Source organism: Pontibacter litorisediminis, assembly GCF_029360645.1.
In the GTDB taxonomy this organism is placed as follows: Bacteria; Bacteroidota; Bacteroidia; order Cytophagales; family Hymenobacteraceae; genus Pontibacter; species Pontibacter litorisediminis.
The window spans coordinates 689713-746871 of sequence record NZ_JARDUA010000002.1 but is presented as its reverse complement, the minus strand read 5'-3'; the positions used below and the strand labels follow the sequence as shown (position 1 = coordinate 746871).

The 57159-nt window shown below is 52.9% G+C and carries 50 protein-coding genes, 1 tRNA gene and 1 pseudogene (1 of these 52 only partly in view); 33 read left to right on the top strand and 19 right to left on the bottom strand.

The window, feature by feature from the left end; genetic code table 11:
- A protein-coding gene (locus tag PXG97_RS09355) for a MarC family protein (protein ID WP_276497496.1) crosses the window boundary here: on the top strand, positions 1-582 show its 3' portion. It extends 30 nt beyond the left edge of the window; the window shows 582 of its 612 coding nt (coding positions 31-612); the start codon falls outside the window, past its left edge; its stop codon occupies positions 580-582.
- Positions 583-592: 10 nt separating this feature from the next.
- Here PXG97_RS09355 and PXG97_RS09350 read toward each other — a convergent pair whose 3' ends face one another.
- From PXG97_RS09350 to PXG97_RS09335, 4 genes are all read right to left on the bottom strand, one after another.
- Positions 593-1471 carry a universal stress protein gene (locus tag PXG97_RS09350; RefSeq protein ID WP_276497495.1) on the bottom strand — a complete coding sequence of 293 codons (879 nt, stop codon included), beginning with the start codon at positions 1469-1471 and terminating at the stop codon, positions 593-595.
- Positions 1468-3132, bottom strand: coding sequence for a BCCT family transporter (locus PXG97_RS09345; protein WP_276497494.1), 1665 nt, complete (start codon positions 3130-3132; stop codon positions 1468-1470). Before PXG97_RS09345 ends, PXG97_RS09350 begins: the two co-directional genes overlap by 4 nt.
- 18 nt (positions 3133-3150) lie before the next feature.
- Complete coding sequence (locus PXG97_RS09340; protein WP_276497493.1) at positions 3151-4320, bottom strand: hypothetical protein; 1170 nt, start codon at positions 4318-4320, stop codon at positions 3151-3153.
- A gap of 230 nt (positions 4321-4550) precedes the next feature.
- Positions 4551-6740, bottom strand: a complete 2190-nt coding sequence (locus tag PXG97_RS09335) for a M3 family metallopeptidase (RefSeq protein WP_276497492.1) — start codon at positions 6738-6740, stop codon at positions 4551-4553.
- Between the two features lie 296 nt (positions 6741-7036).
- Here PXG97_RS09335 and PXG97_RS09330 point away from each other — a divergent pair, with 296 nt between their 5' ends.
- From PXG97_RS09330 to PXG97_RS09275, 12 genes are all read left to right on the top strand, one after another.
- Positions 7037-7492, top strand: coding sequence for a hypothetical protein (locus PXG97_RS09330; RefSeq protein WP_276497491.1), 456 nt, complete (start codon positions 7037-7039; stop codon positions 7490-7492).
- Between the two features lie 273 nt (positions 7493-7765).
- A complete protein-coding gene (locus tag PXG97_RS09325; protein WP_276497490.1) occupies positions 7766-8059 on the top strand; it encodes a hypothetical protein in 294 nt (97 codons plus the stop codon).
- Between the two features lie 62 nt (positions 8060-8121).
- Positions 8122-8373 carry a hypothetical protein gene (locus PXG97_RS09320; protein ID WP_276497489.1) on the top strand — a complete coding sequence of 84 codons (252 nt, stop codon included), beginning with the start codon at positions 8122-8124 and terminating at the stop codon, positions 8371-8373.
- A 206-nt stretch (positions 8374-8579) separates the two neighbouring features.
- Positions 8580-12653, top strand: coding sequence for a response regulator (locus tag PXG97_RS09315; RefSeq protein ID WP_276497488.1), 4074 nt, complete (start codon positions 8580-8582; stop codon positions 12651-12653).
- Complete coding sequence (locus PXG97_RS09310; RefSeq protein ID WP_276497487.1) at positions 12643-13473, top strand: CheR family methyltransferase; 831 nt, start codon at positions 12643-12645, stop codon at positions 13471-13473. Before PXG97_RS09315 ends, PXG97_RS09310 begins: the two co-directional genes overlap by 11 nt.
- A complete protein-coding gene (locus PXG97_RS09305; RefSeq protein ID WP_276497486.1) occupies positions 13473-14045 on the top strand; it encodes a chemotaxis protein CheB in 573 nt (190 codons plus the stop codon). The genes PXG97_RS09310 and PXG97_RS09305 overlap by 1 nt, the downstream gene beginning before the upstream one ends.
- Entirely contained in the window at positions 14035-15240 is a 1206-nt protein-coding gene (locus PXG97_RS09300) for a sensor histidine kinase (protein WP_276497485.1), read from the top strand. The genes PXG97_RS09305 and PXG97_RS09300 overlap by 11 nt, the downstream gene beginning before the upstream one ends.
- A gap of 862 nt (positions 15241-16102) precedes the next feature.
- On the top strand, positions 16103-16555 hold the full coding sequence (locus PXG97_RS09295) for a hypothetical protein (RefSeq protein ID WP_276497484.1): 453 nt from the start codon (positions 16103-16105) through the stop codon (positions 16553-16555).
- A 6-nt stretch (positions 16556-16561) separates the two neighbouring features.
- The gene (locus tag PXG97_RS09290) at positions 16562-17326 is read left to right on the top strand and encodes a class I SAM-dependent methyltransferase (RefSeq protein WP_276497483.1); all 765 of its coding nucleotides are present in this window, start codon (positions 16562-16564) and stop codon (positions 17324-17326) included.
- A 207-nt stretch (positions 17327-17533) separates the two neighbouring features.
- Positions 17534-18097, top strand: a complete 564-nt coding sequence (locus tag PXG97_RS09285) for a glycine zipper domain-containing protein (protein ID WP_276497482.1) — start codon at positions 17534-17536, stop codon at positions 18095-18097.
- A gap of 83 nt (positions 18098-18180) precedes the next feature.
- Positions 18181-18636, top strand: coding sequence for a YybH family protein (locus PXG97_RS09280; RefSeq protein ID WP_276497481.1), 456 nt, complete (start codon positions 18181-18183; stop codon positions 18634-18636).
- A 194-nt stretch (positions 18637-18830) separates the two neighbouring features.
- Entirely contained in the window at positions 18831-19073 is a 243-nt protein-coding gene (locus tag PXG97_RS09275; protein WP_276497480.1) for a hypothetical protein, read from the top strand.
- 50 nt (positions 19074-19123) lie between these two features.
- Here the strand turns inward: PXG97_RS09275 and PXG97_RS09270 are convergent, their stop codons facing one another.
- From PXG97_RS09270 to PXG97_RS09260, 3 genes are all read right to left on the bottom strand, one after another.
- Positions 19124-19714 carry a PAS domain-containing protein gene (locus PXG97_RS09270; RefSeq protein ID WP_276497479.1) on the bottom strand — a complete coding sequence of 197 codons (591 nt, stop codon included), beginning with the start codon at positions 19712-19714 and terminating at the stop codon, positions 19124-19126.
- 257 nt (positions 19715-19971) lie between these two features.
- Positions 19972-20505, bottom strand: a complete 534-nt coding sequence (locus tag PXG97_RS09265) for a YceI family protein (RefSeq protein WP_276497478.1) — start codon at positions 20503-20505, stop codon at positions 19972-19974.
- A gap of 83 nt (positions 20506-20588) precedes the next feature.
- On the bottom strand, positions 20589-21191 hold the full coding sequence (locus PXG97_RS09260; RefSeq protein WP_276497477.1) for a TetR/AcrR family transcriptional regulator: 603 nt from the start codon (positions 21189-21191) through the stop codon (positions 20589-20591).
- Positions 21192-21475: 284 nt separating this feature from the next.
- Here PXG97_RS09260 and PXG97_RS09255 point away from each other — a divergent pair, with 284 nt between their 5' ends.
- From PXG97_RS09255 to PXG97_RS09240, 4 genes are read left to right on the top strand one after another with little or no spacing between them, the layout of a single operon-like run.
- On the top strand, positions 21476-22330 hold the full coding sequence (locus PXG97_RS09255) for an ABC transporter ATP-binding protein (protein ID WP_276497476.1): 855 nt from the start codon (positions 21476-21478) through the stop codon (positions 22328-22330).
- Complete coding sequence (locus PXG97_RS09250; protein WP_276497475.1) at positions 22314-23087, top strand: hypothetical protein; 774 nt, start codon at positions 22314-22316, stop codon at positions 23085-23087. The genes PXG97_RS09255 and PXG97_RS09250 overlap by 17 nt, the downstream gene beginning before the upstream one ends.
- A gap of 13 nt (positions 23088-23100) precedes the next feature.
- Positions 23101-23487 carry a GntR family transcriptional regulator gene (locus tag PXG97_RS09245; RefSeq protein WP_276497474.1) on the top strand — a complete coding sequence of 129 codons (387 nt, stop codon included), beginning with the start codon at positions 23101-23103 and terminating at the stop codon, positions 23485-23487.
- 24 nt (positions 23488-23511) lie between these two features.
- Positions 23512-24228 carry a hypothetical protein gene (locus tag PXG97_RS09240; RefSeq protein ID WP_276497473.1) on the top strand — a complete coding sequence of 239 codons (717 nt, stop codon included), beginning with the start codon at positions 23512-23514 and terminating at the stop codon, positions 24226-24228.
- Positions 24229-24456: 228 nt separating this feature from the next.
- On the opposite strand, the gene PXG97_RS09235 is transcribed toward PXG97_RS09240, so the two are convergent.
- Entirely contained in the window at positions 24457-24708 is a 252-nt protein-coding gene (locus PXG97_RS09235) for a CBU_0592 family membrane protein (protein ID WP_276497472.1), read from the bottom strand.
- A 98-nt stretch (positions 24709-24806) separates the two neighbouring features.
- Between PXG97_RS09235 and PXG97_RS09230 the strand changes: the two genes are divergently transcribed.
- Positions 24807-25700 carry a LysR family transcriptional regulator gene (locus PXG97_RS09230; RefSeq protein WP_276497471.1) on the top strand — a complete coding sequence of 298 codons (894 nt, stop codon included), beginning with the start codon at positions 24807-24809 and terminating at the stop codon, positions 25698-25700.
- Between the two features lie 170 nt (positions 25701-25870).
- Here PXG97_RS09230 and PXG97_RS09225 read toward each other — a convergent pair whose 3' ends face one another.
- Together PXG97_RS09225 and PXG97_RS09220 are read right to left on the bottom strand one after the other, a co-directional pair.
- The gene (locus PXG97_RS09225; protein WP_276497470.1) at positions 25871-26854 is read right to left on the bottom strand and encodes an acyloxyacyl hydrolase; all 984 of its coding nucleotides are present in this window, start codon (positions 26852-26854) and stop codon (positions 25871-25873) included.
- A gap of 541 nt (positions 26855-27395) precedes the next feature.
- Positions 27396-28058, bottom strand: a complete 663-nt coding sequence (locus tag PXG97_RS09220) for a transmembrane-type terpene cyclase (protein WP_276497469.1) — start codon at positions 28056-28058, stop codon at positions 27396-27398.
- Between the two features lie 234 nt (positions 28059-28292).
- On the opposite strand from PXG97_RS09220, the gene PXG97_RS09215 reads away from it, so the two are divergent.
- Complete coding sequence (locus PXG97_RS09215) at positions 28293-28796, top strand: YkgJ family cysteine cluster protein (RefSeq protein WP_276497468.1); 504 nt, start codon at positions 28293-28295, stop codon at positions 28794-28796.
- 209 nt (positions 28797-29005) lie between these two features.
- Complete coding sequence (locus tag PXG97_RS09210) at positions 29006-30850, top strand: PLP-dependent aminotransferase family protein (protein ID WP_276497467.1); 1845 nt, start codon at positions 29006-29008, stop codon at positions 30848-30850.
- Between the two features lie 747 nt (positions 30851-31597).
- On the opposite strand, the pseudogene PXG97_RS09205 reads toward PXG97_RS09210, so the two are convergent.
- The 5 genes and pseudogenes from PXG97_RS09205 to PXG97_RS09185 form a co-directional block, all read right to left on the bottom strand.
- Positions 31598-32917: pseudogene (locus PXG97_RS09205) on the bottom strand (KAP family P-loop NTPase fold protein); the annotation flags it as partial.
- A gap of 417 nt (positions 32918-33334) precedes the next feature.
- Positions 33335-33418 (bottom strand) — tRNA-Leu (locus PXG97_RS09200).
- Positions 33419-33431: 13 nt separating this feature from the next.
- A complete protein-coding gene (hscB, locus tag PXG97_RS09195; RefSeq protein ID WP_276497466.1) occupies positions 33432-33968 on the bottom strand; it encodes a Fe-S protein assembly co-chaperone HscB in 537 nt (178 codons plus the stop codon).
- Between the two features lie 137 nt (positions 33969-34105).
- Entirely contained in the window at positions 34106-34396 is a 291-nt protein-coding gene (locus PXG97_RS09190) for a putative quinol monooxygenase (RefSeq protein ID WP_276497465.1), read from the bottom strand.
- A 109-nt stretch (positions 34397-34505) separates the two neighbouring features.
- Positions 34506-35282 (bottom strand): SAM hydrolase/SAM-dependent halogenase family protein, encoded by a 777-nt coding sequence (locus PXG97_RS09185; protein ID WP_276497464.1) that lies wholly within the window; start codon positions 35280-35282, stop codon positions 34506-34508.
- A 97-nt stretch (positions 35283-35379) separates the two neighbouring features.
- On the opposite strand from PXG97_RS09185, the gene PXG97_RS09180 reads away from it, so the two are divergent.
- The 3 genes from PXG97_RS09180 to PXG97_RS09170 all read left to right on the top strand — a co-directional run bounded on the left by PXG97_RS09180 (position 35380) and on the right by PXG97_RS09170 (position 39058).
- Positions 35380-36417 carry a PhoH family protein gene (locus tag PXG97_RS09180; RefSeq protein WP_276497463.1) on the top strand — a complete coding sequence of 346 codons (1038 nt, stop codon included), beginning with the start codon at positions 35380-35382 and terminating at the stop codon, positions 36415-36417.
- 107 nt (positions 36418-36524) lie between these two features.
- Positions 36525-36953 (top strand): GNAT family N-acetyltransferase, encoded by a 429-nt coding sequence (locus tag PXG97_RS09175; protein ID WP_276497462.1) that lies wholly within the window; start codon positions 36525-36527, stop codon positions 36951-36953.
- Positions 36953-39058 carry a ComEC/Rec2 family competence protein gene (locus PXG97_RS09170; protein WP_276497461.1) on the top strand — a complete coding sequence of 702 codons (2106 nt, stop codon included), beginning with the start codon at positions 36953-36955 and terminating at the stop codon, positions 39056-39058. Before PXG97_RS09175 ends, PXG97_RS09170 begins: the two co-directional genes overlap by 1 nt.
- A gap of 169 nt (positions 39059-39227) precedes the next feature.
- Here the strand turns inward: PXG97_RS09170 and PXG97_RS09165 are convergent, their stop codons facing one another.
- Positions 39228-40037, bottom strand: a complete 810-nt coding sequence (locus PXG97_RS09165; RefSeq protein WP_276497460.1) for an SDR family oxidoreductase — start codon at positions 40035-40037, stop codon at positions 39228-39230.
- 305 nt (positions 40038-40342) lie between these two features.
- Here PXG97_RS09165 and rlmD point away from each other — a divergent pair, with 305 nt between their 5' ends.
- Together rlmD and PXG97_RS09155 are read left to right on the top strand one after the other, a co-directional pair.
- Positions 40343-41695 carry a 23S rRNA (uracil(1939)-C(5))-methyltransferase RlmD gene (rlmD, locus tag PXG97_RS09160; protein ID WP_276497579.1) on the top strand — a complete coding sequence of 451 codons (1353 nt, stop codon included), beginning with the start codon at positions 40343-40345 and terminating at the stop codon, positions 41693-41695.
- Positions 41696-41849: 154 nt separating this feature from the next.
- Entirely contained in the window at positions 41850-42218 is a 369-nt protein-coding gene (locus PXG97_RS09155; protein WP_276497459.1) for a hypothetical protein, read from the top strand.
- Positions 42219-42356: 138 nt separating this feature from the next.
- Here PXG97_RS09155 and thiL read toward each other — a convergent pair whose 3' ends face one another.
- Positions 42357-43382, bottom strand: a complete 1026-nt coding sequence (gene thiL / locus PXG97_RS09150; protein WP_276497458.1) for a thiamine-phosphate kinase — start codon at positions 43380-43382, stop codon at positions 42357-42359.
- A 247-nt stretch (positions 43383-43629) separates the two neighbouring features.
- Between thiL and PXG97_RS09145 the strand changes: the two genes are divergently transcribed.
- Together PXG97_RS09145 and PXG97_RS09140 are read left to right on the top strand one after the other, a co-directional pair.
- Complete coding sequence (locus PXG97_RS09145) at positions 43630-44205, top strand: nitroreductase family protein (protein WP_276497457.1); 576 nt, start codon at positions 43630-43632, stop codon at positions 44203-44205.
- Positions 44206-44233: 28 nt separating this feature from the next.
- A complete protein-coding gene (locus PXG97_RS09140) occupies positions 44234-44947 on the top strand; it encodes a pirin family protein (RefSeq protein WP_276497456.1) in 714 nt (237 codons plus the stop codon).
- Positions 44948-45005: 58 nt separating this feature from the next.
- On the opposite strand, the gene PXG97_RS09135 is transcribed toward PXG97_RS09140, so the two are convergent.
- Positions 45006-45701, bottom strand: a complete 696-nt coding sequence (locus PXG97_RS09135) for a TIGR02117 family protein (protein WP_276497455.1) — start codon at positions 45699-45701, stop codon at positions 45006-45008.
- Positions 45702-46146: 445 nt separating this feature from the next.
- Between PXG97_RS09135 and PXG97_RS09130 the strand changes: the two genes are divergently transcribed.
- The 4 genes from PXG97_RS09130 to PXG97_RS09115 all read left to right on the top strand — a co-directional run bounded on the left by PXG97_RS09130 (position 46147) and on the right by PXG97_RS09115 (position 51870).
- Positions 46147-48702: a M14 family metallopeptidase gene (locus PXG97_RS09130; RefSeq protein WP_276497454.1), complete on the top strand. Its 2556-nt coding sequence runs from the start codon at positions 46147-46149 to the stop codon at positions 48700-48702.
- Positions 48703-49568: 866 nt separating this feature from the next.
- Complete coding sequence (locus tag PXG97_RS09125) at positions 49569-50048, top strand: DinB family protein (RefSeq protein ID WP_276497453.1); 480 nt, start codon at positions 49569-49571, stop codon at positions 50046-50048.
- 89 nt (positions 50049-50137) lie between these two features.
- On the top strand, positions 50138-51574 hold the full coding sequence (locus PXG97_RS09120) for an SLC13 family permease (protein ID WP_276497452.1): 1437 nt from the start codon (positions 50138-50140) through the stop codon (positions 51572-51574).
- A 113-nt stretch (positions 51575-51687) separates the two neighbouring features.
- The gene (locus PXG97_RS09115) at positions 51688-51870 is read left to right on the top strand and encodes a hypothetical protein (protein WP_276497451.1); all 183 of its coding nucleotides are present in this window, start codon (positions 51688-51690) and stop codon (positions 51868-51870) included.
- A gap of 359 nt (positions 51871-52229) precedes the next feature.
- Here the strand turns inward: PXG97_RS09115 and priA are convergent, their stop codons facing one another.
- Positions 52230-54761: a replication restart helicase PriA gene (gene priA / locus PXG97_RS09110; RefSeq protein ID WP_276497450.1), complete on the bottom strand. Its 2532-nt coding sequence runs from the start codon at positions 54759-54761 to the stop codon at positions 52230-52232.
- Between the two features lie 305 nt (positions 54762-55066).
- Here priA and PXG97_RS09105 point away from each other — a divergent pair, with 305 nt between their 5' ends.
- Entirely contained in the window at positions 55067-55927 is an 861-nt protein-coding gene (locus PXG97_RS09105; protein ID WP_276497449.1) for an endonuclease/exonuclease/phosphatase family protein, read from the top strand.
- Positions 55928-56188: 261 nt separating this feature from the next.
- On the top strand, positions 56189-57040 hold the full coding sequence (locus PXG97_RS09100; protein ID WP_276497448.1) for an SDR family oxidoreductase: 852 nt from the start codon (positions 56189-56191) through the stop codon (positions 57038-57040).
- The last annotated feature ends 119 nt before the right edge of the window (positions 57041-57159 follow it).

The following is a 57159-nucleotide window of genomic DNA, read 5'->3' as shown; positions in this document are numbered from 1 at the left end:
ATGCTTAACCCCTTCGCGCTCTTTCTCTACCTCAAACCGGTGATGAGCGACCTGTCGGATGATGACTTCCGTTCTGTTTTTATCAAAGCCAGCAGCATCTCCTTCGGTATTTACCTGGTGTTCCTGCTGCTCGGCGACCTGGTGTTCCAAAAAGTGTTCCGTATCGACTTTGAGTCTTTCAGGATCTTTGGGGGCGTGGTGTTGTTTTCCTTCGCCTACATCTTTATCGTGCAGGGCAAGAAAGCCTTTATACAGATAAAAGGCGATCTCCATGACCTGGCCTCGGAGATCGCCTTGCCTTTTATGGTGGGGGCCGGCACTATATCGCTTACCGTGCTGATGTCGGAGCAGTTGGTGCTGTGGCAGGGGGTGCTCTCGCTGGTGATCATCATGCTCGTCAACTTCGCCATCATCATGGGGATGAAAACGATGCGCCGCGGCATGCGCTCCAAAAAAGTGCAGATCGCCTTTGACAAGAACATGGAGCTGCTGCTGCGCATCAACGGCTTTTTCCTGGGTGCGATCGGCATCGACATGATCGTGTCCGGCATCCGAAACCTTATGATGGCGGGAATGGAGTAGCACCAAGCGTTTACTGCCGGATCACATCCTCCGAATACACCAGCCACAGCGGCACATCCACGTCGGTGTTATACATCTCGGTGGGCACGCTGCCCAGGCTTAGCGACGGCAAGGGGTTGTTGCCCTTTAGCCCGAGCACAAGCAGGTCGTGGCGGCCTTTTTCCAGGTGCAGGATGATGCGCTCTGCTATACTTTTGTTGGCCGCGCGCACCAAGGTGTAGGGCACTGTGGCAATCTCCTGGTGCCGCTTCTGCAGGTCGGCAAACTTTTGCTTTACCACTTCCTCGGCCTTGCGCACCGCTTTTTCTTCCGAGAGCAGCGGGAAAAACTGCGTGGGCAGGCGGTACACGTGCATGATCTCCAGTTGCAGCCCCAGCTGGTCCGACAGGTTTTTGCTGAGCCGGAGCGCATGCACAGAGGTATCCGAGAAGTCTATCGGTACCAGTACCTTTCGGATCTCAAAGCTGGCCGTCTCGGGGAACACGAGCACACTGCACGGGAGTATGCGCAGCAGTTTTGTGCCCAGGGAACCGGTGCTTTTGTCGCTCATCTTCTTGCCCAGCAACGTGAGTTTAATGCCGAAGCGCTTTACGATGTCGGCAAGTATAACCTCGGTATTGGGCTCCTCGCTTACCAGGATCTCGTGCTCCGCGGCGTTGCCGAACTGCTCGGCCACAATGTCGGCGATGTTGTCTTCCACCTCCTTGCTCAGGTCCACGTCCCCGATCATCTCCCGGAAATCGTCTCCCAGCTCATAGAGCTTGATGTTGTGCACGAAGTATACTTTGCGCACATCCATGTGCTGGCAAATGGAGCGGGAAAAGGCAACTAGTTTCTCGTCTATATCGCTCAGGTCCAGGCAGACCATCATCGCGTCAATCTTAATCATAATACATCAGGGTTTGGTGGTGTAGGGTTATCTCTTCTGCTTTCGGCTACTCTGGCATCTTGTTTTTGGGCGCGCTTGGCCAGCATTTCGGCCACCAGTTGCTGGTAGGCCTTGCGTTGCTGCGCCCTGCCCAGCTTGGTTTCCTCTGCGGCTTCCTCGTCCAGGCCCCGGTACAGGCTGTAGCACATCAGCAAAAGTATAATGGCAAAAGGAAGCCCGGTGATGATAACGGCTGTCTGCAGGGCCTGCAAGCCCCCGCCGAGCAGCAGCACGGCAGCCACCGCGCCGCCTGCCAGCGCCCAAAACACGCGTATGCCCACCGATGGGTTCGGGTTGCCGCCGGAGGTCAGGCTCACGACCACCAGCGAGCCGGAGTCGGAGGAGGTGACAAAGAAGCCCGCCACCAGCAGGACACCGATCACGGAGAGCACCGTGGAAAAGGGCAGCTGCTCAAAGAAGACGAACAGGGCCGTCGACATGTCCGCAGCCACGGCGTTTGCAATGGTGGTGTCGCCCGCCAGGGTTTCGCGCAGGGCGGTGCTGCCGAAGGCGGTCATCCAGAGGAAAGAGAGGAGCGAAGGGGCGATAAGCACGCCAAGTACAAACTCCTTGATGGTTCTCCCTTTGGATACCCTTGCGATGAAGATACCTACGAATGGCGCCCAGGAGATCCACCAGGCCCAGTAGAAAACCGTCCAGCCGCCTTGCCAGTTTCGGGTGGAGTAGGCCTCGTTCCAGAACGAGAGCTGCATGAAGTTGCCAATGTAGGAGCCGGTGTTCTGCACGTAAGAGCCAAGTATGAACACGGTCGGCCCCAGCACCAGCACCGCCACCAGTATAAACAGCGCGATCCGGATGTTCCACTCACTCAGGATGCGCACGCCCTTGTCCACCCCGGTAACCACAGAAATGGTGGCAATGCCCGTGATAACGACAATGAGGATAATCTGCGTGGTGATGTCATTTACTATGGCAGGGAATACGTGGTTGAGCCCGGCCGCTACCTGCTGCACACCCAAGCCAAGCGAGGTAGCCAGACCGAACAGCGTTGCGATCACAGCCAGGATATCGATCACATGCCCCACCACGCCATGGATGCGCTCGCCCAGAAAAGGGTAGAACGCGGAGCGTACGGTGAGCGGCAGCTGCCGGTTGTATGTAAAGAAAGCCAGCGCCAGCGCCACCAGTGCATAGATAGCCCAGGCATGCAGGCCCCAGTGCAGAAACGTGTAGTTCATGGCCTGGCGGGCGGCAGCGGGTGTGCCGGGCTCGCCGAGCGGGGGCGTCTGGAAGTGGTTGATGGGCTCGGCGATACTCCAGAACAGCAAGCCTATCCCCATGCCGGCGCTAAACAGCATGGCAAACCAGGACGAGGTGCTGAACTCCGGCTTCGCGTCCTTGCCCCCCAGCCGTATCTTTCCGAACCGGCTGAAGGCTACATAGAAGCAGAAAACCACAAACAGGTTCACGCAAAGTATAAACAGCCAGCCCATGTTGGAGGTTACGGCTGCCTGCGCGTTGCTGAAGAAAGTTTCCGCGCTCTCCCTGAAAATAAGCACCAGGGCAATGCTGATCACCAGAAACACAATAGATGACCAAAACACGGGGCCGTTGACATCCAGCCCTGCAGATTTTTTTATATCGCTTTTAACTTTACTCATTCATATAGCATTAAAGTATCAGAAATAGTATCCTAGGTTGATGTTAAAGCGCATGTGCCAATCCGTTTCTCCGGGTGTGCCGGCGGCCAGCGCGTTTGTCCATTCCGGCCCCAACCACGGGTGGTTGTAGCCAAATGCCGCGTCTGTATAGATGTACATGGGCCCTGCGGTCCATAAGGCTCCCAGCACGTTCATGTGCGCATTTTCATATCCGCTCACGCGCTTGTTATAGTAGGCGTAGTTGTTATAGATATCCACCCCCTGCAGCAGCTTCGTGTCGACGGGGATGTGGTAGGAGACGCCAGCCGTGTAGATCTCGCCTTTGTTGGCCACATTGTAGTTGGCTCCGTAGGCGCCCATCTCCACAAAGTCGAGCTCGTTTCCGGCAGCATACTTTGGGTTAAAGTGGTAGAGCATGGCCTGTAGCTTTACGTTCCAGGGGCTGTGGCCGGTCTTGTATTCGTAGTGAACCGCCCCGGCATAGCGGGTGCCGTTCCGCTCGGTGTCGAGGTTGTAGAGCAGCCCGCCCTGTAGCGACACCCCCAGTTCGTGCGCCAGGCTGTCGCCCAGCCGCCGCACCACTTTAAAGTCCAGCTGGTTGTTTTCCTTGTTCCGCCCCGTCACGTCGTAGGAGTAGCGGTTAGGGCTGGGGTCCGTCAACGCAAACACAAACTCCTCGGCACTCTTGTAGTACGCTGCCTGCCATTGCCACCGGCCTGTGTCGCGGATGTACTTCACACCCATGTCATGGTCATCCTCAAAGCCGACATAGTAGGTCATGTTAAAGAACCAGTTGTTGGAGTTGTACTGCTGTATGCCGAAGGGTACCTGGTTCAGGCCTACCTGTAGCTGCGACTGGTCTGAGAAATCGTACTGGAACCAGGCCTGCTTTAAGAAGGAGCCGCCAAAGGCCTGGGAGTAGTGGCGGAACTCCGCGTTGAGCTTGATGCCTCTGTACTCGGCCTCAGCGTTCAGGCGGAACATATCAAAGCCAAAGTCGCCGCCGCGCTCCAGTTGGTCCTCCTTCCAGGTAGAAAGGTTGTAGTTAAACCGCACGGCGCCGCCTAGCTTCAGGTATGGCTTTTCCTCCGGTTTATCTTCCGGGTACTGCGCCACGCAAACCACGCTGATCAAGAGAAGGAGGGGCAGGAAAGGCAAAGCCCGACGAAGTAGTAATGCTTTTTTCAATTGCACCAAGTGTTAAAGTAAAATGTGGTACTACATAGATGACGAGGTGAGTTGGCAAAGGTTACTTAGGGCCGTGCTGCAAGGGTATAAGGTTGCTGAATACTAGTGGACAAGGCTGGAAGAACGGCAGCAAAAACGAAAGCCCCGCTGGCAGATGCCGGCGGGGCTTTCGTTATACCAGTTATACTTGCGGCCTGCCTAGAAATAGGCAAACAGCTTATCCGGGTGTATTACTTCTTAGACTGCGGGCCCGGCACCGGGAAGCCACGGTCACGCATCAGCGCATCGATCTTGGCGTCGCGGCCACGGAACTGGCGGTAAGCATCGGCAGGGTCCATGGAATTGCGCGGGGCAAACAGGTACTTTACCAGCTTGGCTGCTACCTCGGCATCGTAGAACCCGCCCGGAGCCTCGGCAAAGGCCTCGGCTGCATCAGAGGTCAGCACATCGGCCCACAGGTATCCGTAGTAACCGGTGGCATAGCCCTCGCCGGAGAACACGTGCCCGAAGTGCGGGGAGCGGTGGCGCATCACGATCTCCTTCGGCATGCCTAGCTTCGCCAGTGTCTCGCGCTCAAATTTGTCCGGGTCCAGGCCGTTCGGGTCAGCCAGATGGAAGTGCATGTCCATCAGGGCGGAGGCCAGGAACTCAGTAGTGGCAAAGCCCTGGTTGAAGGTAGCGGCTTTCTTGATCTTAGCCACCAGCTCCTGCGGCATTGGCTCACCGGTCTTGTAGTGCTTCAGGTACTGGTTGATCACCTTATCGGTAGACAGCCAGCGCTCCAGCAACTGCGACTGGAACTCCGTGTAGTCACGCACGCCGCTGTTCAGCGTCGGGTACTTCACGTTAGAGGCCAGGAAGTGCAGCGCGTGCCCGAACTCGTGGAAGAAGGTCTCCGCGTCGTCCCACGACACCAGTACCGGCTCCCCTGGGGCAGGCTTCACAAAGTTAGAGTTGTTAGAGGAAAGCACTGTCTCCTTGCCGTCGAAGGTCGTGTGGGCGCGGTAGGTCGTGGCCCAGGCACCGGAGCGCTTACCCTGGCGCGCAAACGGGTCAAGGTACCACAGGCCAATGTGCTCGCCTGTTGTTTTATCGGTCACCTCCCATACTTTCACATCCTCATGGAATACCGGCACAGAGCCTTCCGGCACCGGCGTGAACTTAAAGTTAAACAGCTCACCGGCCGTGAAGAAGATCGCATCGGTCAGGTTGCCCAGCTCCAGGTACTGCTTCACCTCGTCGGAGTTCAGGTCATACTTTGCCTGGCGCACTTTCTCGGCGTAGTAGCGGTAATCCCACGGCTCTATGCTAATCTTGGTCTTGCTCGTTTTGTTGGCCAGTTGCTGCATGTCGGCAACTTCCTCTTTGGCTCTGGCAATGGCGGCCGGCCACACGGCCTGCATCAGGTCCATGGCCGCCTCAGGCGTTTTGGCCATTCGGTTCTGCAGGCGCCACTGCGCGTAATTGTCGTAGCCCATCAGCTGCACGCGCTCACGGCGCAGCTTCAGGATATCCACAATGTTCTGGTTGTTGTCGTGTTCGTCGCCGTTGTCGGCGCGGGAGTAGTAGTTCTTCCATACCTTCTCGCGCAGGGCGCGCTCATCCGAATAGGTCAGGAACTGGTCCATGGATGAGCGGGTGTTCGTAACGGCGTATTTGCCTTCCTGCCCGCGGTCAGCGGCGGCTTTGGCCGCTGCCTTCACAAAAGACTCCGGCAGGCCGCCCAGTTGCTCTTTGGTGAGGTACACTACGTACTTCTCCTCATCAGCCAGAATATTGTTGGAGAACTCAGTGTAAAGCAATGACAGTTCTTTGTTGATCTCGGCGTAGCGCTTTTTGGCCTCCGGGCTCAGGTCTGCGCCTTCCATGGCAAAGCCTTCGTACACCAGCTGTACCACCCGCTGCTGGTCTGCCGGAAGCGGGTTCTTCTTCGCATTCTCATAAACGGTTTTCACGCGCTGGAAAAGCTTCTCGTTCTGCGAGATCTTGGAGTTGAACTCAGAGATTTTCGGGGCCAGCTCTGCCTGTACTTTCCTGAATTCCGGCGTAGACACGTTACTGCTCCAGATACCGTAGTAGGTGAACACGCGGCCCAGTTCCTCCCCGGCCCTCTCCATTTCCTCAATGGTGTTCTCGAAGGTAGCCGGCTGCGGGTTGTTGGCGATTGCCTCAATCTCCGCCAGGTTTAGGGCCATGGCTTTCTCTATGGCAGGCTGCAGGTCAGCCAGGTTCATTTTATCGAAAGCAGGAACACCGCCATAGGGCCCGGTCCACTCTTTCAGCAGCGGGTTAGTTTCTTCCTGCTTTTGGTCAACGGTGGCTTGAGTCTGCTGCGACTGCTCCTGCTGCTGCACCGACGTGCAGTTGGTCAGGGCTAGTACAGCCACCAAACTACCGGCAGTTATAATTTTCTTTTGCATAGATTAGGTTAAATAGGTGAAAATTGCCTCGGAAGGCCCGATTTTCTAAAATCAAGCCCAAGATACGAAAAACAAGCAAAAACGCTCATAAAGCCAGGCCAGCATGCGTAGGAAGATCCTTCTGGCCTGGCAAGTGCGCAAGGTTGGAGCCATTCCTGCACAAATTCTGTGCTATAGTTGGGGAAGGGCCGCTAAAAAAGTGTTATGATTACATCGTATTGCCTTAAAATGATGTATAGAAAGAACGCACCCGGAGGTAAATCATAATAGAAGGCAGCCTGGGTAAAACACACGTTATGGAAAAGGACAGGTACAGTGAACTAACTTTATCGGAAGTGTTCCGGAGCGGGTTCGTTTCGTTGCATTATGATGCCTCATATTCGCTGTTGATTGTAAAGTGGGAGCGGCAAATAGACTTGGATGAGCGCAAAGAAGGTTTCCTGAAAGCCCTGGAATTCTCTGTAGAGCACAACGTGCTGAACTGGCTCATAAATGACGAGGAGATCTTTGTGATTACCACGGCGGAGCAAAAGTGGATAGAGAATGAGTGGACAGAGCTGGTGGCAAAATCCGATATTCAGAAGATTGCCGTTTGGCACCCGGACCACTACAACAGCCTGGTTACTTTTACAGAGTTTACACAGCGGGCTCAAAAAAAGTACCGGCAGCACGGTACAACCCACCACGAAGTGTTCATGGATTTTCAGACAGCGCTGGAATGGCTGCTGGCCGAGGAGGACAGGGAAGGGTAGAATCGCCACACGAGCAGGCCACCGTGAGCAGCCCTGCCTGCCTTGTGCCACCTTCCTGTTCCGCACCTGGCAAAAGGGGGTAGGCTTACTTCCTAAACACCGCCGCCTTCCGGTGGGGCTGGCCACCTGTGATTGCCGGGTACTGAGGCGAAGCAAGCGCCATCTAAGGCCGCGTATGGGCTATAGCCGTGCTGACGCTGCGGCAACAAATCAGGCACATTTCATAACATAAGTTAATTATCTCCTGTTTTACTTATACTAAACAAGAGCATCATGCGTAGAATAGATTGTTCCACCAGCCTGATATCTGCCATGTATACCACTGTATTTAAATTTGACAAGGGAAGCCCTTTTGTTGACGCCAGGCGCCCGGTAAGTAACGAAATCCGTGACAGGCTGCTTTGGCAGGCAATGCGCCTCTCTAAGTGCGGAAGGCGTGTGTTTAAGGAGGGTTTAGTGGTGTACACTCCTTTACCTGCTTACCTGGAGGGGCCAACCACCCTGGAGGTGTACTGGGACTTTGAGAGCCCCGAGGAGTACGACACATACCCAAAGGCCGCCTCCTGAAATTCTCCTAACAATGCCTGTACAGGCGGCTCCCTATTTTAGAACGCAACGTATACTACCACATGAACCTCAACCTATTCAACACCCACACCCTGGCAGGAAGATTGGAAATTATCTGGGCGCACGGGAATTTTATCGCCTACCGTGGCAGGAGAGGCTACCGCATTGCGTTATACGACATGGGCAGCTTTTTTGCAGAGGTATGGTATAACCCTGAAAACGACTACATCAGCCTGGTGCGCGGCTTTATCAGTAAAAAAGCGCTGGAGCCTTATATCACGCAGGTAGACCTGATGGAGATGTTCGACTGGTAAACCCTTTCTTTGTTGCCTCACCGCCCGCATCTGTAAGTGCCCCTGAGCCGACATGGCGCATCCCTGTGCCTTGCTCCAGCCGTTAGGGCTTTCCATATAAAATGCTGTTCTCATACTTGCACACTGGTGCATCAGCAAAAAAACACGCCAGGTTTTGCTAACTTGCAACTATAGTAGGTAATTATACTAAACGATAGGCACGTTAGATGAACTTCATAAGAAACCTAAAGATCAGGGACAAACTCATCCTTTTGCTCTCCCTGCTGCTAATCCCGCTTGTATACTTTGTTACCCAAACCTTGCTGCTCGAGCTGGAAGAGAGCGAGGCGCTGCAGCAGGAGTCGCTGCAGTTAGAGGAATCTGAGAAAATCTCCACGCTTTTGCATTACTTTCAGCGGGAGCGTGCCCGCATCCTGGCCGCCGCCGCCGGCGACACCGCCATGCTACAGGAGGCAAAAGCACATAGAAGCATGACCGATGCGGCGGAAAGAGAGCTGGAGGCGTTCCTGGAGGCTAACGGGCGCCAACTGCAGGAGCTGGCCTTGCTGAACGAACAGAAGAAGTACCGGGACGCGCTGGATAGGCAGGCGTTTAACGAAGCGGAGTACAGGGCGTACTCTTCCTCGCTGATCTTTAGCCTGCTGAACCGTATGGATGCCAATGCCTCTGGCACCAGCAATGTGGCGCTAAGCCAGCAGCTGATAAGCTTTCGGCACCTGACGGAGGCAAAGATCCAACTGGCCAGGGTCAGGAGCCTGCTGATGCGGGTGCTGCGGGAGGAGACGTTCTCTTACCAGGACTATGCCCTGGCTACCAGCCAGATCAGCTCCTACAAAAGGTCGTTGGATGACTTTAACAGGTATGCCAGTGCAGATGCCAGGCGCAGCGTGCGCGACATCGCTATTTCCGACAGCTACAAAAAGGTGTCTGCCATGCTGGAAGCAATCGAGGCGAACCCGCAAATGAGGCTCGGGGGCTTTGACCCCGCCACCGTGTTTGAGACCTTCACCAAAACTATAGAAGACTACCGGGATGCAGAGCAAGCCCTGATCAAGGGCATTGCGGCAGATGTGGAGAAGCGCATCGCTGAGAAACAGGGGGCCATCGCCGCGCTCATCATCATCTTTGTGGCTATACTTGGCTTAACAATCTTCTTGTCGATGTACATCATCAACCTGGTCTCCTCCTCACTCACCAAACTCAAAACCGCCGCCGACCGCATTAAGCTGGGCGCGACCGATGTGGTTATCGATGTTACCGCAAAGGATGAGATAGGAAGTGTGGCCGATTCGTTCAGGGGCGTGCTGAATAAGACAGTGAACCTCTCGGCGGTGGCACAGGCTATCGGAGAGGGCCGCTATGATGTGGAGGTGGAGATGCAGAGCGAGGAGGATGTGCTGAGCCAATCTATCCGGGAGATGAAGGACAACCTGCAGCGTTTCACCCTGGAGAATACCAATCGCAATTTCATACTTACGGGCGTGTCGGAGCTCAACAACCTGATAAGCGGGGAGAGTGCTCTGGTGAAAGTAGCTGAAAAAGCCATTTCTTACCTCTGCGACTACACTGCCTCTGAGGCGGGTATTGTATACCTGCACCACGACGACGGCAAGTTGACCCCTGCAGCCAGCTACGGCGTGGCAGTGGGGCAGGAGCAGCTCCCGGTGTTCGAGATCGGCTCGGGCAAGGTGGGGCAGGCAGTGCAGCAGCAGCGGGTTAAGGTGCTGGAAGGCGTGCCTGAAGAGTACCTGAAAATCAAAACCGGCCTGACTGACATCGAGCCCGCCACGGTTATCATCGTTCCGCTATACTTTGGCCAGAACATTGTGGGTGCCCTGGAGCTAGCCTCCCGAAAGCCTTACAACGAGCTGCACCAGCGCCTGTTCGACACGGTGTCGGAGCGGGTTGCCGTGGTTATCCATACCTTAAGGCAGCACCTGCAAACACAGGAGTTGCTGTACGAAACACAAAACCAGGCCGAAGAGCTGGAGACACAGCAGGAGGAGCTACGCCAGCTGAACGCGGAGCTGAAGGCCTCGGAAGAGGAGCTGCGCGTGAACCAGGAGGAGCTGCAGGAGAAGAATGCCGAGCTGGAGGAGAAGGCGCAACTGCTGGAGGAGCAGTACGAGGCACTGGGAGCCAAAAACAAGGCCCTGGAGGATGCCCGAGAGGCCATTGAGCTGAAGATACAGCAGGTGGAGACGGTGAGCAAGTATAAGAGCGACTTCCTGGCCAATATGAGCCACGAACTGCGCACCCCACTCAACAGTATCCTTATCCTGTCGAGGCTGCTGGCCGATAATGTGGATAACACCCTCTCTACCAAACAGATCGACCATGCCCAGATCATCCACAAGTCCGGTAACGACCTGCTCCGGCTGATCAACGAGATCCTGGACCTGTCTAAGATCGAGTCGGGGATGGTGAAACTGGAGACAGAGGAGCTGAAAGTGAGAGACATCTCTCTGGAGCCGCTGTTTAGGGAGGTGGCCGCCAAAAAGAATATTCGCTTTACAGAGCACCTCAACCCGGGCAGCGCCGACTTTATCGTGACTGACCGCTTCCGGCTGGAGCAGATCCTGAAGAACTTCATCGGCAATGCACTGAAGTTCACCGAGGAGGGCGGCGAGGTGGAGTTCTCCATCTCACCGGTGCTGCACAGGCCGAAGTTCACATCGGAGCAGCTGCGTGAGCAGACCGATATCCTGGCCTTCGCGGTGCGTGACACAGGCATCGGCATACCGAAAGAGAAGCAGGGTATGGTGTTCGAGGCCTTCCAACAGGCTGATACCTCCACCACGCGCAAGTATGGCGGCACCGGCCTGGGCCTGACCATCAGCAAGGAGCTGGCGGCCCTGTTAGGTGGTGAGTTGATGCTGGAGAGCGAACCGGACAAGGGCAGCACCTTTACGCTATACTTGCCGCGCGTGCCACACGGCGTCCCGCAAAAGCAGTCCGAGCCGGTTTCGGCGCCTGTGCCGGCGCCTGCCCCTGTAAGTATAAACCAGGCCAAGCCTGCTGCGGTAGCCGCCGCGCCGGTGCAGGTAAACGGCAAAGGCCAAAGCGTGGGCCAGATGTTCCTGGACATGGAGCGCCAGGACAGGCAGGACATCAAGGTGCTGATCGTGGAGGACGACAAGGGCTTCAGCGATATTCTGGCTGACTTTGCCGCCGCCAAGAACTTTACCGTGCACCAGGCCTACAACGGGCAGGATGGCCTGCAGGTGGCCCGCAAAGAAAAGCCGGACGCCATGCTGCTCGACATCCACCTGCCCGACATGACGGGCTGGGATGTGCTGAAGCAGGTGCGGGAGGACAAGGAGCTGCGCCACATGAACGTGCACGTGATGTCGGCCTACGACAAGGAGGTGATCGGGGAGCATGCCGAGAACGAGGAGTACCTGCCCAAGCCAGTAACGCTGGAGATGCTGAACAAGGCCTTTACCTCCATTGCCGGCAAGTATGGCACGGCCATAGAAAACATTCTGATCGTGGAGGATAACGAGATTGAGAATCGGGCTGTGTCTGAGCTGCTGCTCGCTCACGGCCTCAAGTCAACCTCGGCTTACTCGGCAGAGGAAGCCGAGCGGGTGCTGGCCAAGCAGAAGGTAGACTGCATCATCCTCGACCTGAACCTGCCGGGCATGAAAGGCTACGACTGGATGAGGAAGGTTAAGTCGCAGACCGGGCTGGCCGATATTCCGATCATTATTTACTCGGGCAAAGACCTGAGCGAGGAGGAAGAGGCGAAGCTGAAGGAGTTCGCCAACACGATCATCATCAAAAACGAGTATTCTTACCTGCGCCTGCTGGACGAGGTGCAGCTGTTCCTGCACAAGGTGAACCAGAAGCTGCCGCAGGGCCGGGAGTTTAAGATGAAGCTGCACGTGCCGGAGGAGGTGCTGCGCGGCAAGAAAGTGCTGGTGGTGGACGACGACGTACGCAACATCTACTCGCTGAGCAGCCTGCTGGAGCTGCACGGCATGGAGGTGGTGGCCGCCTATAACGGTAAGGAGGCGCTGGAGAAACTCAGTACCGAGAGTGGTGTGGACATGGTGCTGATGGATGTGATGATGCCGGAGCTGGACGGCATAGAGGCAACAAAACGAATCCGGGAGATTTCTCGTTTTAAGCAACTCCCGATCATTGCCCTCACCGCAAAAGCCATGAAAGAAGACAGAGAGAAATGTATAGAAGCCGGTGCCTCCGACTACATCCCGAAACCGGTAGACACAGACAAGTTGCTGACCTTAATGCGGGTTTGGTTGTATGAGGCTTGAGAACGAGGTGCTTTTTGAGCAGGAGGTTGAGGCGCTGATTCAAGACATCCATACGCAGTACGGCTACGACTTCAGCGGCTATGCGCGGGCCTCGGTGTACCGCCGCATCAAGCGGTTTCTGGGGCAAAAGCACCTGCAAAGCCTGAGCGCCCTGCGCGAGCGCCTGTTCTCCGACAGTTTCTTTTTCGAGAACTTCCTGCAGGAGCTGACGGTGAACGTGACGGAGATGTTCCGCGACCCCACGTTCTTCCTGTCGCTGCGGGAGAACGTGCTACCTATACTGAGTACCTATCCCTACATCAGGATCTGGGATGCCGGCTGCTCCACGGGCGAGGAGCTTTTCTCGTTGGCCATACTTTTAGAGGAAGCGGGGTTGCTGGGGCGCACCAAGATCTACGCCACCGACATTAACCAGAAGGTGCTGCGGCAGGCAAAGGAAGGAATCTTCCCGGCCTCCAACATGGCAGCTTATACTTCGGCCTACTACGCGGCTGGCGGCAAACATGATTTTGCCGAGTATTACACCAGCAACTACGGCAACGTGAAGTTTAACTCGAAACTGGTGAAGCAGGTGGTGTTTTACCCGCACAACCTGGCCACCGATACTTCTTTCAATGAGTTTCACCTGGTGGTGTGCCGCAATGTGCTGATCTACTTTAACCGGCAGCTGCAGGAGCGGGTGCTACGCCTGTTCGATGAGAGCCTGGTGAGTTTGGGTTACCTGGCGCTGGGCAAAAAGGAAACACTGGCCATGTCGGGCATCAGTGGCAATTACAACGTGGTGGATAAGAGCAACCGCCTATACCGGAAGACAAACTGATGCAAGGTGCTTTGAAACTGATCGTGATAGGAGGGTCGTGGGGAGGAATCCGGGCGTCGTTATCGGTCTTAGAGCAACTGCCCGCCAATTATAGTATACCTATTGTGCTGGTGCTGCACCGCCTGCGCAACCAGGAGGGCAACCTGCAGGAGCTGCTGGACAAGAAGCTTCGGCTAAAGGTGGTGGAGGTGGAGGAGAAGGAGCCCCTGTTGCCGGGGCATGTGTACCTGGCGCCGGCCAACTACCATGTGCTGCTCGAAAAAGACCACACCTTCTCCTTGGATGACTCGGAGCTGGAGAATTACTCCCGCCCCTCCATAGACGTTACCTTTACCAGCGCAGCCGATATTTTTGCAGAAAATACCGTCGGTGTGCTATTAAGTGGCGCCAGCAGGGACGGAAGTTCAGGATTAAAATATATATTTGAAAAAGGTGGCAAGGCTTTGGTACAGGACCCTGCCGAGGCTGAGGTTGCCACCATGCCACAGGCAGCCATCGAGGTCATCCCTGGCTGCACCATACTGAATGTAGCGCACATAAAGGAGTTTTTGCTTTCCTTACATGAACACTGAACAAGATATCGAACCGCTAACAACAGATTCTAATGTACACCCTGTGCGGATCCTGCTGGTGGACGACAAGCCGGAGAACCTGGTAAGTCTGGAAAGCCTGCTGTCGGAGGAAGGCGGCAACATTACCTACCTGTTTGCGCACTCTGGTGAGGAGGCACTGAAGATAGCGCTGCAGGAGGAGCTTGCCCTTATCCTGCTGGATGTGCAGATGCCCAACATGAACGGTTATGAAGTGGCCCGTTACCTGCGCAATATCTCCAAGACCCGCGACATCACGATCATTTTCGTAACAGCCATAGCCCAGCAGGAGGCACACGTGATAGAAGGCTTTGAGGCCGGAGCCGTGGACTTTCTGTTTAAGCCGCTGCACCCTTCCATCACCAAGGCCAAAGTAGACGCCTTTGTACGGTTCTACCTGCAGAAAAAGGAGCTGGAGCACACAAACAAGCAAGTGCAGGCCATTAACCAGCAACTGGAGGTGCGCGTGGCGGAGCGCACCCGCGAGCTCACCAAGGTAAACAAGGACCTCGATAACTTTGTGTACACCGCCTCCCACGACCTGAAGGCCCCCATCAACAACATCGAAGGGCTGATGACTGCCCTGCAGGAAACGCTTGTGGAAAGGCAGCTGGAGCTGGACGAGGTAGCGCCCATCCTGGACATGATAAACGATGCTATAGGCAGGTTCAAAAACACGCTGGCAGACCTGACCGAGGTAGCCAAGGTGCAGTATCAGGAGCAGGTCCCGAACCCGGAAACGGTTAACTTTAAGGAAATACTGGAAGACGTAAAGGTGCATGTAAAAGACCTCATCCATAGGTATGATGCCATCATTGTGGACGATTTCTCTGCCGCCCCGGAAATCAACTTCTATAAGAAAAACCTGCGCAGCATCCTCTACAACCTTGTCTCAAACTCCATTAAGTATAGCTCTCCGGTAAGAAGACCTGAAATTGTCATTTCCACGGCGCTGGTAGGAGACTATACTTTGCTCTCGGTGCGCGACAATGGCCTTGGCGTGCGAAAACAAGACCAGGATAAAGTGTTTGGCATGTTCAGACGCCTGCACGCGCATGTAGAAGGCACTGGCGTAGGCCTGGCCATTGTGAAGAGGATTGTGGAGAACTGCGAAGGCCGGATCGAGATCGATAGCGAGCTGGATGTGGGCTCGGAATTTAAAGTATACCTGAAGTAAGGCTTAAAACATGTAAGGTTGCTTCTGCAGCACCCGTTCCAACAAACTCTGTTCCCCACAGCGTTAATTCAAAACCGATACTGGCTAAGGAGGGAGTATGGCACACACTGCCTTATTTGTCATCCTGCCAGCTGTTGCCTTTCCCGCTTTTGCCCTGTTGACAGAGTTAGGTGAAGGGAGGAGGTAATGGCTATAAAATACAGACTCAACCTTAAAAGCTACGCTCGCTGTGTTCGTTAGAGCAGAGAAGGAGATATCTTTCCTCACCCTGCTCTTCCTTAAAAGCAGGGGATGATATTCAGCTGTACCGGGTTCAACCACCCTTGCCCCTCCTTATTTAAGGAGAGGAGCCTGTCATTACTGCTGCTAAAGTATAAGTTTCATGGTTGCCGGGGTAGCATCAGCAGAAGCATCAACCTTGGAGGAGGGGAATCCCCTGCAACCGATTATCTGCCCCCTACCAAAGACAGCTCCGTCAGCCGTGCCTATCGAACTAGAACCCAGTCTTTGGGTTGAGCGCCTATGCGAGTTTTTCCGGTGACGAACGAAGTGAGGCAGCCCGAGGCACGAGGGCAGGAAAAGCTCCCAGCGCGATGCCCGAAGACGAGCCCTCTCGGGCTAGAGAGCTCCAAAGCCAGCTATGAAAAGAGCCGCTTGTAGGGCTAAGGATGAACAGTCGCTAGTAAGAATAGCTTGTATCCAGTTGCAGCAAACAGCGGCTAAGCACAGGCACAAGCGGACGCTCGCGCCAGGAAGCAAGGAAAAGGCTTTGCGCAGGTTAAAGAAAACAGCTGCTGTGGAAGTATAGCCGTAGAAGAAGTAACTTTACCCTTCCCATTTACATCAATACAAAGACAAATCCATGGAGCAACCAACCCGCGATAAACAAGCCATACAGCACCTCTACAACACCATCCTACCAGTGCTGGCCGAGCACATCCACCAAAGCATCATGCCTGTGCTCCCCTTGTTCGATAACTTTGGGCTGGAGCGCATCATCGATACCTGGACCCGGGATCCGGCGGCAGATACCGATGAGGTGATCAGTGTAGAAAAGGGCAATGTGCAGCAACTGGGCCTAAAGCTGCGGCTGGAGGGGTTTCAGAAGCCCGGCGTGGAAACATTCGACCTGACCAAAGACTTAATCTTTAAACTGGAGTATAACAGCTATACCGTAGGGCCAGACAAACACAACAACTGGCTCGAAAAGCCTTACCTGCAGCGTTGGGATAAAACCGAGTATGAGGAGGTGGCCAGCAGGTGGAGCGAAGAACTGATAGACGACTTAACGCAGCGCCTCCAAAAATTAACCTGATAACCCATGCACGTACCTGCCACAGCGAAACGAGTTTACGGGCTGTACTTGATACTTCTGACGCTGTGCTTGAGCGCCTGCCACTCCTGCCAGGCCCAGCAGCAGGAAAAGCAGCAGACCGTGAAGGACAACGGCTATACTTATAAAACCCCTGGCCGGGGTGGGATTGGCAAAGTATACATGGGCCGTGAGATTGCAGGAATCATCAGTCCGGCTGGCGGTGCCTGGCTGGAGCGGGAAACGAGGGAGGAACAGGACAAGGCGAGTCTGGCCATTGAAAACATGCCACTGCGCCCCAACAGCGTAGTTGCCGATATTGGGGCAGGTGTGGGCTACTATACCTTCAGGGTAGCGCCTAAGGTGCCGGAAGGCAAAGTATACGCCGTTGAGGTGCAGGAGGAGTTTGTGAATGCCCTAAAGAAACGTGCGGCAGAGCGAGGGGTGGAAAACGTGGAAGTGGTAAAAGGTGGCAGCCAGGCCATCAACGTGCCCGACAGCTCGCTGGACCTGGCGTTTATGGTAGATGTGTACCACGAGCTGGAGTACCCAAAGGAGATGCTGCAGGCCATACACCGCGCCCTGAAACCAGATGGCTTGTTGCTGCTGCTCGAGTACCGCGCCGAGGACCCGGAGGTGCAGGTAAAGGAGCTGCATAAGATGACCGCGGAGCAGGTAAACAAAGAGCTCAGCGCCAATGGATTTGTACTTCACAGGCAGGGAGAATTCCTGCCCCGGCAGCACTTCCTGGTGTTCCGGAAAGCCACCGATTAAGTGTACATTCTTCCCTAAAGCCGATCCTTCTGCACCGGTACCGGGGGAGCAACAGGTCTTTTAATAAAAATATTTATAAAGCTATAGTGTTGAATCACAGTGTTGTACGTCTTGTGCGTAGAATGCTGTACCTGTTGTGGCACACAACTTGTAATTGTACCTCCATCGTTACGTGACAGTTTATTGAAAAACCTAAAAGCACGTTTTATGAAAAAGGTAAATTACATTTTCAGTTTGGTCTTTATAGTATCGATCCTACTGAGCTCTGCAACCCAGGCACAAGAGAAAAGAAAGATAAGCCCGCAGGCAAAAGGTACTGTAATTGGTGCAGCCACCGGAGCGGCAGCGGGTGCCATCATTCATAAGCGAAACCGCGTAGTGGGTGGTGTTGTGGGAGGCGTTGTAGGTGGCGGTGCCGGCTATGCCATTGGTAAAGGAATCGATAACAGAAGAAAGGCCGAGGAGGCCGAAAGAGCTGCCGAGGCAGAACGCATTGCCGCAGCAAACAGAGCCGCTGCTGAAGCCAGGGAGGCTAGAGAGGCCAGAACAGTGGCTGCCAGAACTACACCGGCTAGAAAGCCTGTAGCTGCCAAACCAGCCGCTTCACCTGTAAAACAGGCGTTGGTGGCGCAAACACAAACCATGGCTCCGTACGCAGACTATGATGTGATGCAGGACCCTATCATTAGCATGGGCTATTTGCCTAACCCAGACTTTGGCGATTCTTCCAAAGCATACGCCACTTCTGAGGTAAGAAGAAAGAGCTGGTAAGCATACGATGGTTTTTCTGCAGCACGTATACAGCTTGCTGCAGAAAAGCCCCCTTGCAGATGTTACACATAAACAACAGACTTATGAAACGCTATTTATATATCCTGTTTTTCGCCGCTGTTCTTACTTCCTGCGCACAGCCGGAAGAGGCGGTGAACGTGCAAAGCCTGAACCAGGAGTTCATTAGTGCCTGGAACAGCAACGACCCGGAGAAAGTCATTTCCTACCTGGCTGACGATGTGCAGTTCCTACAGGGCGAGACGCACTTTACCGGTAAGACTGAGGTGGCGAATAAGTGGGTAAAAGATACCTACAGCACCATCACAGACCTGAAGACAAACGTTGTAAGCTCCGGGGTGGACAAGGCGATTGCCTATGAGGCAGGCACCTTCTCGGTGGATGTGCTTTCTTCTGGCCAGGACCAACTGCGCGGTATAGGAGAGGGCAACTTTATACTGCTCTGGAAGAAAACAGAGGCAGGTGACTGGAAATTAAGTTATGCTCAATTAGAAGGTTTGCCGGTGCAGGTGAAAAATTAATAGAAACAAATGCACAGCTTTGCTTTCGTGGAGCTGTAAAGTATACCTATAAAAAGCCGTGCAGGCACTAAGCCCGCACGGCTTTTTCATGTTCGAGCCTGGCGGCACTGCCGAAAGGTTTATCTTTGCCTTCTATGAATTCTGTTGCTCTTAGCTCCTACTACCGCCTTTACGCTTTCTCCGATTACCAAAGCATGAGGTCTGCATTGCCTTACCTGCGGCGCGTGGTGCTGGCGAAAGGCCTTCAGGAGGTGGAGGAGACCGAGGCCAGGACCTATGTGGGGCGCATCCGGGGGAGAGGGTATAAAAATTACCTGGAGCCGCTCGGTAGCCAGCGCACCAAAGGCACAGGAATCCAATCCTTGATCACGGCGCTGCAGGTGCTGTACAAAAGCAACGGCTACTCGGCCAGGTATATCGTGGTGGAGCGGGTGTAGAGGCTGCGCTTGCTTTATGCCGAACGTAGCCGCGAGCGCCGGGAGGCTTATCAGCGGTAGGTTTTTTCTGCCACGTTCCTTATAACCTCATCAAGCTGTTGGCTGCTCTCTAGCAACATGTCGCAAATGTTCCGCAGGTTCTGGTCAAGCTCCATCCGCTCCAGCACCTTGGCAAGCCCTAAAATGTTAGCCAAGGGCCTCCTGATAATGTGCGATTGGTAGAAGGAGATCTCCTTTATCAGTGACTGGGCACCCCTAAGCTGCGTCTGGTAGGCAGTAAAGGCCGTTATGTCGTGCCCCAGGCAAAAGATCCCCTCCGGCCGGCCTTCCTCATCAAACATGGCCTTATACTCCCATTGCGTGATAATATACCCGCCATTGCCATCGTGCTTGCGTATGGTGGCCGGAAACGTTTGGCTGGGGTTTGCAAAGCATTTGGCGGCCACCGCCCCACACACTTTGGTGTCTTCCGGGTGCATGGTGGTTTCATAGGGTTGGCCAAGCATCGGGCCATGTAGATGTTCAAAGGCGCTGCTGTAGCAATTGTTCACATAGGTGTACCTGCCTTCCATATTGGTACAGACAATGTAGTAAAAGGTAGAATGCTCTAGCAGTTCTTTGGTCTCCTGAAAACTTGTCATAACACGAATATAAAGATTATTAGTCTTTTAAAAGAAAGGTGGTTTCAAACTGCCCACTGAAGCTAGTCTAAGAAGCGACAGGAGACAAAAGGCCCGCTGGGTAACTGGTGGCCTAAATAGGCCGCAGACTTGCCGGGCTATCAGGCACAGGGAGGCGCTGACTGAAGACAAGGGTTAGGTGTGGGGGAGAGTCAACCTGAAAAGAAAAGAGGCTGCCCCATTTGCCGGAACAGCCTCCTGAAAGTATAAACAAAGGCTTAGGCCTGCTTTACCAGCTGTACCTCGCCCTGGATTTTAAGCTCTTCGCCCAGCATCACGCCGCCAGTCTCCAGCGCCGCGTTGTAGTTAATGCCCCAGTCCTTGCGGTTGATCTTGCCGCTGATTGAGAAACCGGCCTTCACGTTGCCCCAAGGGTCGGTAGCGATGCCGTTATGCTCTACAGAAAGCTTCACTGGTTTGGTTGTTTCCTTTATCGTCAGGTCGCCGAAAAGGTGAAACGTCTCGTCATCCACACGCTCTACCTTCGTTGACACAAACTTCATGTTCGGGTGAGAATCCGTTGCGAAGAAGTCTGCGTTGCGCAGGTGCTCGTCGCGCTGCTCGTTGCTGGTGTCGATAGAGGCTGGGTTGATGTTTGCCACCACCGTTGCGTTTGTAAAGTCATCGCCTTCTGTCTCAGCTTCTGCCTCAAACTCGGTGAACTTACCTGTAACGTTAGAAATCATCAGGTGCTTAATTTTAAAACCAAGCTCGCTGTGGGTTGGGTCCAGAGACCATTTTGTAGTTGCCATATGCTTATTCGTACTTAATTATTTATTGTAAATATCTAATGATGTTCTATTTTCTAACACTGTTAGGTATGAAGGCAAAAAAATTAGGCTTTCATACTTGTTACAAAGCCCCGGATAAAATCCTGCAGCACTAACTGGTTCAGGTCGCTTTCGTTTTGGCCGCTGCCCATCATGTTGATCGAGATCAGGCCGTGCAGCATAGACCAGAATGTGTGCAGTTTCAGGAAAGGATCCGTTTCCGGGTGCTTGCCTGAGGCAATCAGCTCCTTTACCGGTTGCAGGATCAATTCGCTGAAGGTGCTCAGCTCGCTGATCTGGTTCACGGTTTCGCAGGACGGGATGCCTAGCCCATACATGACCTGGTAATAGGCCACGTTATCGAAGGCAAACTTCCAGTATGCGTAAGCCATGGCCTCGATCTGCTCTTCCGGGGTGGTGGCTTTGTGCTTCGCCTTTATCAGCTCCTGGTTCAGTTTCTGGAATCCTTGTTTCGTCAGTTCCAGCAGGATTGCCTCTTTGTTAGCGAAGTGGTCGTAAATCACGGGAACGCTGTACTCAATGGCCTCCGCAATTTTGCGGATAGAAAGCGCCTGCCAGCCATCCTGCACTACCAGTTGCCAGGCAGCCTCAAGTATGGAGGCTCTCACCTCTTCCTTATGCCGTTTCTTTCGTTCCGCGATTCCCATGTTACATTATCTCTGTTATTTTACCTAACAGTGTTAGCAAAGGTAAGAGTTCCTCCTCAGGAAACAAAATTCTGAAGGCGGTAAGGCCGCAGAGGTGGAGGAGGTGGGGTTTGCTTTCGGTATTTTCTGCCAGCGCCATAGGACTTCCTCTTTCAGGGGATACGCAGCATGAAGCACCACCTTAAGCCGGAAAATAAAAATTTCTGGTGCAGGAATAGGAAAAGTAAAATGTTTGTATACATTTGTAGTGTACTATGTAACTAATACACTAAGGCAATGCAAGCATGATACAGATCCAGAATTTAAGCTTTGGTTACCCCGGAAAGCCGCTGCTTTTCCAGAACCTTCATTTATCGCTCGCCAAAGGCCATATATACGGGCTACTGGGTAAGAATGGAGCCGGTAAATCTACCTTGCTCAAGAACATGGTGGGTTTATGCTTCCCGAAGCAGGGGTGTTGCGCCATAGACGGAAAGGACGTTTCGGGCAGGCCTGTCGAGCTGCTGGAGGATCTGTACTTTCTTCCGGAGGAGATGCATGTGCCGGCGCTTACGCCTGCCAGGCTGGTTTCCAGCACGGCTTGCTTTTATCCCAAGTTTGATGAAGCTGCCTTTTACCAGTACCTGGAGGAGTTTGAGGTGCCGCTACTTACCCAACTCAGCAAGCTCTCTTTCGGGCAGCAGAAGAAAGCGATGATTGCCTTTGGCCTGGCCACCAACACCAGCCTGCTCGTGATGGACGAGCCTACCAACGGGCTGGACATCCCCTCCAAGGTGCAGTTCCGGAAAACCATAGCCGCCGCCCTGACCGAGGACCGTTGTGTGGTGATCTCCACGCACCAGGTAAGAGACCTGGAAAGCCTGATAGACGCGCTTGTGGTGCTGCACAAACAGGAAGTCGTTCTGAACAAAAGCCTCGACGAAATCACAGATAAGCTAACCTTTACCACTCTGGCAGACACGGACGGCAGGCAGGTGCTGTATGCGGAAGACTCTGTGCGGGGCAAGCAGGTGATCATGCCGAACCTGCAGGGCACCTACAGCAAAGTAGATATGGAGCTCCTGTTCAACGCGCTTATCAGCGGCAACAGCTCCCTTTTAGAACATTTAAAACTGACAGAGTATGAGCAGGCATTTTAACTTCCGGCGCTTCGGCATGCTGTTTAAGCAACACATTGCTGAGCAATATAAGTCCTACCTGATGAGCCTGGTCGTGCTGACCGGCTTTCTGGCGCTGATCATGGGTTTTGTGGCCTATGTGCAGGACCGGCCGCTGAACGTGACGATGCAGGAGTTTATGTTCATCATGCCGCTGCTGCTGGCCGGCGCCATTTTTTCAAGCAACACCTTTGCCGCGTTAGGTGATAAGAAAAAAGCCATCGCTTCGCTTACGCTCCCGGCATCGCATCTGGAGAAATACCTGCTGGGTTGGCTCTTCTCCTACGTCATCTTTCTGATCCTGTACACCGCTAGTTTCTACGGGGTGCTAACGGTGGTGCTAAGTATGGATAACTGGCATGGGGAAGAAAAGCAGGTGCTGAATATCTTCTCCGGCAACACTTTTAAAAATGTAGTGGGTGCCTATGCCATGGTGCATGCCGTTGCTTTAGTAGGCTCGGTTTATTTCGAGAAGGGACATTTTATTAAAACGGCCTTTGTGTTTTTCATTTTTATGGTGGTGCTGGTAACCCTGAATGAGCAGGTGATGCAGCTGGTGCTGGGGCACGACGTGGCTGCGACGCCGCTGGGGCAGGTCCGGTTCACAGAAAACGACAGGTTGTTTATTGTGGCACCACCCGAGGCAGTTTCCAAATGGATTAGCACCATTTCCTCTATCGTGTTGATTGGTATACTTTGGCTGGCCTCGTATGCGCGGCTGAGAGAGAAGCAGGTTTAAGAAAGAAGTAGAAATGGAATTTAGAGACAACGAAGCCATCTACCTGCAGATTGCCGCTTACTTGAGCGAGCAGGTGCTGCTAGGCAAGTGGCCCGAAGATCAGAAGATACCATCGGTCCGGGAGCTGGCGGTGGAGCTGCAGGTGAACCCTAACACCGTTATGCGCACCTATGAGTTTCTGCAAAACCAAGAAGTGATTTACAACAAGCGCGGTATCGGTTTTTTCGTAGCGCCGGGTGCCGACAAAAAAGTAAAGGCTTACCGGAAAGAGCGTTTCCTGCAGCAGGACCTGCCTGTGTTTTTCAAGAACATCTTCCTGCTGGACATTAGCCTGGAGGAGGTGCAGCGCCTTTACGAAAAGTTTAAAGCAGAACATTACGGTACATCCATAAAGAACTAAGACATGAAGACCAGTAATAAACTTATGTTGACTGCCGTACTCGTGCTTCTGGCATCGGTATTGGCCTTTAACGTGGCGCTGAAAGCAGAGTACAACAAGGGTACTTTCAGAGACGAGTATAAAGATTACACCACCCTGGATCTAAAGGGCTTCAATGCTATCTCCGTGAACGGGGCGAGTAGTGTTCGGGTAGAGGTGGTGCCTGGCGATTATAAGGTGCGGGTGCTTGATCGCGCAGAAAAGTACATTAAAATGGATGTTCGGGGGCAGGAGCTGGTGCTGGATGTGGCGTTTCCGGAAGAGTATAGCATGCCTAATGCGGTTGCGCATGTCATTATAGCCTGCCCCGACCTAAAAGCGCTTAAAGCCGATGCCAGGTACAGTGCCGCTGGCGAAGCGGTGGTAGAGAAAGCGTACGAAGGCTGGCCTTCTTCCACTAACGGGGTAACGGTAAAGGAAATGAAGCTGGACAGCCTGACGATTGAGCAGGATAACGGGAGCTTGGTTGCACTGGCCGGAAACAGCATCAACAACCTGCAGGCCACAACGGGGCTAAGTGAAGGCAGCAGCCCGAGACTAACTATTGCAAGGGGGAATAACATCCGCAGCGCCCAACTAAACATCGGCTCTGGCAGCGAGCTGGTACTGGAAGACGTGGCCATCCCCAGCCTTAGCTATAGCTTTTCCGACAGCGCCAAGGCCGTGTTATCAGGCGCATCGCTGGCGATGATGAAGAAGTAGGGAAGGTTGTGCTTCCCGATGAGAGGAGCCTCTCGCGATCGGTAAGAACTTTAGCAAGAAAAGCCCGAAAAGGCCTAAGGCCGCAGCAGCCAATTAGCTGCTGCGGCCTTAGGCCTTCTTGGGCAGTGTGCCTCTTCCTTCACCAGGCTATACCCTCGTTCCGTTTAGGTGACGGCATGATTGCTCTTGCTTGCAGGTGAAGCGGGTATAAGGCAAAGCGGCAGGATATTATAGCATGTAGACCCTGACCATAGCAAAGAGGGCCACCAGCAGGAAGATAGAATTGAGCACCCAACTAGCGTGCGCCTTTTTAGACACCGCGTAGATGATCATGAGCAAACACCCCACAATATTCATCCCCAGATACTCCATCGACTGACTTCCCACAAGCCCCATGCTGTTCATGGTAAAAGCCGAGAGCGAGAACAAGGCGCTCGTCCAGCCTATTGCCTCCCCAATGTATTTGCGTAACGATACCATTGTTTTGCACTTTAAGGTTAGTTGCAAAGAAAGCGGGTGCGTATGGGTTTAAAAATGCTTTTATTCGCTTGACTAATGCAAAAAATGAATCAGAGTAGATGGAGCTACAGCAGATAAAGTACTTCCTGGCACTGGCGCAGGAGCTGCACTTCTGGAACACAGCCGAGCGGATGTTCATTACCCAGTCGGCCCTGAGCAGGCAGATAAAGGCGCTGGAGGAGGAGCTTGGGGTGCAGCTTTTTGAGCGCAACAAGCGGCGCGTGAAGCTGACCGAGGCCGGCGCGTTTCTGCGGGACCAGTGGCTGCCGCTGCTCGATGAGATAAACCGCATCCACCTGCAGGCAAAGAAGATACACGAAGGGGCCTTCGGGACGGTGCGGATCGGCTACCCGGGCTCTATCGCCTACAGCTTTATGCCGGATCTGATCGCCAGCATCTCGCGCACCCTGCCGGAGCTGAAGGTGGAGCTGGTGGAGCCGACCGATGTAAGCTTTGAGCAGCTGCTGCTGAATTACCAGATGGAGATGGCCTTCCGGCGTGACCCTGCGGAGAACCCCGCCCTGCAGTCGACCTGCCTTTACTCAGAGCCTTATGCGCTGGTTGTGCCCCACAGCCACCCGCTCAACGAAGAGAACTTTACAGGGCTGCACGACCTGCAGCACGAGAAGTTTATCCTGTCCAACCTGGCCCAGACGACCTTTTATACTTCGGGGCTGCGGCAGATCTTCGAAGACAACCATTTCTCCCCCGATGTGCACATCGAGTCGGACTTTGGGGCGATGGTGCTGGGATTGGTCTCTAAGGGCCTGGGGGTGACGGTTCTGCCGTACTCCTACGCCTATAGCGCCTTGCCCAACGTGCGTTTTATCCCGCTGCCCTATAACATGAACCTGTATGTGACCTGGCGCAAGAACGACAACAGCCCGGTGCTGAAAAATATACTTCAGCAGGTATCGGAGGCGGCCAGGAAGTATGTCGCCGAGGGTAACTGAGAGCAGGTGTAGTGGAAGCGACACTGCGATTTGAAGATCTTCTTTAGAGAGAAGAGAAGCAGGGGTGTATTGTGCCTTTATACTTCTTTAAGAAGCTGAGCAAAAGTAAGGTCTGCTAAACCAGGATTGCCTTCAGTGTTCCCTGACCATTATAGGCTACATCGCGGCCTTTATAGGTGAAAACCAAGGCCCCATTCGATCACATGAGCAGTACGGGTGTGCGCCAAAAGCATGACGCCGGCAGAAATGTTCTGATGGAGCATATACTTCAGGCCATACCGCTGGTAATAACCGGGGTATTGATCATAAGGTTGGTAAACATAACGCCCTACCTGAAAAACGACCGATAGCTTGTCCAGGTGCAATTCGTGCCCTATCGTTACGCCCGCCAACCACGGATCCAGCACTTCATCAGGCACAGGCTTAAACTTGTTGATAAACTCCTCCCGGACCGCCGTGTTATGAAACCCATCGGCACCAAGCAACAGGCTGCTTTTCTGCGAGAGTCTTTTGCTGGCATATACCGAGAGGCTGTACATCGGGTGTTTCTCATCAACCCGCAATACCTCCTTCACGCCGCCTGCCAACCTCAGATTAAATCGGAGACGCTTGTCTACAGGGGCGGCCGTAGTATCCTCCTGCACATCCAGCAGCCTGACCTCCCTTGGCTGGTAGCGCAGCCCTACGCCTATCAATGGAAAGTTCATGCCATTGTTCGGCTTGTTCAGGGCGCCGTTGGAGAAATGCCGGAAGGCCAGGTTCAGGTTCAGGTACACTTGCTCCTTCACCGGGAACTCATAGTGCACGGTGCCGCGAAGCGCAAAGGCAAACTTGCTCCCGATCGCTACGTTCCGCTCGTTTGTTTCGGGGGTGTACTGGCGGGTAGAGTATACCAGGCCGGTGCCAAGGTGAAGGCGCAGGCTACTTTTCTTGAATTGCAAAAGCGTATTATCCAGGTAAGTCGTCAGCGAAACTGCCTCGCCCAGTTCATCCGGACTGCCGTAGTTGTAATACGATAAAGCAAAACCTACCTGCGGGTGATTATAGAGCCTCTCCCAATTCCGCTGGCCAATAGTATGTTTGTTGGCGTATACTTCAACTGCAAAAGGATGCGTGAAGTTAAGGGTAGATAACCCGCTTCTGTAACGAAACAAAGCGCCATAGTACGCATTCGCCCCAACCGACCAGGGCGCTTTTGCGGGAACAGGTGGGGTAGCTTGTTGGGCCAGTACTGCCGAGGAATAGCAAAAGGTAAACAACAGGCATAGCGCCAGAACGTGTAAAAGGTGCCTCATACATGGTGGGTAAACGTGCAATAGGTAAGGCAACTGAGCAACACCTGCCTACTCTCCTCTTGGAGGAACTCATCTATCCAGTAAATTACAGAAAAGCTTAGAAAGTACAACTTGCGCTGGGCCCTGAATTTATACTTCCACCCCAAGCGCCCAGCCCGCCGCTGCTTCGGATTTGTAATCTGGAACTTTATACTTTGGGTCCTGCAGCCCGCTTACGTGCTTGAAGCTACGCCCTTTGCTGTGGCGGATTACCTTTACTTGCCGCTGTTCCGGATTTGTAATCCGGAACCCAAGTAACTGCGGATTTATAATCCGCTTGGCTGCTAGTAGCGTCTGCCTTTGCTGCGGCGGATTGCATATGCGAAAGAGCGGAGGCTAACGCAAACTGCTGATTTATACTTTATACCCTGGCCCAGGGGCTGAGGCCTGCCGCTTTGATTTTAAAGTAGAGCAGCAGCAGGTAGGTCATGTCGAAAATAAAGATGCTGACATAGAGCAGAATCAGGAAGTATGAATCGGGGAAGTACAGGTAGAGCAGCACGGAAGGAAACACAGTGCCGATCATCTTGCTCAGGGCAATGTAGAGCGACTGCCCTCGGGGGCTGTTCCGCTTCAGTAGCAGCTGAATGAAAAGTATGGACATCAGCAGATTTTGGCTAAAGGCGGCATACACGCCGTTCAGGTCGTTAAACTCGCGCGACAGGAGCAAAATGAAAAGGAAGGACAAGAGCAGGGTGAGCAGAAAGGTGGGGTAGAAGAGTACTCGGGGCAAATGCTCCGGAAAATCCTTTCTGCCATACTTCAGGTACTGCACCAGAATCCCAATATCCAGTAAGAGCCAGGCATAATCGATGTAGAGCTGTGGTTTGCTGTGCGGGTGGATAAATGAGAAGATAAACTCCCAGGAGAGGTTCGCGCAGAGGGCCACGACCGGCATGCCATAGCTTTTGTCGACAAAGCCCCTACGAAGTATAAGCAGGTACGTCAGCGACCAGAAGATACCGCTGCAGATTTTAAAGATAGCATCGATGGTGGGGTCTACCTCAAGCGGGTTCTGTAGCATGTCTGTTCTTTTAAAGTATAATAAACTGCTTTTTCCCTATTGCAGCGTAACCAGTTGCTGGCGTTTGTGCCGCGGCTCTAAAAGCTTATACTAGTTGCCGGCGTTGTTGTAGGGCTGCTCTTCTGAGAATTTACGAGTAGTTTGTACGGTGCTTACGGAATGTTTCGGCAGTTTTGTAGCTGGTTGTTGGTGAAAACACCGACAACGGCGTAAATACTTATATATACATCAAGAATGGGTGATTCAACAAATATTTGTTTGGCTTGTGGCTGCTGCTGTGACGGTACCATGATTGGCTTTGTACAGCTCGACCGGGAAGAGTTACCTGCATTGAGAGAGTTAGTGGATGTGGAGAATGCAAATGGGGAAGGGTTCTTTATCCACCCCTGTCGCCACTTTTGTAATGGCTGCACGATCTACGCTAAAAGACCGAAACACTGTGCCAGTTTCAAGTGCGGGCTCTTGAAATCCGTGGAGCAAAAGGAACTGGATTTTGATACGGCTGTTGAAATAGTGGATGTGCTTAAGCAAAAAAGGATCGCTATCGAACAAAAGTTGGCGCTACTGCAGCTCGAGCTTCGGTCCCAATCCTTTTACTTTAAAATGGTCGAATTGAAAAACCTGTTTCAGAAAAGTGAGCCTGCATTATTGACGCAGGGCCACATGGACTTGAAATCGGACCTCGAGCAACTCGATAGGCTGCTGTCTGAAAGGTTTGGCGTCTCCATCAGCGGTTAAGTTAAAAGATTTAACCTGTCACTACTTTTCTTGATAACATTGCCGCCTATGTGCCGACTGCGTGAACATAACACCTGATGCGGGGTTTAGAGGGAAGAAGTTTAGAACGGCAGTAAAGCGCCAAAGTACCATGCCATAACAAATTGTTGTGGCATTTTTAAAGTAAATTTGAGCCATCAATAACATGGGCTTATCGCAATTCAAAGATTATGGAAGACAATAAAGTGCTGAGTTACATTGAAGAAGTGTTAGAAAACATGCCAGCTGACTGGTTGAGGCTAACCACGCATCGACTGGATATTTACAACGAACAACTGGCTAAAACCGAGTTCCTGGAGCAGTTTGAAAGCCTGTTTAAAGCCCGTAATGCGGAGACAGCGGCACTCAGCGCGTTACCCACTGCTTTCGATTATATTCGCTTGGGTCACCCGTTGTCTTCGGTGCTGGAGTGGGCAATTGCCAGCCTGCACGGGCTAAAGCCGGAGCATGTCATCAGCTTCTCCTCCCGGACGATGCCTGTTCTGGCCGTTCTAAGGAAAAACCTACTGGCGCAGAAGAACACCCGCATCGTGTATACCGGTGCCTTACCGGATTATTTTGACGCGGAAGTGCTAAAGCGTGTGTATGGCTATAAGCTTGAGTTAGAGCAAGTTGAAAAAGCAGAAGAGATCGCTGCGTTTGACGGTAGCACTGTTTTCTATTCACAAGACGATGAAGTGGGACATGCTACCCTCACACCTCCTATCGACTTCTATGTAAGTGTGCATGCGCACCTCGGAAGTATCATATTGGTGAATGGTGAGCAAAATAACGGCTACGTTTCAGAGATACAGCATGTGAGAAGGAGAGAGAGCATTGCCATGACGCCGGCCAATTGCTTTGCTGCCTTGCAGCAACTGGTAGGAAAGTCTTCTTCCGAAAAAGAGACGCAGAATGCCGCGGCTAACAAAGCGCAGGTACAGGATTTGATCAAGGGGATTACCGGCACAAGTACAAAAGCGCTGCTGGGTTCCTCCGGGCTGTCTATGCAATACGCGATCATGATGGGCCTGGTGCACGAGGCGCTGGAAAAGCACCCGGGAAAAGACATCAAGTTTGTGGTTCCGCCAAACTGCTATGGTGGCACAAACGACCAGTCCAGGCGGATAGCTGCTGCTCTGGATAATGTGGAAATAGTGGATCTGCTGGTGGATGGGGAGCATGATATGGTCCGAAGTATAGATACGGTGCTGGAGGAAATTGCCCGCCAGGACGCTGTGCCTTACATTATCGCTGAGATACCGACTAACCCCAGAGTAGAAGTGCCGGATCTGGCAAAGCTGCGGGAGGTGCTAAGCAAAGCGCGTAAGACGGCAGCCGGCGAAATGGCAGTTGATCCGGTTTTCATTCTGGACCAGACCTTCTGCCCGAATGTGCCGTTTGTCAGCAAAGACGGGATTCTTTCCACGATCAGGACCATTTCGTATGTGAGCGGATCGAAATTCCCGAGTGGCGGAAAAGCGACAGCCGGCTACTGTGTAGCCAATGCAAAAGCGGAAGCCTTGCTGGAAAAAATAGAAAAGCACCTGATGCTTTGCGACAACGAGGCGACGGACCTTCAGGTGGAGAAACTGGCAGAGCAGCTGCCCTCCATGAACCAGAGGATTGCAGATGCTTATAAGAACACGCGGGAGTTTGTAAACTTTATAAAGGATACCTTGCCGGAGGCGAAGATCAACTTTGTTTCAGAAGAACTGGCACAGGAAGGCTTTACGCCGTCCGTGTTTTCACTGGATCTTCCTACGAAGGGGAATACGCCTGAAGAAAGGGAAGCCTACAAGCGGGAGTTGAATAATAAACTGATCAACATGATGATCCAGGAAATCCCGCATGAAAGTAAGTACTGCGTGAGCTATGGCCAGCTAAAGGGCTGTTACTGGACCATACCTGCCACTTCCACGCAAGGCACGACCAAGGAAGCCGACAAAGACTACATTGCCCGGGTATCCCTGTCGCCTGATCTGGACCTGGAGCTGCATAAAAAAGTGTTTAAAGATTTTGTAGACCAGATTTAAGGCTGGTGGAGGTAGTGTAATACCGAAGCCGGTTGAGACGTGTGTTAGCCGCTATGTTACTCGCTTGCGCGATGTGATATAGCGGCTAACGGCATTTTAAGGCTATAAAGCGAGCGGACGCTTGTGCTGGATTTGGTTGTTGGTGATAACACCAACAACGGCGGAAAACGGCGTTTTAAGGCTGTAACAGTTGAAAGCTCACAAAGTATAACTTGCCCCGACCCAGAATTTATACTTCCACTGCATATGTCTTGCTTACCGCTGCCGTCGCTGTTTCGGATATGTTATCCGAAACTTATACTTTGCGGATTTGCAATCCGCTTACCTGCTATTAGTTGCTGCCTTTGCTGAGGAGGATTACAAATCCGCGCACATCATACTTTCGGATTGCAAATCCGAAAGAGCAGGGGGTAGGTTTCTTCATACTTGGCAGCAAACGGCTTCATCCTGATTACTTAGCCGCCGTTGTTGGTGTTTTCACCAACAACTTTGTTGATGTGGGGCCGCTCTTTCAAGTATTTAAGAGTAGCATTTCAAGAAGCTTACTTGATGTTCGGAAGCCTTAGCTGGTTGTTGGTGAAAACACCAACAACGGCAAAAAAAGCTTATATAACATCATAGCGCAAGCGTCCGCTTGTGCTGCCACTGCTTTGGCTACAGGTTTAGTAATTTGCTGGCTGAGATGCGGGGGCAAGTGGGTTGCTTTGCTGTCGCAAGGCACAAGCGGACGCTTGCGCCAGGGGGCACCTAATTTATTTTAATGTTTTCAGTCAGGTTAAGTTTATTGAGGAAGTAAGAAAGTTTCATATCAGCATAGTCGTGAGCCATCCTATCGCCAATTAATTGCTGAAGTAATAAATCATTGTCTATACTGGAATTGATTTTCAATACATACTTACTTCCCTCTGAATTCCATTCTAAAATTTCCGAATGACTTCTGTATTCAGACTTATAATTTTCATAAAACTTCAACACAAAAGCTTCAATTTGTACGAAAAGTCGCTTATTATCTTCATTAATAACTGGTTCTATAATTTCATAGAATCGTTTTTGAATATCCTTTAAAGACAGCCTCTTGCTTGATAATTCTGAATAAAAGTCCTCATGAATTGTTTTGATATAGACGAGGAAAATGAATACTGTTGGTACTAGATAATTGTTAGCTTTTAATGTTCGTAACGCTATTCTTGTATGAGATAAGATTTTCTCCTGTTGTCGTAACGTTAGGTCTCCGATTAAAACCTTGCCAGTCTTTATAAAGTTTTCTCTATCATAATCGAATTCTCTATATCTCCTCCTTTCTGAAGCTGCTAAAAAAGTATCGTATTCAAAATATTCGTATAGATGTTCAAAGAACTTTCCTCTTTCAGCTTCTGGAATAGAATACTCAATGTCTATAAACCTCCTTAAATACTCATTAGCATCAATCTTGTCAGAACCATATACTCCTCGAATTGCATGGCCTAACTGAACTTTATGAATTGATAGTACAAAAACTATGTTTGGAACAGAAAAGAAATGTTTTATTTGCTCTAATAGTAAAACTGCATAATTTGGTCGGCATCTATCTAATTCGTCTATTACAAAAACTAAAGGCTTTCCATTTGACTCATTAGCAACAAATTCCGATAGACTTTTTTTGAAATCAGCTATTGATTTCTTACGAGAAGCATACTCTTTAACATCCTCCTCAAAAATCTCCACAAAACTTTTCGATGTATCAGATAAGGCATCAATAAGGATTTCAGAATCAACATATCTGTTTATGAATGCTTTGAATAATGCTGGTGCTACATTTTTTGTTATCAGTGCCGCGTTCTTTACAACCCTATTGAATTTTTCCTCTTCACTTATATTTATGACTTTTAGTTCGCCAATCAAAGCAGTCAATGGATTGTCCTCAAAGTCATTTTCCCAAGCATTAAAGTAGATAGTTTTAAACCCTCTATTTATCAAATACTGCTCCCACATTCTTACAAACGTCGTTTTGCCAGTTCCCCATTTGTTGTTGATAGCGAGAACAAATCCTTCTGGATAATTCTCAACAATGTTGGTTAAAACATCAGCGTACTTTTCTCTGTGTAACTTGCAGTTTTAGAAAGGAGATTCTTGGTCTATTTCGAATTCAATATGCTTTAATGCCATATGTTGAGTATTATTATAGTTACAGTACATATAGAGTTTTTCCCTTTCAATTAACCTAAACTGAATGAATAAGCCAAACTTGAATATCGAATATACTATAGTAATTTATTAATATATAGAAAGGAAACAGAGTTCCTTTTTATAAACAAAGCACCCATAGCGCCCTCTCTAGTTGGTCGAGGAGATAGCTCTGCTGATTAATTTCCATACGCTGTGGAAATACATTCAGTACTTGTAATAGTAACTGTTGTCTTTACAGCCGTTGTTGGTGTTCTCACCAACAATGAAAATAGCCAAAAAACAAAAAAGCCCTGCAGACTTTCATCTGCAGGGCTTTTGTACCTTGGGCCGGAGTCGAACCGGCACGAGTGTTACCTCATTGGTGTTTGAGACCAACGCGTCTACCAATTCCGCCACCAAGGCCTCTGTTCCTCTATCAGGAACGGGATGCAAACTTAGATAATGTTTCCTGAATACGCAACAGATATTTTTTCTTCAGGTAATAAGTTTTTACCTCCTGCAGGGCCTCGTCTTTAGTAATGCCGTGCAGCTCGGGGTAGCGCTGCAGCACCGGCAGCACGTCGTTGTCCAGCTGGGCTACCAGGCCGCTGGTTTTCTCGCCAATCTCGTGCAGTTTGTCGGCATCAAAGTCGAACTCCAGCTCCATCAGCTCCTCGTTTATCTCCATCATCTCCATCAGGAAGTCGCCGGGCAGCTCGTTCTTACCGCCTTCTTCCAGCAGCCCGTGCTCTTTCAGGATGTATTGCATGCGCAGGTCCGGGTCAGAGAGGGTGCGGTAGGCGTTCGTGTTCTGGGTGCTCAGCTGCAGAATCTCCTGCTGCTTTTCCTGCGGCTCGTTGGCGTAGAAGTCGGGGTGGTACTCGCGGCTCAGCTTGTAGTACGTGTTCTTCAGGGCCTTCTCGTCCAGCAGGAAGCTTTCAGGTATATCGTAAAACTCGAAGTAGTTTTTCATGTAGCAACTATCAATTAACATTTATCAGATCGGCCTTTTAAAGCAGGCTATACTTAGCAAAGGTACAGCAAAAGGACCAGGATTGTTTGGCAGGAGAAGTATAGCTTTCCAACCTGATGAATGAAAACTGTTACATGTTAATTGTTAACTGATCTATACGACCAGGTCTCCGGCTTAGCGGCAAAAAGCGTTTTGGTGGCGGGCCATACTTGCCCGAACAGCTCGGAGCCGCGGTAGTTGTTCAGGTGCTCCTCAGAGTCCCAAAGGCTGTAGGTGCTGTATACGTTGGGTTGGTGCAGGTCCTGCAGCAGTTCTACGTGCTGGCAACCCTCAAAGGCGCGTATCTTCTCTTTCGAGTTGCGAAAAATCTCCAGGAATTCCTCTGTTTTCTCCGGCTTAAACGTCATCCGGACAATGCGAATCAGCATAGTTATTCGTTGTTGGTTATTCGTTATTCGATAGCAAGATGCACAAGCCTCACCATGTAGCTTGCCAAATATAACACGAACAACCAACAACTAATAACGAGCAACGAATTCAGTTCCCCGGATAAAAGCGCACGTCCACCTGCGAGTCGAAGCCCAGGCCCAATAGCTCGGCGGCGTGGCCTTTGTTGATGCCGATGCAGAGCAGCCCTTCGCTGTTGTAGGTGCAGCAGCAGTCGCCGTCGTCCACCTGGTTGTAGTTGGGGTAAATGCGCCCGATAGTCTCGCGGCCGAAATGGATGGTGAAGGTGCGGCCGTGGGCAATGGTCTCCACACTGTCGCGGGTGATGTCGGTGATGAGGTTGCCGTAGCGGTCTACATGGATGACGTGGCCGGTGATGGCGTGGTCGCCGAGGCGCAGTTGGCGGTTAAACAGCTGCCTGATGTCGGTGGTGCGGTCGCCGAGCACGTCTATGTCGCCACCCTGGGCCAGGAACACAGCGGCCGGTGCCAGCAGGTCGCGGGCAGGGGATGGCATAAAGGGGGCGTCTGTCTTCAGCTCTACCACCAGCTCCGGCTGACCATCTGTCAGGAGGGAGAGCAGCCCGTTGTCGGCCAGCAGAAAGTAGTGCCCTTTATACTTTGTAGCATGATATTTGCCCTTCTTACAACCGTGGGTGTCTACGGCAAGTAGGTGCACGGTACCTTCCGGGAAGTCGCGGAAAACGGCCCCGAAAACGTACTCGGCGTGTGCGATGTTGTAAGGCTCAATGGCATGCGTGATGTCCACGACAGGCACCTGTGGATCCAGAGAGAGGATTTTGGCCTTCACGGCGGCCACATAGTGGTCCCGGTATCCAAAATCAGACAGAAACGTAATTACAGCCATATTACGAACTATAATTTGAGTAGATTTGTATTAATATTACTGAATTTATTTAAATTAAAGAAAATATTCCTAACCTGCTATATACGAGGGTAAACATTTGGTAGAGAAAGTAATAACCTTAGAGAATATATCTCTCATCGATTTCCTGGGAACAGAGAACCAGAACATCAAACAGCTTGCGGCGGCATTCCCGAGCAGCAAGATCATATCGAGAGGTAACGAGATCAAGATTCAGGGGCAGACCCCTGAGATCACAAAAATCCACGAAATCCTGTCTTCGCTGATAGACCATTATCATAAGTTTGGGAAGATTACGCATAACAGCGTAAATAGATACCTTGGAACAGACGCACTGACCGAGGAGGAGGTGATTATTACCTCTCCGGACGTGATCGTGTACGGCAGCAAGGGCGGGGTGATTAAGGCCAAAACGCCAAACCAGCAAAAGCTGGTGGATGCGGTGGAGAAGAACGACCTGGTGTTCGCACTGGGGCCGGCCGGTACGGGTAAAACCTACATCTCGGTAGCCCTGGCGGTGCGTGCGCTCAAGAACAAGGAGGTCAAGAAGATCATCATCTCCCGACCGGTGGTAGAGGCAGGCGAGAGCCTGGGCTTTTTGCCCGGCGACATGAAGGACAAGGTAGACCCTTACCTGCGCCCGATCTACGACGCCCTGGAGGACATGATACCGGTGGAGAAGCTGAAGTATTACCAGGAGAACAAGATTATTGAGATAGCGCCGCTGGCCTACATGCGTGGCCGTACGCTGAACAATGCTTTTGTGCTGCTGGATGAGGCGCAGAACACCACCCCGGCCCAAATGAAGATGTTCCTGACCCGTATGGGCCCGAGCGCCAAACTGATGGTAAACGGCGACTGGTCGCAGATCGACCTGCCGCGCAACCAGCGCTCCGGTTTAATGGAAGCGCTAAACATCCTGCGCGGCGTGAAGGGCATCGGCTTTGTGGAGATGAGTGCCGAGGACGTGGTGCGCCATAGACTGGTGCGCGACATCGTGAACGCCTACAGCGAACTGGAGGAGAAGCGCCGCGCCGCCCGCGAGGAGGCCAAGGCTGCCGAAGAAGGAGCACCGGTAAAAGTGAACGGCCGCAGCAGAAAGCCACTGGCGGAATAACAGCTGCAGGTTGAACTTTCTGTAGCCAAGAATTGATTAATATTTTCTAAAAAACCTGTAGAGGCGCAACCTGTTGCGTCTCTACTTTTTTATACTTCGTTTACACCATGATTGAGGTAAGACAAGCCGCCACCGAGCAGGACCAGCAAGCGGCCTTTGCCATACGCGAAAAAGTTTTTGTGCAGGAGCAGCAGGTGCCCCGCGAGGCCGAGTATGATGCCCACGAAGCCACTGCCAAACATTACCTGGCCACCTGTGACGGTGTGCCTTGCGGCGCAGCTCGCTGGCGCAAAACCGAGGCTGGCGTAAAGCTGGAGCGCTTTGCCGTGCTGGCGGAGTTCCGGAATAAAAGTATAGGCGCTGAGGTGCTGCAACTGGTGCTACAGGAGGTGCAGGCGGCGCAGCCTGGGCAGAAAATCTACCTGCATGCGCAGCTGCCGGCGGTAAACTTCTACAAGCGCCATGGCTTTGTGGAGGAAGGCGATATGTTCACCGAGTGCGACATACAGCACTATAAAATGGTGTACAAAGGCTGATGCTGCGCTGGGCGCCATATCCGTTTGTGCGCATCACGCTCAGCTTTATAGCGGGCATAGGATTATACTTTGGGGTAGGCAGGCAGTTGGGGCAAGGTCTCTGGTTGCTTGCCTTTTTCTTTGCCGCTTTTGTGGCAGTGGCTCTACTTGCCAGAAAATATAAAAGCACGTTTGCCACCGATGCCGCCGGTATCCTTGGCCTGCTCACATTTGTGGCGCTCGGCTATACCACCACCCACCAGCGCATCGATCTAAACCAGCCGCACCATATAGCCCATTTGGCAGTGGCGCCCTCACACTACAAAGGCGTGGTAAATGATTATGTGCTGCAGAAGCCCGGTTACCAGAGCACGGTGCTGGAGGTGGAGCAGGTGAAGGTAAACGGCAACTGGCAGCCCGCCACCGGCAAAGTGCAGCTCTCGGTGCCCCACGACTCGGAGCGGGCGTACGAGGCAAGCTACGGCGATATGCTGCTCATCAAAGGTGCGCCGCAGGAGGTGGGGCCGCCTTTAAACCCCAATCAGTTCGATTATAAGGTCTACCTGGCCAACAAGCACATCCACCACCGCCACTACCTGCAGCCGCAGCAGTACCAGAAAATCGCTTCCAATCCGCCGAACTCCATTTTATACTATAGCATTATGCTGCGCCGCCAGCTGGACGAGGTGCTGCGCGAGCGGGTGGGGGAGAGGCGGGAGTATGCCATTGCCTCGGCGCTTATACTTGGTGTGAAGGATGAGCTGGACAACAGCATCCGGCAGGCCTATGCCGACACGGGCACCATGCACGTGCTGGCGGTGTCAGGGCTGCACGTGGGGCTTATTTATGGGGTGTTGATGTTCTTGCTGGCCCGTTTAACAACCACGCACAGGCAGGGCTGGTTGGGGGCTATACTTTTACTCCTGATGCTTTGGCTGTATGCCCTTGTCACGGGGCTGTCGCCATCGGTGCTGCGGGCGGTGTTGATGTTTAGTTTGGTCACAGTAGGCATGGCGCTGCGGCGGCGAACGGTGGTATATAATACCATTGCCTTTGCAGCTTTGGTGCTGCTGTACTTCAACCCCTTCAACTTGCTGGAGGTGGGCTTTCAGTTGTCGTTCCTGGCGGTGCTGGGTATTGTGTACCTCCAGCCAAGGTTTTACAAGCTCCTGGAGGTGGATAACTGGCTGCTGGATAAAGTATGGGCGCTCTTTACGGTGGCGCTGGCAGCGCAGCTGGCTACTTTCCCGCTGGGGCTCTACTACTTCCACCAATTCCCGGTATACTTCTGGCTGGCCAACATCCTGGTGGTGCCGGCGGCAACGCTGGTGCTGTGGTCCGGGGTGGCAGCGCTGGCTTTTAGCTGGGTGCCGGGGCTGAGCGGTTTGCTGTTCCAGGTGCACTTCTGGCTCATCTGTTTCATGAACGAGTTTAACCTCTGGCTGCAGCGGTGGCCGCAGTCCATTCTCACCGGCATCGATATTAGTGTGGTGCAAACCTGGCTTTTATACTTCCTGCTAATCGTCTTTATACTTTTCCTGGCCCTACGGAAATTGCGCTACCTGGGTATTGCGGTAGGCGTAGCGGCTATACTTTCGGGGCAGGAGCTATGGGAGGAAGCGCAGCAAAGGCAGCAGCGGCAGCTGGTGGTGTACAGCGTGCGCGGCGGTACGGGCATCGGGTTGGTGCAGGGGCAGCAGGCGCTGCTTATGGCCGATTCGGCGTTGCTGCAAAATCCGCAGAATTACAGCTTTAATGTGCAGCCGCACCTGTGGCAGTTAGGTGTGGAGGAGCCGCAGCAGGTGTTGTTTGCCTCTGCCGCGGCGCCCACTCTCATGCTGCCGGATAGCAACCAGCTGCTGGTGTGGCAGGGGCAGCGCTGGCTCATACTTTCCAGGCCACCCAAGCTGCAGCCAAAGGCAGATTTTGCCGTAGATTACCTGCTCCTGCGCCAAAACGTGCGCCTGAAGCCGGAGCAGCTGCAGGCGTATACTTTTGAGAAACTTATACTTGACGGCTCCAACGCGCTTTGGTACCGCCAGCGCCTGCGCCAGCAGTTGGATACGCTCGGAATCTCATACCATGATGTAGCCGACGCGGGAGCTTTTGTGGTAGAGGTGCCTTGAACAGGTTGTTAGTTATGCGTTGATCGTTGTTGGCTCTTTATGAAGTATACATCCCCAATCTGTTTACACCTCCAAGCAGGAGGGGCCAGGCGTCTCTGCAATTATACTTTAAACCAGCAAACCTGAGGGGATTCCCTTTTCCGAATAACGCATAACCCACAACGAACAACTACTTCTTCAGCGGCGAGTCTTTTTCCTTGGCCATTACATTATACACCAGCTTATCAGCCAGGCTCGGGAAGAGCTTGTTTACCCAAACGGCCAGCTTGCCTTGCGTGGTCATCACCAGGTCGCGTTGGCGCTGGATAGTGGCTTTCAGGATGCGTTCGGCCACTTCCTCGGCACTCATCATCTTTTCTTCCTCGCGTGGTGTTTCGCCTTGCTGCTGCCCGTTGGCGGCTAATGCGGTGTTGCGAATGTTGGAGGCCGTAAAGCCGGGGCAGGCAAGCAGCACGTGTACACCGGAGTGCAGCAGCTCCGTGCGTAGCGTTTCCAGGAAGCCGTGCATCGCAAACTTAGAGGCTGAGTACCCCGTGCGGGCAGGTAAACCTCTGTAACCGGCGATAGAGGAGATACCCACAACAGAGCCTTTTGCCTGCTTGATGTACGGTAGCGCATACTTCGTGCTGTACACGGTGCCCCAGAAGTTAATGTCCATTACCTTGCGGATCACGTCCAGGTCCACGTCCTCGAACAGGGCGCGCATCGAAATGCCGGCATTGTTGATGAGCACGTCCAGGCGGCCATACTTGGCAACTGTTTCCTGCACCATGCGCTGGCACTGCTCTTCCACACTCACGTCGGCGTTCACGGCCAGATTATCGATGCCCGCTGCGCTTAGCTCCTGGCTTGTCTGGTCGAGGTTTTGCTGGTTGCGGCCTGATACGGCTACTTTGGCTCCCTCACGCCCAAAGGCAAAGGCGAGCGCCTTGCCAATCCCCGACGTGCCGCCGGTAATCAGCACTACTTTATCTTTCATTTTTATACTTTCTTCGACTAAAATCAGCTGCAAAGATAAATTTAATTGTTGATTGCTGGAAGTTAGAGAGTTTGGGAGTTGGAGAGTTAAGGAGTTAGAATGTTCAAAAGTTGGGGAGTTTAGGAATCTAATCATAAATAACTTGTCACGAGTGACGAACAACCAATAACTAACAACAAGCAACGGGTAACGAATAACGACGACCGAACCACCCGTATCTCCTCATATTTTCGTAATTTTGCGCCACTGTGAGAAATAAGAGCAAGAAGAAATTCGAGATACTCGAAGGAATAAGAATCGAGGACATGGTAGCGGAGGGCAAATGCCTGGCGCGCCACAACAACATGGTCATTTTTGTGGGCGGCGTAGCACCCGGCGACGTGGTGGACCTGCGCATAACCCGCAAAAAGAAGAGTTTTTTGGAGGCCGAAGCCATTGCTTTTCATGAGCTGTCGGAGCTGCGGGTGCAGCCGTTTTGCGAGCACTTCGGTACCTGCGGTGGCTGTAAGTGGCAGCACATCGGCTACGATACGCAGCTACACTTTAAGCAGAAGCAGGTGAAGGACAACCTGGAGCGCATCGGTAAAGTGCCGCTGCCGGAGTTCGACCCTATACTTGGCTCAGGGAAAACGCGCTACTACCGCAACAAGCTGGAGTACACGTTCTCCAACACCAGCTGGCTTACCAAAGAGCAGATACAGTCGGGGCAGGAGTACGACCGCGATGCACTGGGCTTCCACATCCCGGGCCGCTTCGACAAGATCCTGGACATCAAGCACTGCTACCTGCAGCCGGACCCTTCCAACGCGATTCGGCTGGAGGTAAGAGCCTATGCCAAACAGCACGACCTGCCGTTCTTCGACATCGTTAAGCAGGAGGGTTACATGCGAAACCTGATCATCCGCACCGCCAACACGGGTGAGGTCATGGTGATCGTGCAGGTGTATGAGGACCGGCCGGAGGAAATGCAGGCGCTGATGGAGCACCTGGGCACAACTTTCCCGGAAATCACCTCGCTGCAGTATGTGGTAAACTCCAAAGGCAACGAGACCTTCCACGACCTGGAGGTAGTATGCTACAAAGGGCTGCCGTACATCCACGAGGATATGGAAGGCATTAAGTTCCGGGTAGGGCCGAAGTCGTTTTACCAGACCAATGCCGACCAGGCGTACGAGCTGTACAAGAAGACGCGCGAGCTGGCCAACCTGACCGGAAACGAGTTGGTGTATGACCTGTATACCGGGGCCGGTACCATTGCTAACTTTGTGGCGAAGCAGGCGCGGGAGGTGATCGGTATCGAGTATGTGCCGAGCGCGATCGAGGACGCCAAGATCAACTCGCAGATCAATAACATCACCAACACCACCTTCTATGCTGGCGACATGAAAGACATCCTGTCGGATGAGCTGATCGAGCGCCATGGTAGGCCAGATGTGGTGATCACCGACCCGCCACGCGCTGGTATGCACGAGGATGTGGTGCGGAAGTTGCTGCAGGTGCACCCGAACCGCATTGTGTACGTGAGCTGCAACCCGGCCACGCAGGCCCGTGACGTGGAATGGCTCTCGGAGAAGTATGAGGTAACGCGTGTGCAGCCGGTGGATATGTTCCCGCAGACACACCACGTCGAGAGTATTGTATTGTTAACCGCTAAATAGATAAACGTTTCTCGTAGCACGTATCATGACTTTGTGACAAAGGACAAATGTTAGGCTTATTCATACTGCTCCTTTGTATTTTATCAAATAGTCTTTTATCTGGTTTTAATGTCGTGATACTTGATACGTGCTACGTGATACGCAGATAAGAAATATGGAAAACGATCCGGAACTGAATGGTAAATACCTGGGCACTATTTCAAAGGATTTTGTGGTGGTGGCCGAGACGCTGAAAGAGGCTTCGTACCAGGTGCGCAAGCGTAAGATTTCTGAGTACCCGATTTTCGTGTTTAGTCGCACGCAGGTGCCGGTAGGCTCTGTATTTCTGGCCAAAGAAGAAGTGGCACTGGACTGGCACATCAATGCCTCCTACCTGGAAGACTTTGTGAACCGGCAGTTGGTTGTGGAAGATAAGGTGGAAGAGTTTAAGGCGGCCTACAAAGACCCGGACGAGTACTGCTGCCTGTTTGTGGTGGACGGCGACTTCCAGAACTTCGTGTTCATCCCTTTCCCGGAGGAATAAGATTTGGGACAAAGGACTTTTTGACAAAGGATGAAAGACTTATTCCCATAAGCAGAAAAGGCAGCTACTTGAGCTGCCTTTTCTGCTTTTAAAGTATAATTTCCTTTATCTATTGTCAAAAAGTCCTTTGTCAGGAGCTTAAAAATGGCTCCAGCCCTGGGCCTTCAGCGGGAATACTTGTCCTGCCTTGGTAGCCAGGTTTACGCCTTCGCTTTCTTCGGTAATCTTGCCAATGATGGTGATGTCGGGGTGGTTCTTCAACTCATCGTAGGCAGATAGGGGCACGGTGAAGAGCAGTTCATAGTCTTCGCCGCCGTTCATGATGCAGGTCAGCGGGTCCATGTTGAACTCCACGGCTGTCTCCAGCATCTGCGGGTCGGCCGGCAGGTTGTCTTTGTATACCGTGGCACCTACTTTCGACTGGCTGCAGATATGAAACAGCTCAGAGGCCAGGCCGTCCGAAATGTCGATCATGGACGTTGGCTTGATGCCGCGCTCCTTCAGGTCGTAAATTACATCCATGCGTGCCTCCGGCCTTAGCTGGCGGCCCACGATGTACTGCTTATTCTCCAGCTCCGGCTGCATCTCCGGGTTAGCCATAAACGCCTGCTTCTCACGTTCCAGAATCTGCAGGCCCATGTATGCCGCACCCAAGTCGCCGGTTACGCAAACTAAGTCGTTTACCTGGGCACCGTTGCGGTACACGATCTGGTCTGGAGCCGCCTCGCCAATGGCTGTCACGCTGATGATAAGGCCAGCAGTGGAGGAGGTCGTGTCGCCGCCTACCAGGTCTACTTTATAGTTGTCGCAGGCCAGGCGGATGCCCTCGTAAAGCTCTTCCACGGCCTCCACGGTAAAGCGCGCACCCAACGCGATGTTCACGGTGATCTGCGTTGGCTTGGCATTCATGGCGGCGATGTCAGACACGTTTACCGCCACCGCTTTGTAGCCCAGGTGTTTCAGCGGGCAAAAGGTCAGGTCAAAGTGTACGCTCTCCAGCAACATGTCCGACGACACCACCACCTGCTTCTCCTTCGGCTCCAGCACCGCCGCATCGTCGCCGATGCCTTTGATGGTGGAGGCGTTGCGCAACTCTATCTTCTCTTTGATCTTGCGGATGAGGCCAAACTCGCCTACTGAACTTAAAGGGGTATATTCGCTCATAATGCTGTGTCTTTTTCTTAAGGGTGCAAAGATACGAAATAAGATACAGAGCTGCTGTATAGGCTTTACTGCTCCGAAGCATGCCTTCTTTACTAGCTCAAGCTAAACCAAACCCACCTCCTGGCTAACAGCTGATCAAACCACTGGTGAAATTTTATTAATGAAATGTTTGTACATTATATGTATGTACATTAAATTTGTATAAACAATTTGATCATTACCGGGCTTAGTACTTAAAGGGCAAAATATGTCAACAAGCACAGAGAATAAAATTGCCACCCATACGCTTATCGAGAGTCGCTGGAGCCCACGTGCTTTTAGCGCCGAGCGTGTTAGCGAAGAGCAACTGGAGGCGTTGTTTGAAGCCGCCCGATGGGCGCCATCAGCCATGAACGAGCAACCATGGCGGTTTGTTTATGCGGCGAAAGAGGAGGAGGCCTTTGAGCGGTTGGGAAGCCTGTTGGTAGAAGGAAACAGCTGGGCAAAGAAAGCAGCGGCGCTTTTTGTCTCTATCGCCAAAACCAGCTACGACTACAACGGAAACTCGAACAGGCATGCCTGGCATGATCTGGGCCTGGCTACAGGCAACCTGTTGCTACAGGCCACCGGCCTTGGCTTGCACGTACACCTTATGGGAGGTTTCGATGCCGCCAAGGCAAAGCAGGAACTGGGCATACCGGACGGATACGAAGCGGTGGCCATGGGCGCCGTAGGCTATGCAGGTGACCCTGAGTCGTTGCCAGAGACCTTGAAGGCGCGTGAGCTGGCACCACGCAAGCGCAAGCCCTTGCATGAAATCGCCTTCAAAGGGGAGTGGAAATAAGGGTAATCAAGAGTAGAAGCATAAAACTATGAGTAAGAAAGTATTACATAAGGCGAATACCCGCGGACATGCCAACCACGGCTGGCTCGATTCGCATCATACCTTCAGCTTTGCGCATTATTACAACCCCGAGCGCATGGGCTTCGGGCTGCTGCGCGTGTTAAACGATGATGTGGTGGCACCGGGTATGGGCTTCGGCACGCACGACCACGATAATATGGAGATCATCTCTATCCCGCTGAAGGGCTCCCTGGCCCACCGCGACAGCACCGGCACGAAGGAGGTGATCAAGACAAACGAGGTGCAGATTATGTCCGCGGGCAGCGGCATCTCCCATTCGGAGTTTAATGGGTCTACTACCGACGGGGTGAACTTTTTGCAGATCTGGGTGTTCCCTAAAGAGCGGGACATACAGCCGCGCTACGGGCAGAAGGCATTTAAGCCGGAAGACCGGGTGAACAGGCTGCAGACCGTGGTTTCTCCTGAAAAAGACGGCGAAGCCCTCTGGATCAACCAGGACGCCTGGTTTACGCTTGGCACGCTCAGGGATGGTTTCTCGGAGGAGTATGCGCTGCACAAGCCAGGAAACGGCCTCTACGCTTTTGTGTTGAATGGTGAAGTAGAAGTAGACGGCGAAAAGCTAGGCAAGCGTGACGGACTGGGCATAAGCGAGGTAGACAGCGTGCAGATCAAATCCTCCGGCGATGCTGAACTGCTGCTGATGGAGATTCCCATGAAATAAGAATATAGTGTTTAGTGATTTAAGTAGGAACCTCGGCATATGCCGGGGTTTTTCTTTTTCAACGCAGGTGCCGCATGATCGAAAAAGGAAGCGGCGCCCATACAGCCGTTTTCACGCCCATACGCTTCAGCCCTTGGTTTACCCAGTTGTTGCAGTTCTTCAGGATGTAGAACTTACCGTGCGCCTCATAAAAAGTGTCCCTCTGCGAGTATCCTGAGCCGCTAATGTGCAGGTAGTTTCCGTGCTGCTGTACAAAAGACTCGTCAATGTAGGTGATCAGCTGCTGGTACTGTTCAGGTGAGACAAGAAGTGGCCGTTGCCGCTTGGTGGGCACCAGGCGGGCGCGGATGTACTCTACATGCATGGCAGTGCGGGTGGGCCAAAGGGCGGCGGTGATGGCAACTTTGGGGGTAAGGTCGGTCCATTCAGGCGTTTCCATGTAAAACCTGCGGTCGCCCCAGCCAAAGCCGATGTAGCGGTAGGTGCTGTCTACCTGGCCAAAGTGGTGCAGCGGCAGCTTCTCGCGCCAGTCAATATACCTCGTAGAAACGGGCACGATGATGTCGGTATGCACGCCGTTGGAGGTAACGTAGATTTCGATGTGCTCTTCCTGCGGCTGCACCTGGGCGTAGCCGTTGTTCACGGTGATGCTACCAAACAGCAAAGCGGCCGCCACAAAAAGCAGGGCAGCGCCTGCCAAAATGGCCAATAGCCAGCATATACCAGTTGTTATTTTCCGGACCACGTAACGCATACTCGGTAAATACGTGTAAAGCTGTTAAAGTATAAATGGCCCCAAAAACAAAACCCGGTGCAAAGCACCGGGTCTGAGTGTAGTTTAGTTAGTTTAGTTTCTCTTTTAGATTCGCCCTCTGCTCCAGCTGCTATTCGCAAGTATACCTTGCTGCGTGGGCTGGTGCTAAGATCTTTTACTGGCTGGTGCAGCTACTACAATAGGCCTGCAGCGACAGGTTGTTTTCAGTAGGGGAGGACGGGCGACAAGAAACCCAAAACGGATTTCGGGTACAAAGGTATGAAATTTTGCTTTTGTTTAAACACCTTTCTCTGATTTGCTAAAATTTTATATTCCGGTTGCTGTGCGCTGCAGCCTGAACGGAAGTATGCTAGATTTGCCATACTCGCTGTTTTTGCGCAGATTGTGTAGAATTAGAAACTCCATCCTTACCTACTAAACCATCATGATAAACACGCTAAAGCGTTTTGCCGCTTTGTGGCTGGTGTTGCTGAGTGTGCAGGCGGCCCTGGCGCAGCAGCAACTGCAGTCGCCGGCGCAGTTCCTTGGCTACGAGTTGGGCCAGCAGTTCACCACCCAAAACCGCATCCTGGACTATGTGCATTACCTGGCCGCCCAGGCTCCCAACCGCATCATGGTAGAGGAATACGGGCGCACCTACGAGAACCGCCCCCTGGTGCTGGCCTACGTGGCCTCTGACGAGAACTTGCCGCGCCTGGAGCAAATACGGGAAAATAACCTGAGACAGGCCAGCTTGCAGAGCGGGAACGTACAGGGCGATCAACCGGCTATTGTGTGGCTCAGCTACAACGTGCACGGCAACGAGTCGGTAAGCTCGGAGGCGGTGCTGCAGGTACTCTACGACCTGGTGAACCCGCAGAACGAGCAGAGCCGGCAGTGGCTGCAGAACACAGTTGTTATACTTGATCCTATGGTAAACCCGGACGGCCGCGAGCGCTATGTGCAGTGGTATAAGCAGGCATCCAACCGTGGCGGCAATGCCTCACCGTACGCCTGGGAGCACTGGGAGCCGTGGCCGGGGGGCAGGCCCAACCATTACTACTTCGACCTGAACCGCGACTGGGCCTGGCAAACGCAGGTGGAGTCGCAGCAGCGCCTGAAGGTTTACAACAATTGGCTGCCGCAGGTGCACGCCGATTTCCATGAGATGGGTGCAGAGTCGCCCTACTACTTCTCGCCGGCCGCCAAGCCGTTTCACGAAAGTATAACGCCGTGGCAGCGCCAATTCCAGAACACCATTGGCGAGTATAACCGCCAGTACTTCGACAAAAACAACTGGCTGTACTTTACCCGCGAGAGCTTTGACCTGTTTTACCCCAGCTACGGCGATACCTGGCCAACCTACAACGGCGCCATCGGCATGACCTATGAGCAGGGCGGCTCCGGCCGCGCCGGCCTGGCCTACAAGAAGGCAGACGGTGATACACTAACGCTGGCGGACAGGATCGCGCACCACGTGGCGGCCAGTGAGGCGACCATCAAAGCGGCCTCCGAAAAGGCCACAGAACTGAAGCAGGAGTTCCGGAGCTATTTTAGCAATAGCCTGCGCAACCCGGGTGGCGAGTACAAATCCTTCGTGATCAAGAGCAGCGCCAGTACGGCAGGCAACCTGAAGATGCTGACCCAATACCTGGAGCAACAGGGCATACAGTACGGCTACGCGGGCAAGAGTGGCTCTGTAAAAGGCTATAACTATAGTAATGGCAAAACCGAGAGCGTGAGACTGACACCGCAGGATGTGGTGATCAGCATGTACCAACCAAAGTCGGTGCTGGTGAAGGTACTGTTCGAGCCAAAGTCTGTACTGGAAGACTCCCTGACATACGACATCACTTCCTGGGCTTTGCCTTATGCTTACGGGGTGCAGGCATACGGTGTAAAAGGAAGGGTAGACATGAGCAACACAGCTCCGGCCGTTCCGGCCGCTGCCGCTGTCAGCATTGCTAAACCATACGCTTACCTGGCCCGCTGGAACGGGGTGCAGGACCTGAAATTTGCCACGCAGCTGATGCAGCAGGGTGTGAAAATACGCATGGCTGAGTTGCCCTTCGAAATGGACGGGCAGAAGTATGAGGCCGGCACCCTGATCATGACCCGCACCGGCAACGAGCGTCTGGGCGAAAAATTCGATGCCAGCGTGCGGGAGCAGGCCCAGCAGCATGGCGTGCAGCTGGCCGCCACCAACACGGGCTTTGTGAGCACCGGCGCAGATTTTGGTTCCGGCAGCGTCCGCTACCTGAAAATGCCAAAGGTGGCGCTGCTCTCTGGTGAGGGCGTGTCGCCTTATGGATTTGGAGAGGTGTGGCACTTCTTTGAGCAGCAGATAAACTACCCGGTTACGGTGCTCAATACTTCCTATTTTAGCCAAATACCGCTGCATGATTTTGATGTGTTGATCCTGCCGACTGGCTCATATGCCAAGGTGCTGGATGAGAAAACGCTGGAGAAGGTGCAGGAATGGGTGCGCGGCGGCGGCAAACTGATTGCCATGGAAAGTGCTGTAGGTTTTCTGGCTGGCAAGAAAGGCTTTGAGCTAAAGAAAAAAGGCGCAGAGGAAAAAGAAGGCGACAAAGACAACGGCAAGGACAAAGATCCTTACGAAAACCTGCGTACCTATGCCAGCCGTGAGCGCGAGGCGCTGGCCGAAGAAGTGCAGGGCAGCATTTACCGTGTAGACCTGGACAAGACGCACCCGCTGGCCTTTGGCTACGGCGACAGTTATTTCGCCCTTATCCGCTCGGCTGATACCTTCCAGTTCCTGGAAAACGGCTGGAACGTGGGCGTGCTGAAGAAGAACAACTATGCCGCCGGTTATGTTGGCCAGGGAGCCAGAGAGAAACTACAGGACGCACTTGTACTCGGCACCCAGAACATGGGCCGTGGGCAGGTCGTGTACCTGACGGATAATCCGCTGTTCAGAGGCTTCTGGCAGAGCGGTAAGCTGCTTTTCGGCAATGCTGTTTTTGTGGTAGGGCAGTAGCAGCAGTTAAGATTTTAAGTCTAGAGGAACCCCCTGTTTCGGAATGGAGCAGGGGATTTTTTATGTGGATCAGGATTTGCAGGATTGTAGGATGAACAGGATTGTCGGCAGTACCGGATCCAACCACGCTGCCTCTCCAGGAAGAGAGTTTACCCCACCCCGGCCCTCCCCTAAGAACAGGGGATGGAGTTCAGTTCCAGCTCCGTTAGCGGTGGCTATCGAACTGTTTCCCAGTCCTTGGGTGGGGGTAGGGGCCTCGAAAAAGAGCGCCTTCTAGATTTCCGGTGACGAGCGAGAGCGAGGCAGCCCGAGGCACGAGGGCAGGAAATGTTGACAGCGCGATACCCTTACCGAGGGGCCCTACCCCCAGGACGAGCCCTTCCGGGCTGGAGGGAGCCAAAGCCAGAAATGAGACGAGTAGGTTGTAAAGCCGTGGATGAACGGCAGCTAGCAAGAATAGCTTGTGTCCAGTGGCAGGGATGCAGCAGCTATGAAAGTATAAAAGGACGAGCTACAAACTCGCTCCAGCGCAATGGCTGTTCAAGTCACAAGCGGACGCTTGCGCCAGAGAAGTATAAAGTACAGCCAAAGCAAGTATGGCTTTTCAAGCCAGTCGAGTCACAGACTCGACACCGTAGCAGGGACGCTTGCGCCAGGAAAGGGCAAGTTTAAAGTGTGGCTGGCGCGGTTTTTAAAATCCGCAGCAGAGAAAGTTACAGGTAGGGATGAACGGAACAGCTTTGGGAGCGCTACAACCATAAAGTATAATTGCGTAACTTGCATGGCATCTATACTTAACGAATGCCCAACGTATGCAAACGCAACTGATAATTACACCACCAGCCCCAGCGGAATATACCGGCTACATGGCCAATTACATCAAGCAGGCCCAGGCAGACGACCTGATCGAAGGCCTCACGGCGAGCTATGTGTTTATTACAGGTCTGGTGCAGGGGCTGACGGAGGAGCAGTTGCTGTACCGCTACGAGCCGGGTAAGTGGAGCATCAAGGAGGTGCTGGTGCACATGATGGACGCCGAGCGCATTTTCTCTTACCGGGCGCTCCGGTTTGCTCGACAAGACAAAACAGAGCTTCCGGGCTTTGAGGAGAACCAGTACGCCAAGGCTTCTAAGGCAGATGCCCGTGATATCAACTCGATTGTGGCCGAGTATACTTCTCTGCGCACTGCCACTATTGAGCTGTTTAAAAGCTTTGACGAGGAGGCGCTGCAGCAGAAAGGCGTTGCCAGCGGCTTGGAGGTAAGCGTGCGTGCGCTGGGGTATATCATACTTGGCCACGAGGTGCACCACCAAAAGATCATCCGCGAGCGCTACCTGAAAGCGTAAGCCTCCTATAGCACCCTTGTTATACTTGCTGTTTTGATTATCTTTAAGAGTGCAGGACTCTTTGCACGCAAAGATTATCAAGTTCAGCGATGCACCTTACCCGAAGAAACATAGGCATGCTGGTAGCGCCATTACTGGCGCTGCTTGTTTGGTTGCTTACCCCTGCTCTGGAGTACCAGGCGCGCCTGGTGGCGACGATCATGTCTTTTTGCCTGGTGTTCTGGATGACGGAGGTTATCCCGCTGTCCATGACGGCTTTTTTGGGCGTGCTGCTCGCTGTGATGTTCGGTATAGCCGAGGTAGAGACTGCCTTTCAGAACCTGGGGCACCCTATCATCCTGCTCTTTATCGGAAGCTTCCTGCTGGCGCGCTCCATGACGCGCCATGGCCTCGACAAGCGCATTGCCCTGTTCATACTTTCAAGGCCGTTCTTTCAGAAGAGCCTGTTCCGCCTCTTTCTAGGCTTCTCCAGTATATCCTTCCTGCTCTCCATGTGGGTAAGCAACTCGGTTACGGTGGCTATGCTGCTTCCGCTCATACTGGGCGTAACCCAACTTTTAGCTGCTGAACAGACCAAAGGGCCTGCAAAGTACTTTCTCCTGGGGATTGCCTACAGCGCCTCCATTGGGGGCGTGAGCACCATCATTGGCTCTCCTCCAAACCTGATCGGGGTAAACTATCTGGCGCAGCAGGGTATCCGGCTCGACTTCCTGCAGTGGATGTACCTGGCCCTGCCCATGTCACTGAGTATGTATGCGGTGATGCTGCTCTACATGCGCTATTTCCTGAACAAGTGTGGGTACAACCGGGAGGCGGTGCAGGCATATGTGGCCGAGCACCAGCGGCAGAAGGATAAGCTGCGAATGGGAGAACTGGTGACAATGGGCGTATTCTGTGTAGCTGTAGTGCTGTGGCTGGCTCCGGGAGTGTTTAACCTGTTGGGTATGGAGGAGGCGTATACGTTTATGAGCACCTACTTTGCCGAGAGCACCGTGGCGGTGCTGGCGGCGCTGCTCCTGTTCCTGATCCCACCGGGGCAGGAGAACGACGGAAGGGGAACACTAACGGCAGAAGACCTGGTAAAGATCGACTGGGACACCATTCTGCTGTTCGGTGGCGGGATGGCGCTGGGGCAACTGGTGGTAAGTTCTGGTTTGGCTAACGTTATCGGGCAGAGCATCACTACGTTCGTAAACCCTGACCGGCAGCTGTTACTGGTATTGGCACTGGTGTTCCTGGTGCTGATGCTGACAGAGGTCAGCTCTAACACGGCCATTGCCATCACGTTTGTGCCGATCATCATTGGGGTGCTGCAAGGGCTTAGCCTGCCGGTTCTATACCCGGTGCTGGGGGTGGTGGTAGCCTGCAGCATGGCTTTTATGTTGCCCGTGGCCACGCCTCCTAACGCCATCGTGTATGGCAGCAAGCAGGTGCCGATCAGCCAAATGGTGCGTACAGGAGTATTCTTAAACCTAGTGGCCACTGTGCTGATTACCTTTTGGATAATGCTCTACATGACGGCGTAGCAGCAGAGCAAAAGGGGCACGAATTCGCCTTGATACAGAATATTTGTACCTGTTTTTCCGGCGCTTTTAAATTCAAAATCACGAAGCATGTATTTCAATTATATTTCCAGCCTATGCAGAACCGTAGAACCTTCCGCCTGATAATGGCCATTGCCTGCTTTGTCTTCGCAGGATTGAATGCTTACAAGATTTACAGCGGAGATTATACTTCTTTGGATGTGTTCCTGCTGGTGGTTTTCCTGATTTTCGGTGCAATTTATTTATTCATACTTTCCAGAAAAGACAGGCCGGAATAGGAGGAGGGGCATAAAGAAAAAACCTGAAAGTCCGTATTGTTCCTTCTAAACAATCAGACTTTCAGGTTCTCAACTTTTAGCCAAAGGTATCTATATTTACGCGAGCGGCTTGCAGAAGGTTGTAGCCGGGTTCGAAAAAAAATAATTTTTTTTCGGATGCATAACGGCGCGTCTCATTTTATACTTTCGGCGAAAGCCAAAGCACCTCCGGAAACGGCAACATTATCATCCAAAGCAACAGCTTACCTGCTCTACCGGAAAGTGTACTTTGAGAAGTATGGCTCAGGTAGTATAACTTATGCTTGTAGCGCAGGCGAGAGAAGCAGTTGTGCTGCCAGTGTAAGTAGCCAGTCTTCGGGTTATACCGGGTCCACGTCTGCCACTACTTTTATCCCCTTAAAGTCGGGCAGTAGCTTCAGGTTAAAGATCGCCTGCGCGATCTGGCCTTTGGCGGTCTTCAGGTTCGTCGTTTCGCGGGGCAGCTTGATGTGGATCTCCTGCAGGAACAGGTTACGGATCTTGAAGATGTAGGGCACCTCCGGGCCCAGCACCTGCTGTTTGCCCAGCCTGTCCGTTAAGTCCTTGGCCAGCACAATGGCCGCGTTCTCGGTTGTCCGGTCGTCGGTATGCTTTACGGTGATGCGGATCATGCGCGTGAAGGGTGGGTATCCGAAACGCAGGCGTTCCTCTATCTCGTGCTCGTACAGCGTCTGGTAATCATTACTGATCACCTTGTTGAAGATGGGCTGGAGCGGGTCGCGGGTCTGGATGATCACCGAGCCCGGCTTGCCCTTACGCCCGGCGCGGCCGCTTACCTGCACAAACAGCTGGTACGCCCGCTCATGTGCCCGAAAGTCCGGGAAGTTGATGATGGTATCGGCATTCAGGATGCCCACCAGGCTCACGTTCTCAAAATCGAGGCCCTTGGTGACCATCTGTGTACCCACCAGCACATTGGTGCGCCCGCTCTCAAAGTCGGCGATGATCTGCTGATAGCTGTTTTTCTTCTTGGTGGTATCCAGGTCCATGCGCTGCACCTCGGCATCCGGCAGCATGAGTTTTAGCTCGTCCTCCACCTTCTCCGTGCCAAAGCCCATACTTCTGAGGGTGGTGGCACCGCAGGCGGGGCAGTCGTGGGGCATGCGCTCGTGGTAGCCGCAGTAGTGGCAGCGCAATTCGTTGTTATACTTGTGGTACGACAGGCTTACGGCGCAGAACTTGCACTTGGGTATCCAGGAGCACTCGTCGCAGGAGATGAAAGGGGCGTAGCCGCGGCGGTTCTGGAACAGGATTACCTGCTCGTGCCGCTTCAGGCGCTCTTCAATGTCATTTAGCAGTTTGGCCGAGAAGTGGCTGTGCATGTTCTTGCGCTGCTGCTCACGGCGTGTGTCCACCAGCTCAATCTCCGGCAGCTTGGCCTCCCCGAAACGCTTGGTCATACTAACCAGGCCCCAGCGGCCGGTTTTGCAGTTGTAATAGCTTTCGACAGAAGGCGTGGCAGACCCGAGCAAGGTTTTCGCCCCCTGCAGGTGCGCCATCATCAGGGCCGTTTCGCGGGCATTGTAGCGCGGGGCCGGGTCGTACTGCTTGTAGCTAGGCTCGTGCTCCTCGTCCACAATCACCAGCGACAGGTCGTGGAAAGGCAGGAAAATAGACGAGCGCACGCCCACCACCACCTGGAAGCGGCCGGAAAGCACGCCTTGCCATACTTCGGCGCGCTCGTTATCCGAGAACTTGGAGTGGTAGATGCCCAGCTTGTCGCCAAACACCTTCATCAGGCGCGTCACGATCTGGGCCGTCAGGGCGATCTCGGGCAGCAAGTATAACACTTGCCCGCCGCTGTCCAGGGCATGCTTGATCAGGTCGATGTATACTTCGGTTTTGCCGCTACCTGTTACGCCATGCAGCAGCACCGTCTCCTTTTCTTTGAACAAGCCCAAAATCTCATCCTTGGCCTGCAGCTGGTGCTCCGACAGCGCCATCGGCAGCTGCTGGTTACCATTTTCCATCGGGAAGCGCGACACGATCTGGTCGAACTGCTCCAGCACGCCTTTTTTGATGAGCGTGTTAAGGGAGGAGGCCGACAGGTGCGGGTTGTTGGTCAGGGCGCTCTTCTCAATGCCGCGGAAATTCAGGTGGATGTCCTGGTGCACGGGCACGAGCTGCAGGTAGTTGAGCAGGATGTCGAGCTGCTTGGGCTGTGGCGTAAGCTGGTTGAACAGCTCCTCCAGCAGGCCCTCCTCCTGCACAAAGTGCTCCGTGATACGGATTTTCTTCACCACCTTGGGCGAGAACTTATCGCTTACCTGCTCATAGATAATAATCGCTTCCTTTTGGATCAGCGACTTGATGAACTTATGGTAGCTTTTGAGCTGCAGCAGGTTGCCCACCTCGGTAAACGTGAGGGCCTGGTTGTTCTGCAGGGCAAAAATGATCTTCTCCTCCTGCGGGGCAAGTATAAGCTCGTCCTCCTCCGGGTTGTAGTGCGGGTGCAGCTGTATCCGCGACTCGCTGCTGAGCTTGAGCGCAGAGGGCAGCGCCGCATTGATTACCTCGCCCAGGGTGCACATGTAGTAGTCGGCAATCCACTTAAAGAGCTTCAGCTGCGGCGCGGTGATGATCGGCTTGTCGTCGAGCACGTCCAGGATGTACTTGGCTTGGTAGTCGGCCGGGGCATTTTCGTGTACATCGGCCACAATACAGCTCAGCACCTTTTTGGCCCCAAACTGTACAATCACCCGCACGCCCACCGATACCTCGTCGTTCATCTCGTAAGGGATGCGGTAGGTGTACAGCTTGGGCAGGGGCAGGGGCAGAATCACGTCGGCAAACAGCGTGACGCGCTCTGTGGCCGGCTCCGGCGGGTAATTGAAGTTGAGTAGCTCAGACAAGGGTGTTTATACTTTTGCCAGCTGCAAAGGTCGTAAAAAAATGAAGACGGTGCGCAGTCGGGAAGGGCAAGAAGTGGGAGCGCTGAAATTATACTTTGGCAGGTGCAGGTAAAACGCTTAACTTAAGCTCTGGAAGATTATTCACAGACGATTGTCATCCCCCTGCCCCCTTCAGAGGACATTTACAGGTGTAATCTCTTAAAGTATATTTTATTACACTTTAAGAAAAGTCCCCATTCGAAGGGGGCAGGGGATGATTTTATACCTCAAAATAAAACTATACTTTCACCAAACCCTGAATCTATATGATCGCGAAAACGGTATACCTTGCCAGTCTGCTGCTGCTGTTTTGCACAGCTTCCCTGCTTGCCCAAACCCAAACCATGCGCGTTGCCACCTACAACATCCGGTACGATAACAAAAGCGACACGGTGAATGCTTGGAACAAGCGCCTGCCGGTGATTGCGGACCTGGTGCAGTTCCACGACTTCGACATTTTTGGCACGCAGGAAGTGCAGCATCACCAATTAGAAGGGATGGGCAAAGAACTGCCGGGCTACGGCTACATTGGCGTGGGCCGCGACGACGGCAAGCAGGCGGGGGAGTATGCTGCGGTGTTTTACAAGAACGACAAGTATAAACTGCTAAAGCAGGGCCACTTCTGGCTCTCCGAAACGCCTGAGAAACCAGGCAAAGGCTGGGATGCCGACTTCCCGCGCGTGTGTACCTGGGGCCAGTTCCGGGACCAGCAAACAGGACTTGAGTTTTTCCTTTTCAACGTGCACTTCGACCACCGCGGGGAGAAGGCCCGCCAGGAGAGCGTGAAGCTGATGCAGCAGAAAGTGAAAGAGATCGCCAGGAAAGCGCCTGTTATAATGATGGGGGACTTCAATTTTGACCAGCGCGACGAGAAGTATAAAACCTTGCTGGCCTCTGATCTGAAAGACGCTTACCAGATCGCCGAAAAGCGCTACGCTCCGCGCGGCACATTCAACGCGTTTGAGGCTACCCGCAAAACTGACGAGCGCATCGACCATATCTGGCTTAGCCCTGAGTTCAAGGTGGCTCGCTACGGCATCCTGACAGACACCTACGCCAATGGGTTGTTCCCTTCCGACCACTTCCCGGTGATGGCGGAGTTAAAGTATGAGGTGAAGAAAAAATAAAACAAAAGAGGCTCCCAAGCAGGAGCCTCTTTTGTTTTATGGTCTTTGCTCACTCGTTTCCGGTGCCTGCGCCTCCATTAGCGCTGCTGCTTTTGCAAGGCAGGCACGGCCGGACGCACAGGCCAAGGGGGAGGCCACTTGGGTAGCATCTGTACAAAAACGTATGGCAAACGAACCCTATCACCCCGCCACCGCCGATCATGTCTGCCTTGTCCGCTTTTTCCGTACAGAATAGATCACTTCATTAAAGAGCTATACAAGATGAAAATTGGAATAACTGGAGCTACAGGGCAGCTCGGGCGCCTGGTTGTAGACAAACTTAAAGGCAAAGTGCCGACAGAGAATATAGTGGCGCTGGTGCGCTCGCCGCAGAAAGCCGCAGGCCTTGGTGTGGAAGCCCGGGAGGCTGATTACGAAAAGCCGGAAACGCTGGATGAGGCATTGAAGGGAATAGATACGCTGCTGCTGATCTCGGGGAGCGAGGTTGGAAAGCGCGCTGAGCAGCACCGCAACGTGATAGAGGCTGCGAAGAAGAACGGCGTGAAATGGATTGTGTACACCAGTTTGCTTCACGCGGATACCTCCTCGGTAAGCCTGGCAGAGGAGCACCGGGCAACAGAAGCGGCACTGAAAGATTCAGGCATTCCCTACACCCTCCTCCGGAACGGCTGGTATACAGAGAACTATACAGGCTCTATCCAGGGAGCACTGGCAGGCGGTGCCTTTATAGGCAGCGCAGGCGAGGGCAAGATCTCAGGCGCCACCCGAGCCGACTATGCCGAGGCAGCCGTTGCCGTACTTACCGGCGAGGGGCAGCAAGGCAAAGTGTACGAGCTTGCCGGGGATGAAGCTTTTACCCTCAGCGAGCTGGCCGCAGAAATATCCCGCCAATCAGGAAAAGACATTCCTTACAAGAACTTACCGGAGGCGGAGTATGCAGCAGCCCTTGCCAGCTTTGGCTTGCCAGAGGGCTTGGCCCAGGCTATTGCCGGCTGGGATGTGGCCGCTTCGCAGGATGCCTTGTATGATGACAACCGCCAGCTTTCCAGGTTGATCGGCCGGCCCACCACGCCGCTTTCGGTTGCCGTGGCCGATGCGCTGAAAGGGGCTTAGGTATAGGCTGGATAAGTTTGGGCAGTCACACAAAAAGCTACTCCATGGAGTAGCTTTTTGTGTGAACATGCTTTTCTACAAGTGCTGGTGCAGCTGAAAACGGAAAGAATAATTATTCC

Bases quoted from the DNA above. Each gene is read 5' to 3' on its own strand.
- PXG97_RS09145 (WP_276497457.1), top strand. From the start codon at position 43,630: ATGTCAACAAGCACAGAGAATAAAATTGCCACCCATACGCTTATCGAG.
- PXG97_RS09100 (WP_276497448.1), top strand. From the start codon at position 56,189: ATGAAAATTGGAATAACTGGAGCTACAGGGCAGCTCGGGCGCCTGGTT.
- PXG97_RS09125 (WP_276497453.1), top strand. From the start codon at position 49,569: ATGGCCAATTACATCAAGCAGGCCCAGGCAGACGACCTGATCGAAGGC.
- PXG97_RS09190 (WP_276497465.1), bottom strand. From the start codon at position 34,396: ATGCTGATTCGCATTGTCCGGATGACGTTTAAGCCGGAGAAAACAGAG.
- PXG97_RS09210 (WP_276497467.1), top strand. From the start codon at position 29,006: ATGGAAGACAATAAAGTGCTGAGTTACATTGAAGAAGTGTTAGAAAAC.
- PXG97_RS09305 (WP_276497486.1), top strand. From the start codon at position 13,473: ATGCAAGGTGCTTTGAAACTGATCGTGATAGGAGGGTCGTGGGGAGGA.
- PXG97_RS09315 (WP_276497488.1), top strand. From the start codon at position 8,580: ATGAACTTCATAAGAAACCTAAAGATCAGGGACAAACTCATCCTTTTG.
- PXG97_RS09285 (WP_276497482.1), top strand. From the start codon at position 17,534: ATGAAAAAGGTAAATTACATTTTCAGTTTGGTCTTTATAGTATCGATC.
- PXG97_RS09295 (WP_276497484.1), top strand. From the start codon at position 16,103: ATGGAGCAACCAACCCGCGATAAACAAGCCATACAGCACCTCTACAAC.
- PXG97_RS09280 (WP_276497481.1), top strand. From the start codon at position 18,181: ATGAAACGCTATTTATATATCCTGTTTTTCGCCGCTGTTCTTACTTCC.
- PXG97_RS09230 (WP_276497471.1), top strand. From the start codon at position 24,807: ATGGAGCTACAGCAGATAAAGTACTTCCTGGCACTGGCGCAGGAGCTG.
- PXG97_RS09275 (WP_276497480.1), top strand. From the start codon at position 18,831: ATGAGGTCTGCATTGCCTTACCTGCGGCGCGTGGTGCTGGCGAAAGGC.
- PXG97_RS09120 (WP_276497452.1), top strand. From the start codon at position 50,138: ATGCACCTTACCCGAAGAAACATAGGCATGCTGGTAGCGCCATTACTG.
- PXG97_RS09170 (WP_276497461.1), top strand. From the start codon at position 36,953: ATGCTGCGCTGGGCGCCATATCCGTTTGTGCGCATCACGCTCAGCTTT.
- PXG97_RS09130 (WP_276497454.1), top strand. From the start codon at position 46,147: ATGATAAACACGCTAAAGCGTTTTGCCGCTTTGTGGCTGGTGTTGCTG.
- PXG97_RS09245 (WP_276497474.1), top strand. From the start codon at position 23,101: ATGGAATTTAGAGACAACGAAGCCATCTACCTGCAGATTGCCGCTTAC.
- PXG97_RS09175 (WP_276497462.1), top strand. From the start codon at position 36,525: ATGATTGAGGTAAGACAAGCCGCCACCGAGCAGGACCAGCAAGCGGCC.
- rlmD (WP_276497579.1), top strand. From the start codon at position 40,343: ATGGTAGCGGAGGGCAAATGCCTGGCGCGCCACAACAACATGGTCATT.
- PXG97_RS09335 (WP_276497492.1), bottom strand. From the start codon at position 6,740: ATGCAAAAGAAAATTATAACTGCCGGTAGTTTGGTGGCTGTACTAGCC.
- PXG97_RS09240 (WP_276497473.1), top strand. From the start codon at position 23,512: ATGTTGACTGCCGTACTCGTGCTTCTGGCATCGGTATTGGCCTTTAAC.
- PXG97_RS09165 (WP_276497460.1), bottom strand. From the start codon at position 40,037: ATGAAAGATAAAGTAGTGCTGATTACCGGCGGCACGTCGGGGATTGGC.
- PXG97_RS09115 (WP_276497451.1), top strand. From the start codon at position 51,688: ATGCAGAACCGTAGAACCTTCCGCCTGATAATGGCCATTGCCTGCTTT.
- PXG97_RS09265 (WP_276497478.1), bottom strand. From the start codon at position 20,505: ATGGCAACTACAAAATGGTCTCTGGACCCAACCCACAGCGAGCTTGGT.
- PXG97_RS09140 (WP_276497456.1), top strand. From the start codon at position 44,234: ATGAGTAAGAAAGTATTACATAAGGCGAATACCCGCGGACATGCCAAC.
- PXG97_RS09350 (WP_276497495.1), bottom strand. From the start codon at position 1,471: ATGATTAAGATTGACGCGATGATGGTCTGCCTGGACCTGAGCGATATA.
- hscB (WP_276497466.1), bottom strand. From the start codon at position 33,968: ATGAAAAACTACTTCGAGTTTTACGATATACCTGAAAGCTTCCTGCTG.
- PXG97_RS09215 (WP_276497468.1), top strand. From the start codon at position 28,293: ATGGGTGATTCAACAAATATTTGTTTGGCTTGTGGCTGCTGCTGTGAC.
- PXG97_RS09185 (WP_276497464.1), bottom strand. From the start codon at position 35,282: ATGGCTGTAATTACGTTTCTGTCTGATTTTGGATACCGGGACCACTAT.
- PXG97_RS09290 (WP_276497483.1), top strand. From the start codon at position 16,562: ATGCACGTACCTGCCACAGCGAAACGAGTTTACGGGCTGTACTTGATA.
- PXG97_RS09270 (WP_276497479.1), bottom strand. From the start codon at position 19,714: ATGACAAGTTTTCAGGAGACCAAAGAACTGCTAGAGCATTCTACCTTT.
- PXG97_RS09135 (WP_276497455.1), bottom strand. From the start codon at position 45,701: ATGCGTTACGTGGTCCGGAAAATAACAACTGGTATATGCTGGCTATTG.
- PXG97_RS09300 (WP_276497485.1), top strand. From the start codon at position 14,035: ATGAACACTGAACAAGATATCGAACCGCTAACAACAGATTCTAATGTA.
- PXG97_RS09105 (WP_276497449.1), top strand. From the start codon at position 55,067: ATGATCGCGAAAACGGTATACCTTGCCAGTCTGCTGCTGCTGTTTTGC.
- PXG97_RS09260 (WP_276497477.1), bottom strand. From the start codon at position 21,191: ATGGGAATCGCGGAACGAAAGAAACGGCATAAGGAAGAGGTGAGAGCC.
- PXG97_RS09345 (WP_276497494.1), bottom strand. From the start codon at position 3,132: ATGAGTAAAGTTAAAAGCGATATAAAAAAATCTGCAGGGCTGGATGTC.
- thiL (WP_276497458.1), bottom strand. From the start codon at position 43,382: ATGAGCGAATATACCCCTTTAAGTTCAGTAGGCGAGTTTGGCCTCATC.
- PXG97_RS09325 (WP_276497490.1), top strand. From the start codon at position 7,766: ATGCGTAGAATAGATTGTTCCACCAGCCTGATATCTGCCATGTATACC.
- PXG97_RS09320 (WP_276497489.1), top strand. From the start codon at position 8,122: ATGAACCTCAACCTATTCAACACCCACACCCTGGCAGGAAGATTGGAA.
- PXG97_RS09235 (WP_276497472.1), bottom strand. From the start codon at position 24,708: ATGGTATCGTTACGCAAATACATTGGGGAGGCAATAGGCTGGACGAGC.
- PXG97_RS09255 (WP_276497476.1), top strand. From the start codon at position 21,476: ATGATACAGATCCAGAATTTAAGCTTTGGTTACCCCGGAAAGCCGCTG.
- PXG97_RS09155 (WP_276497459.1), top strand. From the start codon at position 41,850: ATGGAAAACGATCCGGAACTGAATGGTAAATACCTGGGCACTATTTCA.
- PXG97_RS09310 (WP_276497487.1), top strand. From the start codon at position 12,643: ATGAGGCTTGAGAACGAGGTGCTTTTTGAGCAGGAGGTTGAGGCGCTG.
- PXG97_RS09220 (WP_276497469.1), bottom strand. From the start codon at position 28,058: ATGCTACAGAACCCGCTTGAGGTAGACCCCACCATCGATGCTATCTTT.
- PXG97_RS09330 (WP_276497491.1), top strand. From the start codon at position 7,037: ATGGAAAAGGACAGGTACAGTGAACTAACTTTATCGGAAGTGTTCCGG.
- PXG97_RS09250 (WP_276497475.1), top strand. From the start codon at position 22,314: ATGAGCAGGCATTTTAACTTCCGGCGCTTCGGCATGCTGTTTAAGCAA.